51 protein-coding genes (1 of these 51 only partly in view) are annotated in these 56,804 nt (G+C 71.3%); 30 read left to right on the top strand and 21 right to left on the bottom strand.

Features of this window, described 5'->3' with window-relative positions; translation table 11 throughout:
- The 4 genes from IEY82_RS23985 to IEY82_RS23970 all read left to right on the top strand — a co-directional run.
- On the top strand, window positions 1-128 hold the final stretch of the coding sequence (locus IEY82_RS23985) for an Imm21 family immunity protein (RefSeq protein WP_189126452.1). It extends 373 nt beyond the left edge of the window; only the last 128 of its 501 coding nucleotides appear in the window; its start codon lies off the left edge, out of view; it ends in the stop codon at window positions 126-128.
- Between the two features lie 62 nt (window positions 129-190).
- Window positions 191-415: a DUF6444 domain-containing protein gene (locus IEY82_RS23980; protein ID WP_189126451.1), complete on the top strand. Its 225-nt coding sequence runs from the start codon at window positions 191-193 to the stop codon at window positions 413-415.
- A gap of 64 nt (window positions 416-479) precedes the next feature.
- The gene (locus IEY82_RS23975) at window positions 480-1,508 is read left to right on the top strand and encodes a LamG-like jellyroll fold domain-containing protein (protein ID WP_189126450.1); all 1,029 of its coding nucleotides are present in this window, start codon (window positions 480-482) and stop codon (window positions 1,506-1,508) included.
- A 256-nt stretch (window positions 1,509-1,764) separates the two neighbouring features.
- Complete coding sequence (locus IEY82_RS23970) at window positions 1,765-2,004, top strand: helix-turn-helix transcriptional regulator (protein WP_225263137.1); 240 nt, start codon at window positions 1,765-1,767, stop codon at window positions 2,002-2,004.
- A 262-nt stretch (window positions 2,005-2,266) separates the two neighbouring features.
- Here the strand turns inward: IEY82_RS23970 and IEY82_RS23965 are convergent, their stop codons facing one another.
- The 3 genes from IEY82_RS23965 to IEY82_RS23955 form a co-directional block, all read right to left on the bottom strand.
- Window positions 2,267-3,289: an AraC-like ligand-binding domain-containing protein gene (locus IEY82_RS23965; RefSeq protein WP_225263138.1), complete on the bottom strand. Its 1,023-nt coding sequence runs from the start codon at window positions 3,287-3,289 to the stop codon at window positions 2,267-2,269.
- A 157-nt stretch (window positions 3,290-3,446) separates the two neighbouring features.
- Window positions 3,447-3,815 carry a hypothetical protein gene (locus IEY82_RS23960; RefSeq protein WP_189126448.1) on the bottom strand — a complete coding sequence of 123 codons (369 nt, stop codon included), beginning with the start codon at window positions 3,813-3,815 and terminating at the stop codon, window positions 3,447-3,449.
- A gap of 141 nt (window positions 3,816-3,956) precedes the next feature.
- On the bottom strand, window positions 3,957-4,859 hold the full coding sequence (locus IEY82_RS23955) for a hydroxymethylglutaryl-CoA lyase (RefSeq protein WP_189126447.1): 903 nt from the start codon (window positions 4,857-4,859) through the stop codon (window positions 3,957-3,959).
- A gap of 73 nt (window positions 4,860-4,932) precedes the next feature.
- Between IEY82_RS23955 and IEY82_RS23950 the strand changes: the two genes are divergently transcribed.
- From IEY82_RS23950 to IEY82_RS23930, 5 genes are read left to right on the top strand one after another with little or no spacing between them, the layout of a single operon-like run.
- Window positions 4,933-5,565: a GntR family transcriptional regulator gene (locus IEY82_RS23950; RefSeq protein ID WP_189126446.1), complete on the top strand. Its 633-nt coding sequence runs from the start codon at window positions 4,933-4,935 to the stop codon at window positions 5,563-5,565.
- A complete protein-coding gene (locus tag IEY82_RS23945; RefSeq protein WP_189126445.1) occupies window positions 5,562-6,758 on the top strand; it encodes a CaiB/BaiF CoA transferase family protein in 1,197 nt (398 codons plus the stop codon). Before IEY82_RS23950 ends, IEY82_RS23945 begins: the two co-directional genes overlap by 4 nt.
- Window positions 6,759-6,775: 17 nt before the next feature.
- On the top strand, window positions 6,776-8,794 hold the full coding sequence (locus IEY82_RS23940; RefSeq protein ID WP_189126444.1) for a hydantoinase/oxoprolinase family protein: 2,019 nt from the start codon (window positions 6,776-6,778) through the stop codon (window positions 8,792-8,794).
- On the top strand, window positions 8,791-10,635 hold the full coding sequence (locus IEY82_RS23935) for a hydantoinase B/oxoprolinase family protein (RefSeq protein WP_225263140.1): 1,845 nt from the start codon (window positions 8,791-8,793) through the stop codon (window positions 10,633-10,635). The genes IEY82_RS23940 and IEY82_RS23935 overlap by 4 nt, the downstream gene beginning before the upstream one ends.
- The gene (locus IEY82_RS23930) at window positions 10,632-11,234 is read left to right on the top strand and encodes an isochorismatase family protein (protein ID WP_189126443.1); all 603 of its coding nucleotides are present in this window, start codon (window positions 10,632-10,634) and stop codon (window positions 11,232-11,234) included. Before IEY82_RS23935 ends, IEY82_RS23930 begins: the two co-directional genes overlap by 4 nt.
- 70 nt (window positions 11,235-11,304) lie before the next feature.
- Here IEY82_RS23930 and IEY82_RS23925 read toward each other — a convergent pair whose 3' ends face one another.
- Window positions 11,305-12,342 carry a PP2C family protein-serine/threonine phosphatase gene (locus tag IEY82_RS23925; protein ID WP_189126442.1) on the bottom strand — a complete coding sequence of 346 codons (1,038 nt, stop codon included), beginning with the start codon at window positions 12,340-12,342 and terminating at the stop codon, window positions 11,305-11,307.
- A 435-nt stretch (window positions 12,343-12,777) separates the two neighbouring features.
- Here IEY82_RS23925 and IEY82_RS23920 point away from each other — a divergent pair, with 435 nt between their 5' ends.
- The 6 genes from IEY82_RS23920 (at window position 12,778) to IEY82_RS23905 (ending at window position 19,550) form a co-directional block, all read left to right on the top strand.
- Window positions 12,778-14,466, top strand: coding sequence for an endo-1,4-beta-xylanase (locus IEY82_RS23920; RefSeq protein WP_225263141.1), 1,689 nt, complete (start codon window positions 12,778-12,780; stop codon window positions 14,464-14,466).
- A gap of 217 nt (window positions 14,467-14,683) precedes the next feature.
- Complete coding sequence (locus tag IEY82_RS39335) at window positions 14,684-15,061, top strand: VOC family protein (RefSeq protein WP_225263143.1); 378 nt, start codon at window positions 14,684-14,686, stop codon at window positions 15,059-15,061.
- 24 nt (window positions 15,062-15,085) lie between these two features.
- On the top strand, window positions 15,086-15,457 hold the full coding sequence (locus IEY82_RS39330) for a VOC family protein (protein WP_225263145.1): 372 nt from the start codon (window positions 15,086-15,088) through the stop codon (window positions 15,455-15,457).
- A gap of 254 nt (window positions 15,458-15,711) precedes the next feature.
- The gene (locus tag IEY82_RS39325; RefSeq protein WP_225263147.1) at window positions 15,712-16,107 is read left to right on the top strand and encodes a DUF6355 family natural product biosynthesis protein; all 396 of its coding nucleotides are present in this window, start codon (window positions 15,712-15,714) and stop codon (window positions 16,105-16,107) included.
- A 55-nt stretch (window positions 16,108-16,162) separates the two neighbouring features.
- Complete coding sequence (locus IEY82_RS23910; RefSeq protein ID WP_225263148.1) at window positions 16,163-19,204, top strand: AfsR/SARP family transcriptional regulator; 3,042 nt, start codon at window positions 16,163-16,165, stop codon at window positions 19,202-19,204.
- Window positions 19,173-19,550: a hypothetical protein gene (locus tag IEY82_RS23905; RefSeq protein WP_189126441.1), complete on the top strand. Its 378-nt coding sequence runs from the start codon at window positions 19,173-19,175 to the stop codon at window positions 19,548-19,550. Before IEY82_RS23910 ends, IEY82_RS23905 begins: the two co-directional genes overlap by 32 nt.
- Window positions 19,551-19,744: 194 nt before the next feature.
- Here the strand turns inward: IEY82_RS23905 and nirD are convergent, their stop codons facing one another.
- The 7 genes from nirD to IEY82_RS23870 all read right to left on the bottom strand — a co-directional run bounded on the left by nirD (window position 19,745) and on the right by IEY82_RS23870 (window position 28,649).
- Window positions 19,745-20,083, bottom strand: a complete 339-nt coding sequence (gene nirD / locus IEY82_RS23900; protein ID WP_189126440.1) for a nitrite reductase small subunit NirD — start codon at window positions 20,081-20,083, stop codon at window positions 19,745-19,747.
- Window positions 20,080-22,509 (bottom strand): nitrite reductase large subunit NirB, encoded by a 2,430-nt coding sequence (gene nirB / locus IEY82_RS23895; RefSeq protein WP_189126439.1) that lies wholly within the window; start codon window positions 22,507-22,509, stop codon window positions 20,080-20,082. Before nirB ends, nirD begins: the two co-directional genes overlap by 4 nt.
- Window positions 22,510-22,544: 35 nt before the next feature.
- Complete coding sequence (locus IEY82_RS23890) at window positions 22,545-23,939, bottom strand: FAD-dependent oxidoreductase (protein WP_189126438.1); 1,395 nt, start codon at window positions 23,937-23,939, stop codon at window positions 22,545-22,547.
- Window positions 23,936-25,945, bottom strand: coding sequence for a molybdopterin oxidoreductase family protein (locus IEY82_RS23885; protein ID WP_372459722.1), 2,010 nt, complete (start codon window positions 25,943-25,945; stop codon window positions 23,936-23,938). Before IEY82_RS23885 ends, IEY82_RS23890 begins: the two co-directional genes overlap by 4 nt.
- A gap of 113 nt (window positions 25,946-26,058) precedes the next feature.
- Window positions 26,059-27,369 (bottom strand): MFS transporter, encoded by a 1,311-nt coding sequence (locus tag IEY82_RS23880; RefSeq protein WP_189126437.1) that lies wholly within the window; start codon window positions 27,367-27,369, stop codon window positions 26,059-26,061.
- Between the two features lie 168 nt (window positions 27,370-27,537).
- Window positions 27,538-28,350 (bottom strand): SAM-dependent methyltransferase, encoded by an 813-nt coding sequence (locus IEY82_RS23875; protein WP_189126436.1) that lies wholly within the window; start codon window positions 28,348-28,350, stop codon window positions 27,538-27,540.
- Between the two features lie 74 nt (window positions 28,351-28,424).
- Window positions 28,425-28,649, bottom strand: a complete 225-nt coding sequence (locus IEY82_RS23870; protein ID WP_189126435.1) for a hypothetical protein — start codon at window positions 28,647-28,649, stop codon at window positions 28,425-28,427.
- 279 nt (window positions 28,650-28,928) lie between these two features.
- Here IEY82_RS23870 and IEY82_RS23865 point away from each other — a divergent pair, with 279 nt between their 5' ends.
- From IEY82_RS23865 to IEY82_RS23840, 6 genes are all read left to right on the top strand, one after another.
- Window positions 28,929-29,825: an ATP-binding cassette domain-containing protein gene (locus IEY82_RS23865; RefSeq protein WP_189126546.1), complete on the top strand. Its 897-nt coding sequence runs from the start codon at window positions 28,929-28,931 to the stop codon at window positions 29,823-29,825.
- A complete protein-coding gene (locus IEY82_RS23860; protein WP_189126434.1) occupies window positions 29,822-30,721 on the top strand; it encodes an ABC transporter permease in 900 nt (299 codons plus the stop codon). Before IEY82_RS23865 ends, IEY82_RS23860 begins: the two co-directional genes overlap by 4 nt.
- Window positions 30,722-30,731: 10 nt before the next feature.
- Window positions 30,732-31,844, top strand: a complete 1,113-nt coding sequence (locus IEY82_RS23855; RefSeq protein ID WP_308015980.1) for a sensor histidine kinase — start codon at window positions 30,732-30,734, stop codon at window positions 31,842-31,844.
- Window positions 31,835-32,479 (top strand): response regulator, encoded by a 645-nt coding sequence (locus tag IEY82_RS23850; protein ID WP_189126432.1) that lies wholly within the window; start codon window positions 31,835-31,837, stop codon window positions 32,477-32,479. The genes IEY82_RS23855 and IEY82_RS23850 overlap by 10 nt, the downstream gene beginning before the upstream one ends.
- A gap of 171 nt (window positions 32,480-32,650) precedes the next feature.
- The gene (locus tag IEY82_RS23845; protein ID WP_189126431.1) at window positions 32,651-36,151 is read left to right on the top strand and encodes a S8 family serine peptidase; all 3,501 of its coding nucleotides are present in this window, start codon (window positions 32,651-32,653) and stop codon (window positions 36,149-36,151) included.
- Window positions 36,152-36,376: 225 nt separating this feature from the next.
- Window positions 36,377-37,612, top strand: a complete 1,236-nt coding sequence (locus IEY82_RS23840; RefSeq protein WP_189126430.1) for an NAD(P)/FAD-dependent oxidoreductase — start codon at window positions 36,377-36,379, stop codon at window positions 37,610-37,612.
- A 320-nt stretch (window positions 37,613-37,932) separates the two neighbouring features.
- On the opposite strand, the gene IEY82_RS23835 is transcribed toward IEY82_RS23840, so the two are convergent.
- Complete coding sequence (locus IEY82_RS23835; protein ID WP_189126429.1) at window positions 37,933-38,928, bottom strand: endonuclease/exonuclease/phosphatase family protein; 996 nt, start codon at window positions 38,926-38,928, stop codon at window positions 37,933-37,935.
- Window positions 38,929-39,120: 192 nt separating this feature from the next.
- Between IEY82_RS23835 and IEY82_RS23830 the strand changes: the two genes are divergently transcribed.
- A complete protein-coding gene (locus tag IEY82_RS23830) occupies window positions 39,121-39,870 on the top strand; it encodes an SDR family NAD(P)-dependent oxidoreductase (protein ID WP_189126428.1) in 750 nt (249 codons plus the stop codon).
- Window positions 39,871-40,059: 189 nt separating this feature from the next.
- Here the strand turns inward: IEY82_RS23830 and IEY82_RS23825 are convergent, their stop codons facing one another.
- Complete coding sequence (locus tag IEY82_RS23825) at window positions 40,060-41,277, bottom strand: ABC transporter ATP-binding protein (protein ID WP_189126427.1); 1,218 nt, start codon at window positions 41,275-41,277, stop codon at window positions 40,060-40,062.
- A gap of 177 nt (window positions 41,278-41,454) precedes the next feature.
- Between IEY82_RS23825 and IEY82_RS23820 the strand changes: the two genes are divergently transcribed.
- Window positions 41,455-42,516: a LacI family DNA-binding transcriptional regulator gene (locus tag IEY82_RS23820; protein ID WP_189126426.1), complete on the top strand. Its 1,062-nt coding sequence runs from the start codon at window positions 41,455-41,457 to the stop codon at window positions 42,514-42,516.
- Window positions 42,517-42,527: 11 nt separating this feature from the next.
- Here IEY82_RS23820 and IEY82_RS23815 read toward each other — a convergent pair whose 3' ends face one another.
- A complete protein-coding gene (locus IEY82_RS23815; RefSeq protein WP_189126425.1) occupies window positions 42,528-43,013 on the bottom strand; it encodes a glutathione peroxidase in 486 nt (161 codons plus the stop codon).
- A 187-nt stretch (window positions 43,014-43,200) separates the two neighbouring features.
- Here IEY82_RS23815 and IEY82_RS23810 point away from each other — a divergent pair, with 187 nt between their 5' ends.
- Together IEY82_RS23810 and IEY82_RS23805 are read left to right on the top strand one after the other, a co-directional pair.
- Window positions 43,201-43,599, top strand: a complete 399-nt coding sequence (locus IEY82_RS23810) for an aggregation-promoting factor C-terminal-like domain-containing protein (protein WP_225263149.1) — start codon at window positions 43,201-43,203, stop codon at window positions 43,597-43,599.
- Window positions 43,600-43,936: 337 nt separating this feature from the next.
- A complete protein-coding gene (locus IEY82_RS23805) occupies window positions 43,937-44,470 on the top strand; it encodes an aggregation-promoting factor C-terminal-like domain-containing protein (protein WP_225263150.1) in 534 nt (177 codons plus the stop codon).
- Window positions 44,471-44,521: 51 nt separating this feature from the next.
- Here the strand turns inward: IEY82_RS23805 and IEY82_RS23800 are convergent, their stop codons facing one another.
- Window positions 44,522-45,163, bottom strand: a complete 642-nt coding sequence (locus IEY82_RS23800; RefSeq protein ID WP_189126424.1) for a TetR/AcrR family transcriptional regulator — start codon at window positions 45,161-45,163, stop codon at window positions 44,522-44,524.
- A gap of 169 nt (window positions 45,164-45,332) precedes the next feature.
- On the opposite strand from IEY82_RS23800, the gene IEY82_RS23795 reads away from it, so the two are divergent.
- Window positions 45,333-46,445 (top strand): ferritin-like domain-containing protein, encoded by a 1,113-nt coding sequence (locus IEY82_RS23795; protein WP_189126423.1) that lies wholly within the window; start codon window positions 45,333-45,335, stop codon window positions 46,443-46,445.
- Window positions 46,446-46,454: 9 nt separating this feature from the next.
- Here IEY82_RS23795 and IEY82_RS23790 read toward each other — a convergent pair whose 3' ends face one another.
- On the bottom strand, window positions 46,455-47,507 hold the full coding sequence (locus IEY82_RS23790; RefSeq protein WP_189126422.1) for a hypothetical protein: 1,053 nt from the start codon (window positions 47,505-47,507) through the stop codon (window positions 46,455-46,457).
- On the bottom strand, window positions 47,500-48,075 hold the full coding sequence (locus IEY82_RS23785) for a hypothetical protein (RefSeq protein ID WP_189126421.1): 576 nt from the start codon (window positions 48,073-48,075) through the stop codon (window positions 47,500-47,502). Before IEY82_RS23785 ends, IEY82_RS23790 begins: the two co-directional genes overlap by 8 nt.
- Before the next feature lie 407 nt (window positions 48,076-48,482).
- On the opposite strand from IEY82_RS23785, the gene IEY82_RS23780 reads away from it, so the two are divergent.
- Entirely contained in the window at window positions 48,483-49,025 is a 543-nt protein-coding gene (locus tag IEY82_RS23780; RefSeq protein WP_189126420.1) for a hypothetical protein, read from the top strand.
- A gap of 338 nt (window positions 49,026-49,363) precedes the next feature.
- The gene (locus IEY82_RS23775) at window positions 49,364-50,512 is read left to right on the top strand and encodes a Vgb family protein (RefSeq protein ID WP_189126419.1); all 1,149 of its coding nucleotides are present in this window, start codon (window positions 49,364-49,366) and stop codon (window positions 50,510-50,512) included.
- 125 nt (window positions 50,513-50,637) lie between these two features.
- Here the strand turns inward: IEY82_RS23775 and IEY82_RS23770 are convergent, their stop codons facing one another.
- Window positions 50,638-50,955, bottom strand: a complete 318-nt coding sequence (locus tag IEY82_RS23770) for a carboxymuconolactone decarboxylase family protein (protein WP_189126418.1) — start codon at window positions 50,953-50,955, stop codon at window positions 50,638-50,640.
- A 187-nt stretch (window positions 50,956-51,142) separates the two neighbouring features.
- On the opposite strand from IEY82_RS23770, the gene glnII reads away from it, so the two are divergent.
- Complete coding sequence (gene glnII / locus IEY82_RS23765) at window positions 51,143-52,162, top strand: glutamine synthetase (RefSeq protein WP_189126417.1); 1,020 nt, start codon at window positions 51,143-51,145, stop codon at window positions 52,160-52,162.
- A gap of 67 nt (window positions 52,163-52,229) precedes the next feature.
- On the opposite strand, the gene IEY82_RS23760 is transcribed toward glnII, so the two are convergent.
- Both IEY82_RS23760 and IEY82_RS23755 read right to left on the bottom strand, forming a co-directional pair.
- Window positions 52,230-53,528, bottom strand: coding sequence for a CehA/McbA family metallohydrolase (locus IEY82_RS23760; RefSeq protein ID WP_189126416.1), 1,299 nt, complete (start codon window positions 53,526-53,528; stop codon window positions 52,230-52,232).
- Window positions 53,529-53,638: 110 nt separating this feature from the next.
- Window positions 53,639-55,174: an aldehyde dehydrogenase family protein gene (locus IEY82_RS23755; protein ID WP_189126415.1), complete on the bottom strand. Its 1,536-nt coding sequence runs from the start codon at window positions 55,172-55,174 to the stop codon at window positions 53,639-53,641.
- A gap of 203 nt (window positions 55,175-55,377) precedes the next feature.
- Here IEY82_RS23755 and IEY82_RS23750 point away from each other — a divergent pair, with 203 nt between their 5' ends.
- Window positions 55,378-56,316 (top strand): alpha/beta fold hydrolase, encoded by a 939-nt coding sequence (locus tag IEY82_RS23750; RefSeq protein ID WP_225263152.1) that lies wholly within the window; start codon window positions 55,378-55,380, stop codon window positions 56,314-56,316.
- 13 nt (window positions 56,317-56,329) lie between these two features.
- Here IEY82_RS23750 and IEY82_RS23745 read toward each other — a convergent pair whose 3' ends face one another.
- Entirely contained in the window at window positions 56,330-56,614 is a 285-nt protein-coding gene (locus IEY82_RS23745) for a transposase (protein ID WP_225263154.1), read from the bottom strand.
- Between the last annotated feature and the right edge of the window lie 190 nt (window positions 56,615-56,804).

Raw genomic sequence — 56,804 nt, 5'->3', positions numbered from 1 at the left:
AATCTCTGGCGATTCAACTAGAGTGCGGCATATATCGAATTCGGACGGCTGACGTTGAATCTGGAAATCGCCAAGGGGCGCGTGTTCATCAACTTTGTCGGGTCTCCGATCTTGATCGGGAAACGTAACCATTCAGAAGTTCGTGATCATGGTGACGTGAGCACCGCCTGCGTGGTGGGATGATCTTTGGGTGTCGAAGACGCCGGAGCGCCGCCCCTCGTATGACGAGCTGGCTGCGCTGGTGGTCCGGCAGATGGCCACGATCGAGGCCCAGCGGGAGACGATCGCGTGGCTGGAAGCGACGGTGGAGCGGCTGACCGCGCGGGTCGCCGAGCTGGAGCGCAGGCAGAGCCGCAACTCGGGGAACTCGTCTCGAGGCCGCCAGTCGCGCGGCCGTACCGACCATCGCCTATGACAACGAGCCCCTGCTGATCTACAGGCACAGCGGAGTCACCGGCGTCCGGGGCCGCGCCGACGAGGTGCGGATCTACGGAACGAAGCTCGAGGCCGAGGACATCCGGGCCGACATGGCCACGTCGGTGAACGGTCTCACGGTCCCGGACACCGCCCCCACCATGCCGGGTGAGCTCACCGCCACGGGCGGCTACGCCGCGCCGGGCACCGTCGACGGCGACATCCGGCTCACCTGGAACGCCTCCGTGGACGACAAGCCGGGCGTCGTGTACCGCATCTATCGCGCCACCTTCCTCACCTTCGTTCCCCGGGCCGCCTATATCATTGCCACGGTCACCACGTCCGGCTACACCGACTCGCTCAGGAGCCTGGCGCCTTACTACTACTACGTGGACGCCGTGGACAGCACGGGCCAGGCCAGCCCGATGAGCCGGCAGGCGATGGGGGCGGTGAGGCCGCCTCGACCGGTCCCCGCTGCCGCCTACGGCATGGAGGAAGGCAGCGGCAACGTCGTCCACGACAGCTCGGGAAACCTCAATTCGGGCCAGGCCCGGAACACCGCCTGGACTGCCGGTAAGCACGGAAACGCGCTGTTCTTCAACGGCACGTCGAGTTCGGTGGACGTACCGCCGTCGTACTCACTCCAAGCCGTCCGCGCGGTGACGTTCGAGGCCTGGGTCAATCCGGCGTCCTATGGCAGACCGGATAACAAGGAGGTTGTGATCAGCTCCGCCGGCAACACTCTCTGGTCGTCGATGACGGCCGTGTGGGACAACGTCCCGGAGGCGAGTGTGAGATCCGGCCAACTGGGTTCGGTGAGGGGGCCGAGATTACCGTTGAACACCTGGAGCCATCTCGCCTTCACGTTCGGCGAGGACGGCCACCGCCTCTACATCAACGGTGTGCTCGTCCACCACAACGGTTTACACGCCGGTGAATATCTCAGCGGGTCCTACAGCCCGTTGCGCATAGGCGCCCTCGACATCTCCAGCCCACGTGATCACTTCCACGGGCTGATCGATGACGTACGCGTCTACACCACGGCCCTGCTTCCCGACCAGATCGCGGAAGACATGAGCCAGCCTGTCATCTGACGGCCGCCTCGGCCCGCTCTGGGTGACGGCGGGAGGCCGTCACCCAGGAGACCCCAATGAACCGCATCAAGCTCGCTCAGAAGGTTTGCGAGGCCGAACACGGTCCAGCGCACGAGGAGTTCATCCGCACCATTGAGGAAGGAGAGGGGGAGCAATGAGCCACAGCCGCTGGAAGACCTTGCGCGAACGCAAGCTCGCCGCGGGTTTCACCGAGCCGGAGGACGTGGCCTAGGCTCGTCGCGAGATCCGGCTGTCCATGGCCCTGGCGAACGCGGTGTACGATCGGCGCACCGAACTCGGGCTTACTCAGGCTGAATTGGCCGACCGCGCGGGCCTCACCCAGGCGAAGGTCTCCCGGATCGAAGGCTCTGACACCGTTCCCACACTGCCGCTTCTCGCCAAGCTGGCCGAGGCCCTTGACGCCACCCTTAACATCGCCCTCGACAACGACAACACCCAGGTGAGCTTCACCGGACACCGCACCAACGCGGCCTGAGCCTCATCCTGCGCTGCTTCACCGAAGGTACCCGGATCAGGTAACTGGCTACCGACCACGCCATCGCCCGCAGGACGGTCTACCGCTTTCTGCATGAGGGCATCGACGTTGTCGCCGCGCAGGCACCCGACCTGCGCCAAGTTCTGGACGAGCCAAGAACGCGGGCCTGGCACATGTCAACCTCGACGGCATTATCATTGCCACCGACCGCGTCGCCATACCCGGCCAGCCGCGTACTGACCGACGGCGGGCTTGCTGGAGACTACTTCTGCCATGACTCCGCCTGGCGGCGGTAGGCGGCGGGGGAGAGGTCGTGGGCGGCGCGGAAGGCGCGGCTGAACTGCGACGGGCTGGGGAAGCCCCAGCGGGCGGCGATGGCGTGGATCGGCAGGTGGCTCCGCAGCGGGTCGACCAGCTCCCGCCGGGCGCCGTGGAGGCGTCGCTGGCGGATCCATCCGGCGACCGTCAGTCCTTGCGACTGGAAGAGCTTTTGCAGGTAGCGGGTGGAGATGTGGAAGGCGTCGGCGATCGTGGCCGGTGACAGGGTGGGGTCGCCGAGGTTCCGGTCGATGTGCCGGTGGATCTGTACGAGCAGGGCGTCCCGGCCGATCCGCGGCGGGGTCGGGGTGCCGAGGCGCTGGTGCAGCATCGCGGCGATCAGGTCGAGCAGCACCGCGGACAGACGTGTGGCGTCGGCTGCGGTGTAGTCGTCCGTGCGCCGGGTCAGGTCCGTCAGGAGACCGGCGAGGAGCGCGCCGATCCCCTCGTCGCCTGGTAGGGGCGTGGCGATCAGCTGTCTGACCTGGCATTCGGGCACCGGCAGCAGCGCCCTGGGGAAGGCCACCAGCACTCCTTCGGCGAACGTCTCCTCGGGGACCACCCGGCCATGGAACGGGCGTGAGGTGTCGAAGAGCATCATGTCCAGGCGGCCCAGGCAGGTGTCCTGCCGTCCCTGCGACACACCGGATCTGCCGCGCAGGTTCAGCGAGAGCTGGTAGAGCTCCGGGTCGCACTGCCGGATCAACTGCGGAGTGCGCACCGCCTCGTACGCGGGGCAGGTCGCCCGCGACACCAGCACCGTGCCCAGATCGACCAGCCGCGCGCTGGCTTGGAAGTCGCCTGTCTCCCGTCTGCGGAGGTCCATCGGGGCCACCACGCGCCGGCTCACCTCCCGCCAGAAGCCGAACCGCTCGGCGACAGGGAGATCATGCGTATGTAGGACCACGTTCACGGCTGCCCCCCGACCGTCACGTTCTGCGGCGCTTTCCACCCGTACGCCGCACATTGGGTTCGAGTTTCCGGCGCGCGGATAGGTTCACGGCAGAAAGCAGAAAAGGTCCCGCGACGCGGGACCTTTTGTGCGGGTTCCGAGGGCGGGCTCCCGTCCTGCCCCGGATAACCGGTCGATCAGTTGTGCGAAGGTCGGGCAACGGGCGCCGGCATCAGATCCAGCATGGGTTGCTGGAGCCCAGACGGATGGTGTAAAGAACGGCCTGGCGGTAGTTCTGCGGCGTGACCCTGCGGCCGACGCAGAGTTCGTAGTCGCCGTTCTGCGTGTGCAGGATCACTTCGCAGTTGGCGGGCGGGTAGTTGATGTACGAGCCGACGTACCGTCCTGGGACGGTGCCGATGAAGTCGTCGCAGGCGTCGTACTTGATGTCGGTGATGGACGTGGAGTACTGGGTGTCGGAGAAAAGCGTCAGGCTGTAGGCCGAATCCGCGGCCTGGGCGGGAGTGCTCATCAGGGCCAGCGAGGCGGCGGCCGCGGTGACCGCCAGAGCCGCGCGACCTCGGCGAAGGGAACGGATCATCCTGCTCCTCAGAGATAACCGAAACGGGTCACCGACCAGAATGTCTGGCGGAGCATGGGATGTCGTTGGCGCACAGCGAACGATGGTGCGCAAGAAACGCACGCTTCAGCGCAGGCCGTCGGGACGCCGTCGTAGTGCCGCTCAGCTGGCTCCGGGCTCCTGTCGCGGAGGCCAGGGGGCGACCCGGCCGAGCTGGGCGGGGATCGGCTTGCCCAGGTGCCGCCCGATGAACAGGCCGGCCTCGGCCACCGAGCGCAGCGCGACACCGGTGCCGACGCCCATCCGGTCCAGCAGGTAGACGAGGTCCTCGGTGGCGATGTTGCCGGTGGCCTCGGGCGCGAAGGGGCAGCCGCCGATGCCGCCGGCGCTGGAGTCCAGGGCGGCGGCGCCGGCCTCCAGAGCGGCCACGGCGTTGGCGTAGCCGGTGCTGCGGGTGTTGTGGAAGTGGAAGCGCAGCGGCGCGTCGGTGACCTCGCGGACGGCGGTGACCAGGCGGCGCACGTCGGCCGGGGTGCCCACGCCGATGGTGTCGGCCAGCGCGACCTCCTGCGCGCCGGTGCAGCGCGCCACCAGCTCGGCCACGTGGCCGGGGTCCACCTCACCCTCGAACGGGCAGCCGAACGACGCCCCCACGGTCAGCGTCACGCCCAGCCCGGCGGCGCGGGCCCGCTCGGTGATCGCGCCGAAGCCGTCGACGGCCTGGTCCACCGACATGCCCTGGTTGCGCCGGGAGAACGTCTCCGTCGCCACGACCACGACGTTGACCTCGTCGACACCGGTCTCCAGGGCGCGGTCGAGGCCGCGTTCGTTCAGCACGAGGCCGGCGTAGCGCAGGCCCGGCACGCGCGGGGCGCGGGCCATGACCTGCTCGGCGTCGGCCATCTGCGGGACCCGGCCGGGATGGACGAAGCTGACCGCCTCGATGCGGCGCACGCCCGCGCCGACGAGAGCCTCCAAATAGGCGACCTTGGCGTCGGTGGGCACCTGCTCGGGCTCGTTCTGAAGACCGTCGCGGGGGCCGACCTCGATGATTTCCAGCTCCATGTTGTATGCAACCCCTTGTCCAAATGGTGCGATTACGCCAAGATACTCGCATCCCAACCGAGGAGTTGTATACATGTCGGCTGTCGACGAGCTCAGAAGCCTCATCCTGGCGGGACAGTACGCCCCGGGTGACCGGCTGGGCGAGGTCGAGCTGGCCGAGGTGCTGGGCGTCAGCCGCACTCCGGTGCGCGAGGCGCTGCGCCGGCTGGAGGCCGAGGGGCTCGTCGAGCTCGTCGCCAACAAGGGCGCCCGGGTGGTGGCCTACCCCGGCCGGGACCTGGAGACGATCTTCGAGCTCCGGGCGCGCGTCGAGGGGCTGGCCGCGCGCCAGGCCGCCCTCACCGCGAGCCCGGACGACGTCGCCCGCCTGCACGAGGTGGCCGTCGACCTGCGCGACCACGCCGAGCGGGGCGAGCTCGACGCCGTCTACCGGCTCAACTCCGAGTTCCACCAGAGCCTGGTCCGGCTCGGCGGCAGCCCCCTGCTGGGCCAGTCGATCAGCTCGCTGATCCACTCTTCCGTTCTGCTGCGCACGTACGGCTCGTTCGACGAGGACGCGATGCGGCGCAGCGTCAACCACCATCTGGAGATCGCCGCCGCCGTGCGCGCCGGCGACCCCGAATGGGCCGAGGCGGTCATGAGGGCCCACCTGTTCTCGGCCCGAGCGTCGTTGCTGGGCCCCCGATATCAGGAGAGAACCACATGAGAGGACTCCCGCTCGGCGACATTCGAGTGGTCGAACTGGGGCAGTTGCTCGCGGGACCCTTCTGCGGCCAGCTCCTCGGCGACTTCGGCGCCGAGGTGATCAAGGTGGAGGACCCCGGCAAGGGCGATCCCATGCGCCAGTGGGGCAGGGAGAAGCCCCACGGCAAGTCCCTCTGGTGGCCGGTCGTGGCCCGCAACAAGAAGTCGGTCACCTGCGACCTGCGCACCACCGAGGGCCAGGACCTGGTGCGGCGCCTGGTCGAGCAGGCCGACGTGCTGCTCGAGAACTTCCGGCCCGGCACGCTGGAGCGCTGGGGCATGTCGCCCGAGCGGCTGCACGAGCTGAACCCCAGGCTGGTGATCACCCGGGTGACCGGCTTCGGTCAGACCGGCCCGTACGCGCCGCGCGCCGGCTACGGCTCGATCGGCGAGGCGATGGGCGGCATCCGCTACGTGACCGGCGACCCCGGCCAGCCGCCGTCGCGCGCCGGGATCTCCCTGGGCGACTCGCTGGCCGCCACCTACGCCTGCGTCGGCACCCTGGTCGCGCTGCACGAACGCGAGAACAGCGGCCAGGGCCAGGTCGTCGACTCGGCGATCTACGAGGCCGTGCTGGCCATGATGGAGTCGCTGCTGCCGGAGTGGCAGCAGGCCGGCTACCAGCGCGAACGCACCGGCCCGGTGCTGCCGAACGTGGCGCCCAGCAACGTCTACCCCACCAAGGACGGCGACAGCATCCTCATCGCCGCCAACCAGGACAGCGTGTTCGCCCGCCTGGCGGCCGCCATGGGCCGCCCGGAGCTGGCCGGCGACGAGCGCTACGCCACCCACGGCGCCCGCGGCGCCAACATGGGCGAGCTCGACCACCTGATCGGCGGATGGACGGCGCAGCTGCCCGCCGATGAGCTGCTCGACCACCTGCACGCGAGCGGCGTGCCTGCGGGGCGGATCTACCGCGCCCCGGACATGTTCGCCGACCCGCACTTCGCCGCCCGCGAGGCCATCATCAAGGTCCAGCATCCCGACTTCGGCGAGCTGGCCATGCAGAACGTCGCGCCGAAGCTGTCGGCCACCCCCGGCGCGGTCAGGACGGCAGGCCCGGCGCTGGGCGAGCACAACCAGGAGATCTACCACGGACTACTCGGCCTCACCCCCGAGGAGATTGACCGGCTGTCGGCCGGCGGAATCATCTAGCAACAAGGAGCGTCGCCATGCGTTACCGCCTCGGCGTGGATGTCGGAGGGACTTTCACCGACATCCTGCTCATCGACGAGCACTCCGGGCGCAGCTATCGCGCCAAGACCGCATCAACCCCCCACGACCAGTCCGTCGGCGTGCTCGCCGGTCTCGAGAAGGCCTGCGCCCAGGCGGGCGTGACCCCCTCCGAGATCGGCGAGATCCTGCACGGCACCACGGTCGCCACCAACGCCATCCTGGAGGGCAAGGGCGCCAGGGTCGGCCTGGTCACCACCGCCGGGTTCCGGCAGGTGCTCCAGATCGCCCGGTCCTACGTGCCGGGCGGCCTGGCCGGCTGGATCATCTGGCCCAAACCCGAACCGCTCGCCGCCCTGGAGGACACCGTCGAGGCGGTCGAGCGGGTCGCCGCCGACGGCTCGATCGTCACCCCGCTCGACGAGGACGACCTGCGGGTCAAACTGCGCCGGCTGCGCGGCGTCGAGGCGCTCGCGGTCTGCCTGATCCACTCGTACGCCGACGACACCCACGAGCGGGCGGTGGCGAAGCTCGCGGCCGAGGAGCTGCCCGGAGTCCCGATCTCACTCTCCTCGGCGGTGCTGCCCGAGCTGCGCGAGTACGAGCGCGCCATCACGACCGTGGCCAACGCCTACGTCCAGCCGCAGGTCGCCCGCTACGTCGACAACCTGGCGGCCAAGACCGCCGACGGCGGCGTGGACGGCCAGCTCTACATCCTGCGCAGCGACGGCGGCCTGTCCTCGGCCGCGAGCGCCGCGGAGAGCCCGGTCAACCTGCTGCTGTCCGGCCCGGCCGGCGGCGTGGCGGGCGCGACCTGGTTCGCCGAGCAGGCCGGGTTCGACGACTTCCTGACCTTCGACATGGGCGGCACGTCCACCGACGTGGCGCTCGTGGAGGGCCTGCGCCCGCGGATCGGCCGGGAGACCCGGATCGGCGACCTGATCGTCCGCTCCGCGTCGGTGGACGTACGGACGGTCGGCGCGGGCGGCGGCTCCATCGCGCACGTTCCCGAGCTGACCCGCGCGCTGCGGGTCGGACCGCAGTCGGCGGGCGCCGTGCCCGGCCCCGCCGCCTACGGCCGGGGCGGCGAGGAGCCCACGGTGACCGACGCCAACGTGGTGCTCGGCTACCTGCCCTCGCGCCTGGCCGGCGGCGAGATCGAGCTCGACCGGGAACGGTCCAGGGAGGCGGTGCGCAAGCTGGCCGAGGCCATGGGCCTGCCGTCGGTGGAGGCCGCCGCGCAGGGCATCGTGGACATCGTCAACGAGAACATGTTCGGCGCGCTGCGCCTCGTCTCCATCCAGCAGGGCTACGACCCGCGCGACTTCGCGCTCGTCGCCTTCGGCGGAGCGGGCCCGCTGCACGCCAACGCCCTCGGCAGGCTGACCGGCTCGTGGCCGGTCATCATCCCGCCCTCACCCGGGGTCCTCTGCGCGTACGGCGACGCCACCACCAGCCTGCGCGACGAGGCGGCCCGCACCTACATCCGCCGCTTCTCCCAGCTCACCGACGCCGAGCTGAGGCAGCTCCTGACCGAGCTGGCCGAGACCGCCACCCGCGACCTCGGCTCCGACGTGGACGAGGTCGTCTACCAGGTGGACGTCCGCTATCACGGCCAGGGCTTCGAGATCCCGATCACCCTCGACCTCGACACCGGCCTGGAGGCGCTCGGCAAGCGGTTCGACGCCGAGCACGAGCGGCTCTTCTCCTTCCTGCTGAGCAACGAGCACGAGCTCGTCAGCGCCAGGGCGATGGTCAGCGGCCCGCGCCCGAACGTCCAGCCGGTCCGGCTGGAGCAGGCGGACACCGACCCCGAGCCGGTCGGCAGCCACGACGTCTGGATCGACGGAGGCTGGACCACCGCCGCCGAGTACGACCGGACGGCGCTGCGCGCGGGAGCGGTGATCACCGGCCCCGCGATCGTCGCCGAGATGGACTCCACCACGCTGATCCTGCCCGGGCACGCCGCCCGCGTGCACGAGAGCGGCTGCCTGCTGATCCGCCCCCTGGAGGCATGATGGCCCAGATCATCGAGACCGCGACGGAGCCGCTCGCCCGCGTCGCCGTCGATCCCATCACGCTCGACATCGTCGAGAACGCCCTGCGCAACGCCCGCTACGAGATGGACGAGGTGCTGTTCCGCACCGCGCTGTCGCCCGGCATCCGCGAGCAGCACGACGAGTTCCCGCTGATCGGCGACCCGACCGGGCGCATGGTCGTGGGCCAGTTCGGCCTGTCCATCCCCGCGCTGCTCGACCGGTTCGACGGGACCATCGAGGAGGGCGACGTGCTGCTCACCTCCGACCCCTACTCCTGCGACGGCGCCATCAGCCACGCCAACGACTGGCTGGTCGTCATGCCCATCTACGTCGACGGCCGGGTCGTCGGATGGTCGTCGATGTTCGGCCACATGTCCGACGTCGGCGGCAAGACCGCCTGCTCGATGCCGACCGACGCGCGCACCATCTACGAGGAGGGCGTGGTCATCCCGCCCTTCAAGCTCTACTCCAAGGGCGTGCTCAACGAGGCCGCGCTGGGCATCATCCTCAACCAGGTGCGCCAGCCCGACTGGAACCGGGCCGACCTCAACGGCATCGTGGCCGCCTGCCGCACCGCGTCCCGGCGGATCCAGGAGCTGTGCGCCCGTTTCGGCGCCGACACCTACACCTCCGCCCTCGACGCGCTGCTGCAGCGCAACTACGACGCGATGAAGGTGCTGCTCGCCACCCTCTTCGAGGACGGCGAGACGCTCACCTTCTCCGACTACATCTGCGACGACGGCCGGGGCAACGGGCCGTACAAGCTGACGCTGTCGCTGACCCGCACCGGCGAGAAGGTGCTGCTCGACTTCTCGGGCAGCGACCCGCAGGCCGAGGGGCCGATCAGTTACTTCCTGAACGAGAACCTCGCCAGGATGTTCTTCGGCATCTACCTGATCACCGTGGCCGACCCGCAGATCCTGTGGAACGACGGCTTCTACCCGCTGGTGGACGTGCACATCCCCGAGGGCAGCTTCTGGAAGCCGCGCTTCCCGGCCGCGCTCAACGGCCGCAACCACGGCATCGGCCGGCTGTTCGACCTGTTCGGCGGGCTGCTCGGGCAGAAGACGCCCGACCTGCTCAACGCCGCCGGCTTCTCCTCCTCACCCCACTTCATGTACGCGGGGGAGGGGTTCCAGCTCTACTCCATCGGCTTCGGCGGCATCCCCGGCAGGCCGATCGGCGACGGCCCCGACGGGCACTCGCTGTGGCCGTCGTTCACCAACATCCCGTGCGAGTTCCTGGAGTCGTACTATCCGCTGCGGATCGAGCGGTGGGAGACGGTCGCCGACACCGGAGGCGCCGGCCTGCACCGGGGCGGCAACGGCGTGGACGTCGCCTACCGCTTCCTGAAGCCGGGCACGATCGCCATCCACGACGACCGCTGGCTCACCTACCCGTGGGGTGTCAACGGCGGCGAGCCCGGAGCGCGCGGCCGCAAGTGGATCGAGCGGGCCGACGGCGGCGTCGAGATCCTGCCGAGCAAGGTGCACGACGTCGAGGTGCGTCCGGGCGATCTGCTGCACTTCGTCACCTGGGGCGGCGGCGGGTGGGGCGACCCGCTGGCCCGCGACCCCGAACTGGTCGCCCTGGAGGTCAGGCGCGGCCTGGTGACCGCCGACGGGGCGCGCCGCTTCGGGGTGGTGTGCGCCGCCGACGGCACGCTCGACGCCGAGGCCACGGCCGAGCTGCGCGAGCGGCTGCGCGCGGACCGGGGCGAGCTGCCGGTGTTCGACATGGGCCCGCCGCTGGAGGAGCTCCTCGCCCGCTGCGAGGACGAGACCGGCCTGCCCGCTCCGACGCCGCCGGCGCGCGTGTGACCAGGCCCCACGAGGAGGTGTTCGGGCGCTCGCTGGAGTTCGGCGAGCGCCCGGCGCTCATCCTCATCGACCTGATGCGGGCCTACTTCGAGCCGGGCGCCGAGCTGTACATGGGCTCGCGCGACTGTCTCGACTCGGCGGCCCGCGTGCTGTCCGCCGCCCGCGCGGCCGGCGTGCCGGTCGTGCACACCCGGGTGGCGTTCGGGCCGGGCGGCGTCGACGGCGGGCTGTTCTTCCGCAAGGTGGCGCCGTTGCGTCACCTGGTCGGCGACGGGCCGCTCGGCGAGCTGATGCCGGAGGTCGCGCCGGAGCCGGGCGAGCTGGTGATCGTCAAACAGTACGCCAGCGCGTTCTTCGGCACCTCGCTCGCCTCGACGCTGACCGCGCTGCGGGTCGACACGCTGGTCATCGCCGGGGTGTCCACCAGCGGGTGCGTGCGGGCGACGGCCGTGGACGGCATCCAGCACGGGTTCGCGCCGATCGTGGTGCGGCAGGCCGTCGGGGACCGTGACCCGGCGCCGCACCAGGCCAACCTCTTCGACATCCAGGCGAAGTACGGGGAGGTGTGGGACGAGCCCGACGTGATCGCCAGGCTTTGACCCCCGTCCCGCGCCCCCGGCCGGTGACCGCCGGCCGGAGGCACGGCTGGGGATCGCCTGGCTGGGCCCGTCAGTTGCGGCGTAGGAGCAGCATCGCCGCGTCGTCGAGCAGCGGGCCGCCCGCGTGCGCGAGCAGGTCGCCCCGCACCGCGTCGAGCGCGGTCTGGGGGTCGTCCTCCTTCAGCAGCACGCGGGCCCGCTCGGTCAGCGGGTAGAAGGTGCCGTCGCGGTCGCGCGCCTCGATGACGCCGTCGGTGTAGAAGAGGATCTGGTCGCCCTCGCCGAAGGCGACCCGGTGCGGCTTGGTCCGCTCGGTGTTGAGCGAGCCGAGGCCGAGTGGCAGGGCCGCCTCCGGCGGCTCGGCCAGGCTGACCCGCCCGTCGGGGGAGATCAGCAGGGGCGCCGGGTGGCCGCAGTTGACCAGGGAGATCTCGTCGTCGTGCACCTCCGCGACGATCGCGGTGACGAACTGCTCGCCGCCCAGGTGCCTGGTCAGGCTCACCTCCAGCCGCTCGCCGATGTCGGCGAGGTCGGCCTCGTCGTACGCGGCCTCGCGGAAGGCCCCCAGCACCCAGGCCGCGGTCTCGACGGCGGACAGGCCCTTGCCCTGGACGTCGCCGACCAGCAGCCGCACGCCGTGCGGAGTGGTGACGACTTCGTACAGGTCGCCGCCGATCCGCGCCTCGGCCGCGGCGGAGGTGTAGGACAGGGCCACCCGCAGGTCGCCCGCCCGGCGAGGCACGGGGCGCAGCAGCACCCGCTGGGCCGCCTCGGCGACCCGCCGCACGTTGGCCAGCTCGCGCTCGCGCTTGAGCCGCAGATGGCTGGCCACCATGCTGGCCGCGGTCACGCTGACGATCGTGGCGATCGTCAGGTTGTTCTGCCAGGTGAGCAGCAGGTCGAAGTGGTAGGCGAGAGGAACGCAGATGGCCAGCGCCGCCACGCCGACCATCGCGGTGCGGCGGACGCTGCCCGACACGGAGGCGAACGTCGGGCCCAGCGTGAGCAACGGCAGGAAGCCCAGGGCCGGCCCGGCGAGCAGGTCGGTCAGCGCCACAGCGAGCATGACGGCGAACGGCAACCAGCGCAGTGCCTGCTGCGACCTCATCCGGCGCTCCCCGACGCGGCGTGCGGTGTCTCTCGTGCCGCCAGCACTGTCCTCCCCCGTGCGCCGATCAAAGGCCATCGCGGGGGCGACGGCCGAACAGTCAATATGGGTCTCGCGTGGGCGCCGGGGGGCAGGCGGACGTCATCCTCTCAGCTTCCGCACCGCCTCGCACCCCCGACGAGGTCCGATTCCCGAGCTCTATTCTGCACAACACAAGATCTCCTAGGAAGTGCGCGAGGCGGCCACCGCCCGGGATCACGGCGGCAGGCGGGCGTTGAAAATTTCATGGATCAGCCGATAATTTCAGTGCTCCAACTGCGGAGACGAGGTCGATCGTGAGCCGGCATTGACCGGCCTTCCAGCGGGTCAATAGCGTCCGGGAGGATCCCTGAGGGATAGAAACTTTCGGAACGCTGCCCCGGAGGTGGAAGGCCCGTGTCACCGTCCCCGCTCATCACCCCGCCGGTCCGGATCAGGACCTTCGCGGCGGTCGCCCTGCTCGGGCTGCTCGCCGTGTTCCTCCTGCCCAGCGCCCCGGCCGACGCCTCGGCGCCGCTGCGCCAGCACGCCGCCTCCCGGGGCAAGTTCGTCGGCGCCGCGCTCGCCGCCTCCCCGCTGGCGAACGAGGCCGCGTACCGGACCATCGCGGCCACCGAGTTCAACCAGGTCACCGCCGAGAACGCGATGAAGTGGGAAGCCACCGAGCCCAGCCAGGGCCAGTTCACCTTCGGCGGCGCTGACGCCCTCGTCAACTTCGCCACCCAGAACGACCAGCAGGTGCATGGCCACACGCTCGTCTGGCACAGCCAGACCCCCGGCTGGGTGCAGAGCCTCGGCGCCACCGCCATGCGCTCGGCGATGCAGAACCACATCAGCCAGGTCGTCGGCCGCTACGCGAACAACCCGGCCGTGGTCTCGTGGGACGTGGTCAACGAGGTCTTCGACGACAACGGCAACCTGCGCACCTCGTTCTGGTACAACACGCTGGGCCAGAGCTACATCGCCGACGCCTTCCGGGCCGCCCGCGCCGCCGACCCCGACGCCCGGCTGTGCATCAACGACTACAACGTCGAGGGCGTCAACGCCAAGAGCACCGCGATGTACGACCTGGTGCGGTCGCTGCGGCAGCAGGGCGTGCCGGTCGACTGCGTGGGCTTCCAGGGGCACCTCGCCATCCAGTACGGCTTCCCGGCCCAGGTGCGGCAGAACATGCAGCGCTTCGCCGACCTCGGCGTGCAGGTCAGGGTCACCGAACTGGACGTGCGCATGACCCTGCCGAGAGACACCGCCAAGGACGCCACGCAGGCCACCTACTACCGCGACGTGGTCGACGCCTGCCTCGCGGTCAACGCCTGCGCCGGGGTGACCGTCTGGGGCTTCACCGACAAGTACTCGTGGGTGCCCGAGACCTTCCCCGGACAGGGCGCCGCGCTCCTCTACGACGAGAGCTACCAGCGGAAGCCCGCGTACACGGCGGTCCACGACGCGCTCGCGGGCGGCGCGAGCCCCGACACCACCCCGCCGACCACCCCCGGCGCGCCGTCGGCGAGCGGTGTCACCGCCGGCTCGGCCACGCTGACGTGGACGGCGTCCACCGACTCCGGGGGCAGTGGCCTGGCCGGCTACGACGTCTACCGCGAGCAGGGCGCCACCGACCCCGTGCTCGGGCGGAGCGGCACCAACTCGATCACCCTGACCGGGCTCAGCGCCGCCACCCAGTACCAGGTGTACGTGCGGGCGCGGGACGGCGCGGGCAACCTGTCCGGCAACTCCGCCACGGTCACCTTCACCACCACGACCGGAGGCGGCGGCGGGCCGTGCTCGGCCACCGCGACCGTGCAGACCCAGTGGAACAACGGGTACGTGGTGCAGCCGGTGACGGTCGCCAACACCGGCACCTCGACGCTGGCCGGCTGGACCGTCACCTTCACCCTGCCCGCCGGCCACAGCCTGACCGGCTCCTGGAACGCCACCCTGACCACCAGCGGGCAGACGGTCACCGCCCGGAGCATGGGCTACAACGGCACCCTCGCGCCCGCCGCGAGCACGAGCTTCGGCTTCCAGGCCGCCCGTCCCTCCGGCGACACCCAGACGCCGTCCGGCTACACCTGCGCTTCCCCCTGAACGTCTCCTTTGACGATCTCCCCTGACGTACGCCACCGACGTGCGCCACCGATGGCGCCACCGATGGCGCCACGGACGTACGCACGGACGACGAGGCACGGCATCGGTGGATGCCGTGCCTCGTGCAGGTTTTCGAAAAATTTCCCTCTCGGGCGATGAGTCTCGGGCCGCTCGCAGGTCTGGACGGGTAACAACACCACGATTCCGGGAGGAAACCATGAAGCGTCCCAGCCTGGACAGCATCCTGCTCGCGAGCACCGACCCCGAGCGGCTGCGCGCGTGGTACGCCGCCGCGCTGGACCCCGAGGAGAACACCGACGTCGACGGCTACGGCGTCCTCAAGTTCGGCGGCTTCCACCTGCTCATCGACAGCCGCGGCGACATCTCCGACAAGAACCCGGAGCCCGGGCGGATGGTCCTCAACTTCGACGTGGCCGACGCCCGTGCCGTGGTCGCGCGGCTGGAGACGCTGGGCGTGACCTGGCTGGCCGAGCTGGAGGACCGCCACGGCAGCCAGTTCGCCACGGCCATCGACCCCGACGGCAACTACGTGCAGATCATCCAGCTGAGCGACGAGCATCGCGCGGCGATGTGACCACGGAACACCAAGGAGAAGATCATGTTCGGTTCGACGAAGGCGTTCAGCGGGTTCGCCGTGGACGACCTCGACGCGGCCAGGGCGTTCTACGGGGAGACGCTCGGCCTCGACGTGACGGAGGAGCACGACCTGCTGACGCTGCGCCTCGCGGGGGGCCGCGACGTCCTGGTCTACCCCAAACCCGATCACACCCCCGCCACGTACACGATTCTCAACTTCCCGGTGGACGACATCGAGAAGACCGTGGACGAGCTGGTGCGGCGCGGGGTCCGGTTCGAGCGCTACCCGCAGATGGAAGCTGATGACAGGGGCATCTTCCGTGGCGGGGGTCCGCTCATCGCCTGGTTCACCGATCCGGCGGGCAACATCCTGTCCGTCCTGCAGGAGCAGTAGGCCGCTCCTGCGGGGAGCGGCGGGCCGCGGTCCTGCGGGGGTGGTGGGCCAGGAGAGCACATGGGTGTCCGCTGCCCGGGCCCATGCCGTGTGACCGGGAAGTGACCGGCCCGTCAGCGGTCCTGAGCATCCTTCGAAAGGCCGGGCTCGCCGCCCGCGCCGCCGGCGACGGGGACGCCGGCGGACGGCGTGGCGATCCGCCCGGCGTCCAGGTCACCGCGATCCCGCGGTGCGTATCGAAGGAGCGGACACCAGTGAATCGATCTCGACTGGGCGAGAGCGCCAGGACCATGACCCGCGCGACCGGCCGCCGGTGGGCCCTGACGGCCGCGACCGTCAGGGCGGCCGGGCTCCGGCGGGCTCTGACGGCCGGGGCCGTGCTGGCCGGCGCCGTCGCGCTCGGCGGAGCGCCCGCCGCCGCCACGACGGGCGCCGTCGCGGCGAAGGAGGCGGCCACGAGCGCCGTCGCGTGCGGCCTCTACCGCGATGAGGACGCCGCGTTGTACAAGAACTGCACCGGCGGCGGGGAGAACATCTTCGTCACCTACATCTGGTCCGCCAACACCTACTACTGCGTGCCGGCCGGCGAGACCAAGCACCTGGGCCGCTGGAGCAACGTCTTCCGGGTCTACAACCGAGGCGGCTGCTAGCGCGGGCACCTTGGCCGGCGCCATACCCACCGTTGCCTTCTGGTTACAATCAGTTGTGCGCGGTGGGGGTTTCGAGTTCAAGGTTCTGGGGCCGATCGAGGTGCTGCGCGAGGGCGCCCGGCTGACCGTCCGGGCGCCCAAGCTGCGGATCCTGCTCGCCTCGTTACTTCTCGACGCCGGGCGGGTCGTCACCGTCGAGACACTGGCGGAGCGCCTGTGGGGAGACGACCCGCCCGACGGCGCTCGCAACACCCTGCAGAACTACGTCCTGCGGCTGCGCCGCCTGCTCGGCGGCGCGGCGGAGCACGTCCCCCTGGTGACCCGTCCCCAGGGCTACCTGATCGAGCCGGCGCCAGGCGCGCTCGATCTGCACCGGTTCGACGCCCTGGTGAGGCGGGCGAGGACGGCCGCCACCGCCGACGAGATGGGGCAGGCGTCCGCGCTGCTGGAGGAGGCGTTGCTGCTGTGGCGGGGGGAGGCGCTCTCGGACGTTCCGTCGGAGGTGCTACGCCGAGACGTCGCGCCCGTGCTCCACGAGCGCCGGCTGGACGCGATCGAGCTGCGCGTCGAGGCCGATCTGGCTCTGGGCAGGCACGAGAGCCTGGTCGCGGAGCTGCACGAGCTGACCACGGCGCATCCGCTGAGGGAGCGGTTCTGGGCGCAGCGGATGGTGGCGCTCTACCGGTCCGGCCGTCAGGGCGACGCCCTGCGATGCCACCGGACGGTCCGGGATCTGCTGGCCGAGGAGCTCGGCGTCGATCCCGGCGCGGAGCTCCGCGAGCTGCACCAGCGGATCCTGACCGCCGACCCGGCGCTGCTGTGCACGAGGGCGCCCGGCGACCGGGGCAACCTGCCGGCGGAGGTGACGACGTTCGTCGGCCGCGAACGGCAGCTCGCCGAGGTCGGGCGGCTCCTGGCGGCCAACCGCCTGGTCACGCTCACCGGTGTGGGAGGCGTGGGCAAGACCAGGCTGGCGCTGCGGGCCGGCGCGGAGCTGTGCGGCGGGTTTCCCGACGGCGTGTGGCTGTCCGACCTCACCTCGCTGGCCGAGCCCCGACTGCTCGACCAGATCGTGGCGGAGGTCTTCGGCATCCGCGACCAGTCGGCGCGCCGCACCGTGGACATCCTGGTCGAGCACCTGCGCGACAAGCGGCTGCTGCTGGTGCTCGACAACTGCGAGCACGTGGCCGGCGCGGTCGCGGCGCTGGTCGACGTCCTCCTGAGGGCCTGCCCCGGCCTGCGGGTGCTGACCACCAGCAGACACCGGCTCGGGCTGCAGAGCGAGCACTCCCTGCTGGTGCCCCCGCTAGCGCTCCCGCCGGCGACCGCCACCGGCGCCTGCCGGCCGCTCACCGGCTACGACGCGGTCTCGCTGCTGGCCGCCCGCGCGGCGGCCTCGGCCCCGGGCTTCCGCGTCACGCCGGGCAACGAGGAGTCCGTCGCCCAGCTGTGCAGGCGTCTCGACGGCATCCCGCTGGCGATCGAGCTGGCGGCGGTCAGGCTGGGCACGCTCTCCGTCGAGGAGATCCTGGAACGCCTCGACCACCGGCCCCAGCTGCTGGCCACCACCAACCCCCACGTCACGCCCCGCCACCACCAGACCCTCCATGACGTGATCACCTGGAGCCACGGCCTGTGCACCGAGCCCGAGCGGCTGCTGTGGGCGCGGCTCTCGGTCTTCTCCGGCGGGTTCGACCTGGAGGCGGCCGAGGAGGTGTGCCACGGCCCCGGCCTGCCCCGGGCCGACATCCTGGATCTGCTGGCCGGCCTGGTGCACAAGTCGATCCTGATCGTGAGCGCCGGTGGCCGCCGGACGCGCTACCGGCTGCTGGAGACGATCCGCCAGTACGGCCGGCGGCGCCTGGCCGACCTCGGCCTGCACGACGCGGTACGGCTCCGCCACCGTGACCACTACCAGCGGCTGGCCGCCCGCGCCGCGACCGGCTGGTGCGGTCCCGACGAGGTCGAATGGCTGTCGACGCTGCGGCGCGAGCTGCCCAACCTGCGGGCCGCCCTGCGCTTCTGCCTCACCCGGCCGGGCCAGGCGGGTCACGGGCTGGAGATCGCCGTCAACCTGACCCGGACCCGGATCTGGTTCTTCAGCAGCACCATCGGTGAGGGGCGCCTCTGGCTGGAGCAGATGTGCGCGGCCCCTTCCTCGGCCCCTTCCTCGGCCCCTTCCTCGGCCCCTTCCTCGGCCCCTTCCTCGGCCCCTTCCTCGGCCCCTTCCTCGGCCCCTTCCGTGTCCCCTTCCGTGTCCCCTTCCGTGTCCCCTTCCGTGTTCCCTTCCGTGTCCCCTTCCGTGCCCTCGGAGCCGCGGCGCGAGGCGGCCGCCGCCCTCCTCGTGTGGATCGCGCTCTGCCAGGGTGACCAGGAGGCGGCCGGGGTGTTCCTGGCCCGGTGCCGAGCCCCGAGCGTCCGGCCGTCCGGCGGCGACCTGTCGCCGGTCGCCGCCTACATCGAGGGCGCCCACGCACTGCTCGTGCACGGCAGCGACCGCGCCATCGCGCTGCTCGCCCGGGCGCGCACGGCGTTCCGTCACGCCGGAGCGCAGGGCGACGCCCACATGGCGACCATGATGTGGGCGATGGCCTGCGCCTTCCTCGGCGACCGCGCCACCGCGCTCGACGCCGGCGCCGCCTATCTCGCCGAGGCCGAGGAGAGCGGGGGAGCCTGGGCCTGCACGTGGGCGCTGTGGACCCACGGGCTCACCGAGCTGCGGCACGGTGACCCCGACAGGTCCACCGGTCTGTTCCGCGAGGCCCTGCGCCGCCAGTACGACATCGACGATCGCTGGGGGCCCGTGTGGGGTCTCGAGTCACTCGCCTGGGCCGTCGCCGCCACCGGCCGGCACGTCCACGCCGCCGAGCTCCTCGGCAGCGCGTACGCCCTCCGGCAGGTCACCGGGGTGGCGCTGATCGGGCTGCGCCCCTTCCACGACGCCCACGTCGCGGCCGTACGGCTGACGCGCGAGGTCCTCGGGGAGCAGGCCTACGAGGCCGCCTTCGAACGAGGGAGCCAGGTGGACGACATCCTCACGTTCGCGACCACGCGGCAGCAGGGTGATGACGAACCCCCTCGACCGGCCGGTGCGTGACCCGCTCGCCACGCTTGGCGACCCCCACTCCCTGTGTCATGGTGAGCGCAGAGAGTTCACTTCCCCCTGTGAGGTCGATGTGGGCAAGAAGAAGCGCGAGTACGGTGTGATCGCGGAGATGGCCGGAACCCTCGCCAAGGTCGCGCCGCCGGTGATCGGAGCGCACACTCCGCATCCGGTAGCCGGTGCTCTGGCGGGAGCCGCGATAACCGCGAAGTACGGCGACAAGATCGAGAAGGTGGTGAAGGACGTCACCCAGGATCTCGTGGACCACTCCAACAAGGAGTGGGAGAAGCTCACCCCCGAAGATCTCCGGCAGATCGCCATCACCCAGCAGCTCTACTAGGGCACCACCTGGTCCTGGCGTGAGCGGGGGTGCCCGGCCGTTCCGGTCGCGCAGCCTCTCACGCCTAATCGGTCACAGCCCTCCTCCGGTGTCACACGGGGGAGGGTCACCATCCGCACCTGCCCGTCCAACAGCAGCGGCGCAGTTCAGGCGATTCCGCAAGCAGCTGGTCGTGGGTCTGTCAGGCACATCCGTCACAGGCCACTGCAATCACGCCGCACCTCCACCCGGCCGCCGCAGACCCGCGTCGCGTAGGTCGGCACCACCACCTCCGGCTGGTCCAGGCAGACGCCGGTGACCAGCGAGAACACCTGCTTGTGCAGAGGCGAGGCCACGGTCGGCTCATCCTCCCTGCTGCCGACGATGCCACGCGAGAGCACCTGGGCCCCGCTGAACGGGTCCAGGTTGCCGATCGCGCGCACCGAGCCGTCGAAGACGCGGAACACGGCCACCTGCCGGCCGTCCACCAGCGCGCACACGCCACGCTCGGGCAGCAGGAGGCCGTAGTCGCACACCGGAACCCAGGAACTCATCGGACCACCGCCGGCTTGATCTGGTCGCGTTCCCGCTCGAACACGATCGACGGGTCGGGGACGCCCGGCGCGTTGACGAAGCTGACGAAGCGGCTCAGCTTCTCGGGGTCCTCGATGGTCGCCCGCCACTCGTCCTCGTAGCCGGCGACGTGTTGCCGCATCCGTTCGTCCAGCTCGGCGCACAGGCCCAGCGAGTCGTGGACGATCACCTGGCGGACGTGCTCCAGGCCGCCCTCGATCGACTCTATCCAGGCGGCGGTGCGCTGCAGCCGGTCGGCCGTGCGGATGTAGTACATGAGGAACCGGTCGATGGTCGTGACCAGCTCGCCGGTGGTCAGGTCGGCGGCGAACAGGTCGGCGTGCCGCGGCCGGAACCCGCCGTTGCCGCCGACGTACAGGTTCCAGCCCTGCTCGGTGGCGATGATCCCGAAGTCCTTGGAACGGGCCTCCGCGCACTCGCGGGCGCAGCCGGACACGGCCGACTTGAGCTTGTGCGGCGCCCGCAGGCCGCGGTAGCGCAGCTCCAGGGCGATGGCCAGGCCGACCGAGTCCTGCACGCCGTAGCGGCACCAGGTGGAGCCGACGCACGACTTCACCGTGCGCAGCGCCTTGCCGTAGGCGTGCCCGGACTCGAAGCCGGCCTCGACGAGCCGCCGCCAGATCTCCGGCAACTGTTCGACCCGGGCGCCCAGCAGGTCGATCCGCTGCCCGCCGGTGATCTTGGTGTAGAGGCCGAAGTCGCGGGCCACCTCACCGAGCACGATCAGCCGGTCCGGCGTGATCTCACCGCCCGGGACGCGCGGCACGACCGAGTAGGTGCCGTTCTTCTGGATGTTGGCCAGGAAGTGGTCGTTGGTGTCCTGCAGCGCGGCCCGTTCCCCGTCGAGCACGTGCCCGTTGTGCAGCGAGGCCAGGATGGAGGCGACCGCGGGCTTGCACACGTCGCAGCCCCGGCCTCGCCCGTGGGCGGCGATCAGCTCCGAGAACGTGCCGATGCCACGCACCCGGACGATGTCGAACAACTCCGCCCTGGAGTGGGCGAAGTGCTCGCACAGCGCCGTGCCCAGCTCGACGCCCGACGTCTCCAGCAACCGCCGCAGCATGGGCACGCAACTGCCGCAGGCGCTGCCCGCCCGGGTGCACGTCTTGACGCCCGCGACGTCGGTGAGGCCCTCGTCCGCGATGGCGGTGCGGATCCGGCCCGCGCTGACGTTGTTGCACGAGCACACCTGCGCGTCGCCGGGCAGCTCCAGGTCCGCGCCGGCGCCGCTGAACAGCAGGTCCGACGGCGGCGCGGGCAGCGGCTTGCCGACGAACGGGCGCAGCGTGCCGTACGGCGAGGCGTCGCCGACGCAGATGCCGCCGAGCAGCGTCCGGGCGTCGTCGCTGATGAACAGCCGCTTGTAGACGCCGCCCACCGGGTCGGTGTAGGTGACGTCGAGCGCCCCCTCCATGGCGCCGAACTGCGCCACTTCGACCCCGAGCAGCTTCAGCCTGGTCGACAGGTCGGCCCCGTCGAAGGTGGCGGCCCCGCCCAGCACGCGGTCGGCGGCCACCTCGGCCATGGTGAAGCACGGCCCGGCCAGGCCGTACACCAGGCCGCCCGCCAGCGCGCACTCGCCGATCGCGTAGATCGCCGGGTCGGACGTGCGCATGCCCGCGTCCACCACGACGCCGCCCCGCTCGCCCACCTCCAGCCCGCACCCTCGGGCCAGCTCGTCACGCGGCCGGATCCCGGCGGAGAAGACGACGAGCTGCGCGTCGATCAGCGTGCCGTCCGGTTCGCGCAGCCCGGTCACGCCGCCCGCCTCACCGGTGACGATCTCCTGGACGCCCGCGCCCGTGTGCACGCTCAGCCCGAGGGCCTCGATGTGCCGCCGCAGCACCGCCCCGCCGCCCTCGTCGACCTGCCGCGGCATCAGCCAGGGGCCCATCTCGACGATGTGGGTGCGCAGACCCAGCCCGCGCAGCGCGTCGGCGGCCTCCAGGCCGAGCAGCCCGCCGCCGACCACGACGCCCTCCGTCGCGTCCTTGGCCGCCGTCCTGATCGCGTCGAGGTCGTCGATCGTCCGGTAGACGAACGCGTGCTCGGCCCCCGGCACCGGCGGCACGAACGGCGCCGACCCGGTCGCCAGCACCAGCACGTCGTACGGCTCCGCCGACCCGTCGGCCAGCGTGACCGTGCGGCCCGCCCGGTCGATCCCGGTGACGCGCACGCCCAGCCGGGTCACCGCCCCGGCGGGCGCCGGATAGCTGAGCTCCTCGACGCCGGTCCCCGACAGGTAGGAGGTCAGCGCGACCCGGTCGTAGGCCGGCCGGGGCTCCTCCCCGATCACCGTGATCCGGCCGCCGAAGCCCCGCTCCAGCAGGGTCTCGACGAACCGGTGGGCGGTGGGGCCGTAGCCCGCGACGACGATCCTGGTCATGTGACCTCCTACGCCGATGAGCTCGCTCCGTCCGGTCACGCCGGCACTCCTTCCTGCTCGCACAGCCAGCCGACGAGGCCGGCCACGGCGTCGCGGCAGCTTCCGCAGCCGGTCGTGGCCCTGGTGCCGGCCGCTATGCCCGGCACGTCGCGGGCGCCGGCCTCCCAGCACGCCCGGATCTCACCCTTGGTCACGTTGTTGCACTGGCACACCTTGGCCGCGTCGGGCATCAGCGTCGGGCTGTCGGCGACCGGCGCGGCCGACAGGCCCGGGAACAGCAGCCCGGCCCGATCACCCGGCACCGGCCCGCCCCGGTCGAACAGCTGGGTGAGCGTGCCGACCGCGTCGCTCTCGCCCAGCAGGATCGCGCCCACCAGCCGGCCGTCCCGGATGACCAGCTTGCGGTAGGTGCCACGGGCCCGGTGGCTGAAGCGCACCACCTCGGCGTGTTCCTCGGTGAGCTGGGTCTCGCCCATCGCGGCCAGCTCCACGCTCGTCGCCTTCAGCCTGGTCACCAGCCGCGAACCCCGGTAGAGCAGCTTGCCGCCGGTGATGACGGCGGCGGCCACGGCCGCCTGCTCCCACGCGGGCGCGACCAGGCCGTACACGGTGCCGTCGTGCTCGGCGCACTCACCGATGGCGAAGATCGCCGGGTCGTCGGTGCGCAGCTCGTCGTCCACCACGACGCCCCGCCGCACCTCCAGGCCCGCGTCGGCGGCCAGACCGGTCACCGGCCGGACCCCGCAGGCCAGCACCACCAGGTCGCCTTCGACCAGTTCGCCGCCCGCCAGCCGGACGCCCTCCTCCAGCACCGCCTCGGCGGCCACGCCGGTGCGGGTCTCGACGCCCAGCCCGGCCAGCGTCTCGCCGAGGACCTCTCCCGCCTCGACGTCGAGCTGCCGTTCCATCAGATGGCCGGCCAGGTGCAGCAGCGTCACGGGCAGGCCGCGCCCGGCCAGCCCGCGGGCCGCCTCGACGCCGAGCAGCCCGCCGCCGATCACCACGGCCCGGCGGCTCCGCTCCGCCGCCGCGAGGATGCGCCGGCAGTCGCCGAGCGTCCGGAACGGGATCGCCCGCTCCACGCCGGGGATCGGCGGCACGACCGCCTCGCTGCCGGTCGCCAGGACCAGCACGTCGTACGGCTCGCGCCGCCCGTCCGCCGTCAGCACCGTCCGGGTGTCCCGGTCGATCAGCTCGACCGGGCTGCCGAACACCGCCCGCACCCGGTGCGTGCCGTACCAGGAGGGGTCGAGCAGCCGTACCTGCTCGGGCCGGGTGTTTCCGGCGAGCACGTTCGACAGCAGCACCCGGTTGTACGGCGGGCACGTCTCCGCGCCGAGCACCGTGACGTCGATCCGCGGATCGCGCGCCCGCACCTCGCTCACCAGCCGCGAGCCGGCCATGCCGTTGCCCACCACGACGAGCCTCATGTGACCCTCTCCACCCTGACCGCGCAGACCTTGAACTCCGGCATCCGGGACGTGGGGTCGAGCGCCGGGTTGGTCAGCCGGTTGGCCCCCTCCCAGTGGAACGGCATGAACACCGTGTCCCGCCGGATCGCGTCGCTGATCCGGGCCACGACCTGCTCCTCGCCCCGCCGGCCGCGGACCCGCACCAGGTCGCCGGCGACGATCCCCAACTGCTCGGCGAGGTCGGGATGGAGCTCGACGTACGGCTCGGGCACGGCCTCGGCCAGCGGCCCGATCCTGCGCGTCTGCGCGCCGCTCTGGTAGTGGGCGAGCACCCGCCCGGTGGTCAGATGGACGGGGTAGTCGTCGTCGGTCTCCTCGGCGGGCGGCCGGTGCTCGACGGGCACGAACCTGGCCCGGCCGTCGGGCGTGGCGAACCCGTCGAGGAACGGGCGCGGCGTGCCGGGATGGCCGGGCGCGGGACAGGGCCAGAACACGCCCTTCTCCTCCTCGATCCGTTCGTAGGTGATGCCGGAGTAGTCGGCGGGACCGCCCGCGCCGGCCCGGCGCAGCTCGTCGAACACCTCGCGCGGATCGGCCGCGAACCGGTGGCCGAACCGCGCGGCCAGCCCCTGGACGACCTCCAGGTCGGTGCGGACGTCCGGGGGCGGCGCGACGGCGCGGCGGCGCAGCAGCACCCGTCCTTCCAGGTTGGTCATCGTGCCGGTCTCCTCGGCCCACTGCGTCACAGGGAACACCACCTCGGCCAGCGCGGCGGTCTCCGACAGCACCACGTCGGCCACCACCAGCAGGTCGAGCGCGCCGAGCCGGCCCGTCACGTGCGCCGAGCGGGGCGCGGACACCACGGGGTTGGAGCCGAACACCAGCAGCGCCCGCGGCCCGGCCGGCGTGCCGAGCGCGTCCAGCAGCTCGTACGCCGAGCGTCCGGCCCCCGGCAGGTCGCCGGGGTCCACGCCCCACACCGCGGCGACGTGCTCGCGGGCCGCCGGATCGTCGATGCTGCGGTAGCCGGGCAGCTGGTCGGCCTTCTGGCCGTGCTCCCGGCCGCCCTGCCCGTTGCCCTGCCCGGTCAGGCAGCCGTAGCCGGAGCCGTGCCGGCCGGGCAGGCCCAGCGCCAGCGCCAGGTTGATGTACGCGGTGACCGTGTCGGTGCCCTTGGCGTGCTGCTCGGCGCCCCGGCCGGTGAGCACCACCGCCCGGCGGGCCGCCGCCAGGGCGCGTACGGCCTGCCGCATCCGGGGGACCGGCACCCCGGTGATCCGCTCGATCCGCTCCGGCCACCACGACGCGAGCGAGGTGCGCACCTCGTCGAACCCGGCGGTCCGTTCGGCCACGTACGGCTCGTCCACCAGCCCTTCGGCGACGGCCAGGTGCAGCAGGCCGAGCGCGAGCGCGAGGTCGGTGCCGGGCGCGGGCTGCAGGTGCAGCCAGGCCGGCCGCGCCGTCGGCGTGCGGCGCGGGTCGACGACGATGAGCCGCTCGGCCGGCAGGTGGCGGACGAACGGCGGCATGGTCTCGGCGACGTTGGCCCCGGCCAGCAGCACCACGTCGGCCTCGGCCAGGTCCGTGATCGGGAACGGCAGCCCGCGGTCCATGCCGAACGCCCTGATCGAGGCGGCCGCGGCCGACGACATGCAGAAGCGGCCGTTGTAGTCGATCTGGCTGGTGCCGAGCACCACCCGGGCCAGCTTGCCGAGCTGGTAGGCCTTCTCGTTGGTGAGCCCGCCGCCGCCGAACACGGCCACGGCGTCGGGGCCGTGTTCGGCGCGGATCGCGGACAGCCGGGCCGCCACGTGGTCGAGCGCCCGCTCCCACGAGGCCGGCCGGCCGTACAGGAGGGGGGTGGTCAGCCGCTCGCCGTTGGTCAGCAGCTCGGCCGCGGTCCAGCCCTTCTGGCAGAGCGCGCCGGCCGCGTTGGCCGGGATGTCGGTCCGGGGGGCGATGGAGAGGTCGGCGCCGATCGTCATCCCGCACTGCAGGGCGCAGTAGGGGCAGTGGGTCGCCACCGGGCCGGTCGCGGGTCCGACCGCGAGGCCGGTCGCGAGGCCGATCCCGAGGCTGATCGCGGGGCTGGTCGAGGGGGCTGTCACGGGAGGTTTCACGGGAGGTGTCACGCCCCTCACACTCGGGCGTGGGCGAGGCTGGCCACGCGGGAGACGCCCACGGTGCGCACGTAGCACCCCCAGGTCAGGGCGAAGCACGCCAGGTAGAAGACGCCGAACGCGGCGAACGCCGTCGCCGGGCCGCCGGTCGCCGCGAACGACATGCCGAACGCCCGGTTGATGAGGAAGCCGCCGAGCGCGCCGACCGCCGAGATGATGCCGATCGCCGCGGCGGCCTGACGCTTGCCGTGCAGCAGCGCCTCCTCGCTCTCGCCGCGCTCGGCCACCGCCTTGGCCTGGAAGATCGCCGGGATCATCCGGTAGGTGGACCCGTTGCCGATGCCCGCCGTGAGGAACAGCGTCAGAAAGGCCAGGAAGAACAGCCAGAACGCGCCCGAGGCGCTGCCCAGCCAGACCAGCGCCACGCCGGCGCCCATGGCGGCGAAGTTCCACAGCGTCACCGGCGCCCCGCCGAGCCGGTCGGCCAGCCAGCCGCCGACCGGCCTGATCAGCGAGCCGGCCAGCGGGCCGACGAACGCCACGGCCGCCCACGGCGAGCCGGGGAACAGGCTCTTGCTCAGCAGCGGGAACGCCGTCGAGTAGCCGATGAACGAGCCGAACGTGCCGATGTAGAGGAACGACATGATCCACGTCTGGGCCCGCCCGGCCACCGCCAGCTGCTCACGCGAGCTCGTCCGGGCGCTGGTCAGGTTGTCCATGAAGAACCACGCGCAGGCCGCGGCCAGCACCACCAGCGGCACCCAGAACCAGCCCGCCGCCGCCAGCCCGAACCCGCCGATCACCAGCGGCATGACCAGCTGCACCGAGCTGACCCCGATGTTGCCTCCGGCGGCGTTCAGTCCGAGCGCCACGCCCTGCTGGGAGCGCGGGTAGAAGTAGGTGATGTTGGCCATGCTGGAGGCGAAGTTGCCGCCGCCGACCCCGGCCAGCGCCGCGATCAGCAGGAACATCCAGTACGGCGTGCCCGGGTCGCTGACCGCCACCCCCAGCAGCACGGCGGGGACGAGCAGCAGCAACGCGCTGACCGTGGTGAAGTCGCGTCCGCCGAACCGGGCCGGCCCGAACGTGTAGGGCACGCGCAGCGCCGCCCCGATCAGGTTGGGCAGCGCCACCAGCCAGAACAGCTGGTCGGTGGAGAAGTCGTAGGCGCCCATCTGGGCGGCCACGACGCTCCACAGCGTCCAGACCGTGAAACCGAGATGCTCGGCGAAGATCGAGAAGATCAGGTTGCGCCGGGCGATCCTCTTGCCTGTCGTCTCCCAGAAGGTCTCGTCGTCGGGGTGCCACTCGTCGAGCCAGCGCGCCATCGTGCCCTCCTACGCTCCGCTTCAGGACCGTGAGCGTAGGAAGGGCCGGTTACGCGCACTGACGCCGCGTGGCCGTGCCCCCGTTACCGGTGACGCACCGCTGTAACGAGCGACACACATGCATCACAGGGGAAACACACCCGTAAAGAACGGGTTGTGAGAACTCCTCTAGCGCTTGCGTCCCACTCCCGCGTAGACGGCGGTGGGGCGGTCGGGGATCGGGCCCTCCGGCCGCCAGCCGTGGACCTTCTCCACCCCGGGTTCGACCAGCTCGAAGCCGTCGAACAGGCGGATGATCTCCTCACGGGTGCGCATCGTCATGGTCGCCGAGGCCCGGTTGTAGACCCCCAGGGTGCGCTCCATGGCCTCCGGCGTGAGCAGGTCGCTGCTGACGTGCGAGACGACGAGGTAACTTCCCGGGGCGGCGGCGTCGGCGATCCGCTTGACCAGGTCGTACGGCTGCTCGCTGTCCTTGACGAACATCATGATGGCGACCAGCAGGATGGCGATCGGCCGGTCGAGGTCGATGGTGTCGAGGAGCCGCGGGTGGGTCAGGATCGAGTCGGGCTCGCGCAGGTCGGCCTGGATGAAGGTGGTCGCGCCCTCGTCCGTGCTGCTCATCAGGGCTCGGGCGTGCGCCATGACCATGGGGTCGTTGTCGACGTACACGATGCGCGCCGCCGGGTCGGCGGCCTGCGCGACCTCATGGGTGTTGCCCTGGGTGGGGATGCCGGTGCCGATGTCGAGGAACTGGGTGACGCCGCCCGCGACGATGTGGCGTACGGCCCTGCCGAGGAAGGCGCGGTTCTCCCTCGCCGTCTCGCGCACCTCGGGCACAGCGGCGATCACCTGCTCGGCCGCCATCCGGTCGGACTCGAAGTTGTCCTTGCCGCCGAGCCAGTAGTCGTAGATGCGGGCTGGATGCGGAACCGCCGGGTTGATCTCTGTGAGAGGGAGATGGGGATCGCGTTCCTGGGGCATGCGGGTGATCATAACGGACGGCGAACCTGGACGGACCGCCAGAAAAGGTGCGTCACGCAGGGCCGTCCGGGCCGTTACGGCGAACGGTCAGTGGCGATGATCAAGACGACGCCGAGGACGGCCAGAGCCAGGTTCGCGAAGAGCGGGTGCGCGGCCAGGAGATCGACCCGGGGGATGACCACGCGGTTGAAGAAGTTGAGGATCGCGCCCATGAAGGGCTGCATCAGGAGATGGTCGATGGCGCCGCTGACGCCCTGCAGGAGCATGACGAATCCGGTGAACTGGATGGCTTTCCGCATGATCAGGACAGTACGGATGCGCCGCCCCGTCCAGAATCGGTCCTCGGCCTGCGGGCCACCCTACTTCGGTAGCCGGAACCACCGACCAAAGTAGGGGGCCGGATGAAAGCCCGTGGCGGCGGGCGGGATGGCCGGATGAACGTGGTGGTGCTGTCCGACACGCACGCGCCCCAGGGCAGGCTGCGGCCGGGCTCGTCCGGCATGGTGCGGGAAACCGCCATCGGAGTCGGCGGATCGCCCCCATGGCGGGCGGAGGGCCGGGTTCCTAGCGTGGACGACGTGATCAGCCTTGACCGACTCGGCAAACGCTATGGCGACCGGATGGCCGTCGACGGCCTGACGCTCCGGCTCAGGACCGGCGCCGTCACCGGCTTCCTCGGCCCGAACGGCGCCGGCAAGTCCACCACGATGCGCATGATCCTCGGGCTCGACCGCCCGACCGAGGGCCGCGCGCTGATCGGCGGCCGGCCGTACCACGAGCTGGCGAACCCGCTCCGGACGGTGGGCGCCACTCTGGACGCGCGAGCGGTGCACCCGGGCCGCTCCGTCCGCGCGCACCTGCTCGCGCTGGCCCGCGCCAGCGGCATCGGCCGGGCCCGGGTGGCCGAGGTGCTGGAGATGGTCGGCCTCGACGCCGTCGCCGGGAAGCGGGCGGGGACGCTGTCGCTGGGGATGAGCCAGCGGGCCGGCATCGCGGGCGCGCTGCTCGGCGATCCCGAGGTGCTGATGTTCGACGAGCCCGTCAACGGGCTCGACCCCGACGGCGTGCGCTGGGTGCGCCGGCTGATGCGCTCGCTGGCGGCCGAGGGGCGGACGGTGTTCGTCGCCAGTCACCTGATGAGCGAGATGCAGCTCACGGCCGACCACCTGGTGGTGATCGGGAAGGGGCGGCTGATCGTGGACGCGCCCCTGAAGGAGGTGCTGGCGGCCGGCGCGGTGCTGGTCCGCAGCCCGCACGCGGGCGACCTCGCGCTGCTGCTGGCCGCCGAGGGCGTCGCCGTCGAGCGGCGGGCCGAGAACGAACTGGTCGCCACCGGCGCGCCGATCGAGCGGATCGGCGACCTGGCGCACGAGGCCGGGATCCGCCTGCACGAGCTGAGCGCGCGCGAGGCGTCCCTCGAACAGGCCTACCAGGAACTGACCGCGAACAGCGTCGAGTACGGGAGCGCACGATGAACGAGGCGGGGATCGAGGAGACGGTGTCGCCCCCGGCGCCCCCGGCGCCTCCGGCCTCGGCGGGCTTGCGGGAGGGCGCGCGGGCGGGCGCGCGGGCGGGCGTGGTGGTCGCGGTGTCACGGGGCATGGCGGCGGAGTGGGGGAAGTTGTGGTCGGTGCGTTCGACCTGGTGGTGCGTGGCGGGCACGGTCGCGCTGACCGTCCTGGCCGCGCTCACGCTCGGCGGCTCGCGGGTGACGGAGCTGCTGCGCGACGGCGTCACGACGGTCCGCCTGCCCGCCACCGACGCGGCGATCTCGGCGATGGTGTTCGCCCAGCTCACCCTGGTCGCCCTGGCCATGCCCGCGATCACCTCGGAGTACGCGTCCGGCTCCATCCGGAGCACGCTGCGGGCCACCCCGATCAGGGGCCGGATGCTGGCCGCGAAGGCCCTGGTGGTCGCGCCGGCGGCGTTCGTGATCGGCGTGCTGTCGGGCGCGGCCGCGGCGGCCGCCGCCTACCTGGTGCTGTCGGCGCCAATCTTCGGCGGGCTCGTCACGCTGCCCGCCGGGCGCACCGCCGTGGACCTGCTGCGGCTCGGCGTGTTCTGCGCGCTGGTGTCGGTGCTGGCGCTCGGCCTCGGCGCCGCGTTGCGGAACGCGGCCGGCACGCTGACCGTGGTGTTCATGCTGCTGCTCGGGCTGCCGCTGCTGCTGCTCATGTCGGGCGCGCCGGTCGCGATGGAGCTGGCGCTGCGGCTGCCGATGTTCGCCGGGCTGGCGTTCATGGAGAGCGCCGACAACCCGACCGGCGGTCCGCTGCCCTACGGGTCGTGGGAGGGCCTGGCCTGGCTGGCCGGCTGGACGGCCGCGGGGCTGGCGGCCGGGCTGGCCGTGCTGCGCCGGCGCGATGCCTAGACTGCGCGGCGTGACTGCCGTGGTCCTTCGCAGGCTCGCCGGCGTGCTGGCCGGGACGTTGACCGGCGCCGCCGCGCTGGCCCTGCTGCTGCTCGCCTGGCCGTGGCGATCCGGGTGGGCGCCCCGGCTGGCGGCGGTCGAGCGGGCCCGCTCGTCGGCCTGGCTCGGGCACCACCTCCCGGACGGCGTCCCCGGCGCCGGCTACGTCGCGCTGCGCGGCCTGATCGGGGTGCTCGGCGGCTACGTGGCGCTGGTGCTGACGTTCACCGGGCTGCTGTTCGCGTCGGGCGGCCTCTGGGCCATGACGTACGGCCAGAGCAGCCCCGTGTCGCTGAACCTCCCCGGCGTCCGGCTGACGACGGAGAGCTGGGCGGTCGGCCTCACCTGCGCCGTGGTGATGCTGGCACTCGCCGTGGCCTGGTGCCGGCTGGTCGCCGGAGCCGAACGGCGGCTGGCCGTACGGTTCCTGGGCCCCGGCCCGGAGGAGGTGATGCGGCGGCGCATCGCCGAGCTGACCAGCACCCGGTCCGGCATCGTGCGGGCGGTCGACGACGAGCGGCGGCGGATCGAGCGTGACCTGCACGACGGTGTGCAGCAGCGCGGCGTCGCGCTGGCCATGCTGCTCGGCCGGGCCCGGCACAGCCCCGGCGCGGCCGCCGAGCTGGTCGACCAGGCCTACCTCGAGTCGCGGCAGCTCCTCGACGAGCTGCGCGGCGTGGCCTGGCGGATCTATCCGACCGCGCTCGACGAGCTGGGCCTGCGCGCGGCGCTGGAGGGGGTGGCCGAGCGGTCGGGCGTCCCGGTGACGGTGCACTACGGGCTGGCCGGGCGGCCGGTCTCGGAGGTGGAGACGGCACTCTACTTCGTGGCGCGCGAGGCGATCACCAACGCGGTCAAGCACGCGGAGGCCCGTGACATCCTGGTCGTCCTGGAGGAGGACGAACGGGAGGTTCGGGTGACCATCTCCGACGACGGGCGCGGCGGGGCCGATCCGGCGGGCGGCGGGCTGTCGGGGCTGGCCCGGCGGGTGCTCGCGCTCGACGGCGGGTTCGAGGTGGGGTCCGCGACGGGCGGCGGCACCCGGGTGCGCGCCTGGCTGCCGAAGCAGGCGCCGTGCGGCTGATCCTGGCCGACGACGCGGTGCTGCTCCGCGAGGGCCTGATCCGGCTGCTCGAAGAGGCGGGCCACCAGGTGGTGGCGGCCGTGGGCGACGCGGAGGCGCTGGTCGAGGCGGTGGCCGCCGACCGGCCCGACGTGGCCGTGGTGGACGTGCGGATGCCGCCCGGTCACTCCGACGAGGGGCTGCGCGCCGCCCTGGAGATCCGACGGCGCTGGCCCGGCGTCGGCATCGTGGTGCTGTCGCAGTACGTGGAGAAGACCTACGCGGCCGAATTGCTCACCGAGGCCGCCGAGGGCGTGGGCTACCTGCTCAAGGACCGGGTGTCGGAGGTGGCCGACTTCCTGGGGGCGCTGGAGCGGGTCCGGGCGGGCGGCACCGTGATCGATCCCGAGGTGGTGCGCCAGCTGCTGGCCCGCACCAGCCACGCCGACCCGCTGGCCACGCTCAGCGAGCGCGAGTCGGAGGTGCTGCGGCAGCTGGCGCAGGGCTACGCCAACTCCGCCATCGCCGGCAACCTGCACGTCTCGCTGAGCACGGTCGAGAAGCACGTCAACGCCATCTTCGACAAGCTCGACCTGCCGCGGACCCCGGTCTACAGCAGGCGGGTGCTGGCCATCCTGCGCTATCTCGACGGCTGAGCCGTCATCGGCTCCGTGGCAGCGCTCCTGACCAGATCACATTTCATGACATGTCAAGTTTTAGTTAGTCGGCAACCCTTGCAAAGCGGACACGTTCTCTTCACTCTCTCTCCATAGGCGTAAAGATCAGCTCGACCCCGGCGGGCTTCCGCCGGGCGTTAAGGAGAGCGAGTGCCGAACACCCCCCGCTGGCGTGCGATCCTGACCGGGGTCATCGCCGCCACCACCCTCATGTTCCCCGCGGGCGTCGCCCAGGCCGCGCCCGATCCCGACAAGATCAGCGAGGCCGTGCAGGCCGACCTCGACACCGACGGCAAGGCCACCTTCTGGGTGCGCCTGAAGGGCGAGGCCGACCTCACCGCCGCCCGCCGGGCCGCCACCAAGGACCAGAAGGCCGAGCAGGTCTTCGAGGCCAAGACCGGGCAGGCCACCAGCTCCCAGGCCGAGCTGCGCAAGCTCCTCGACTCCCAGGAGGCCGACTACACCTCCTACTGGATCGTCAACGCCGTCAGGGTGACGGCCGGTCCCAAGCTGGCGGCCGAGATCGCCGCCCTGCCGGACGTCGACCGGATCGACCCGGTGCGCAGCGTGTCGCTGCCCAAGCCCATCACCGGCACCCCCGAGGCCAGGGTCAACGCCGTCGAGTGGAACATCGACCGGGTCAACGCCCCCCGCGTCTGGTCCGAGCTGGGCGTGCGCGGCGAGGGCATCGTGGTCGGCGAGATCGACACCGGCGCCCAGTTCGACCACCCCGCGCTGGCCGCGAACTACCGGGGCAAGAACCCGGACGGCTCGGTCGACCACGCCTACAACTGGTTCGACCCGGCCGGGGTCTGCCCGACATCCGCGCCGTGCGACAACAACGGCCACGGCACCCACGTCATGGGCACCATGGTCGGCGCCGACGGCATCGGCGTCGCGCCCGGCGCCAGGTGGATCGCCGCCAAGGGCTGCGAGAGCAACTCCTGCAGCGACGCCTCCCTGCTCGCCGCTGGCCAGTGGATGCTCGCGCCCACCGACCTGAACGGCGAGAACCCCCGGCCCGACCTCGCGCCCGACATCATCAACAACTCCTGGGGCGGCGACGGGTTCGACCCCTGGTACAAGGAGACCGTCGAGGCCTGGGTCGCCGCCGGCATCTTCCCCGCCTTCGCCAACGGCAACGAGGGGCCCGCCTGCCGTACCAGCGGGTCGCCCGGACAGTACGTGATCAGCTACAGCGCGGGCGGCTTCGACGTCAACAACGTCGTCTACGGCAACTCCAGCAAGGGCGAGGGCGAGAACGGCGAGATCAAGCCGAACATCGCCGCGCCCGCCGTGAACGTGCGCTCGTCCCTCCCCGGAGGCGGCTACGGCACCGGCACGGGCACCTCGATGGCCTCGCCGCACGTGGCGGCCACGGTGGCGCTCATCTGGTCGGCGGCGCCGGGCCTGCAGGGCGACATCGCCGCCACGAGGCCGGTGCTCGACGGCACGGCCGTCGACGTCAACGACACCAGCTGCGGCGGCACCGCCACCGACAACAACGTCTGGGGCGAGGGCCGGCTCGACTCCTTCGCCGCCGTCCAGGCCGCCCCCCGCGACGGGGTCGGCGACCTCACCGGCACCGTCAGCGCCGGCGGCACTCCCGTGGCGGGCGCCACGGTCGTCGTCACCGGCCCGATCACCCGTACGGTCACCACAGGCGAGGACGGGACGTACGCCATCGCCCGCCTGGTGCCCGGCGACTACCAGATCACCGCCGACCGGTTCGGCTACGCGCAGGGCACCGCGACGGCGACGGTCGTCGCCGGGCAGAGCGTCACCGCGGACGTGACGCTGGCCCGGCAGGCCACGGCCACGCTGTCCGGCACGGTCACCACGGCCGGCACACCGGAGCCGAACGCCAAGGTCGAGGCGCTGGGCACGCCGGTCGCCACCGTCACCGACGCGCAGGGCCGCTACCGGCTCACGCTGCCGGTCGGGGAGTACAGCATCCAGGTCACGGGCTCCCGTTGCTCCCGGGGCGCCACCGTGGGGCTCAACCTGACGGCCGACACGACCCAGGACATCGAGCTGGCGCTGCGCGGCGACAACTTCGGCTACACCTGCCGCAGCGGCGCCGAGGCGTACGTGGCGGGGACCGACAAGCTGGCGCTGACCGGTGACGACGAGGCGGTGCAGGTGCCCCTGCCGTTCGCGGTCCCGTTCTACGGGACGGGCCAGAGCAGGGTGTGGGTCGCCACCAACGGGTTCGCCACCTTCGCCGCCGACCGGGTCGTCACGGCCGGCAACGGCAGGCTCCCGACCACGGGCACCCCCAACAACGCCGTCTACCCGTACTGGGACGACCTGGTCGTGGACGCCCAGAGCGGCGTCTACACCGGCGTCGTGGGCACCGCCCCGCACCGGCGGTTCGTGATCGAGTGGCGCAACGTCACCTTCTACAGCGACACGACGCAGCGCATCTCGTTCTCGGCCCTGCTGGGCGAGGACGGCACGGTCGGCTACCGCTACAAGGACATCGAGAGCCAGCGCGAGCAGGGCGCCAGCGCCACGGTCGGCGTCGAGAACGCGGCCGGCAACGACGCGCTGCTCTACTCCTACGAGGAGACGGTGCTGTCCAGCGGCCAGAGCCTGACGATCACGGCGAGCAGGCACGGCCTGGTCACCGGTACGGTCACCGACGCCAACGACGGCGAGCCGCTGGCCGGGGCGACGGTCAAGGTGGGCGACGTGGCCACGTTCACCACCGGCGCGGCCGGCACGTTCTACGGGCAGGTGCTGGCCGGCGACTACCAGGTGGAGGTGTCCAAGGAGCACTACGGCACGTTCACCAAGGAGGTCACGATCGCCCCGTCCGCGCCGACCCGGATCGACACGGCGCTGGTGACCGGCCGGGTCAGCCCCTCCACGGCCGAGCTGACCGTGGTGATGCCGGGGGAGGCGAGCAGGACGCGCTCGTTCGAGCTGACCAACCTCGGCTCGCCCACCGCCTACACCGTCACCACCGACCCGGCCCAGGGCTGGCTCGGCGTGACGCCCGCCGGCGGTGAGCTGGCCAAGGGCCAGACGGCGAAGCTCGACGTCACCGTCTCCAGCGCCGGAGTCCAGCCGGGCACGATCCGCTCCGGCAAGGTGATCGTCCGCTCCGCCAGCGGACGGCAGCCGGTCATCGAGGTCGCGGTCACGGTCGTGGTGCCCAAGCACCAGGTGGCCGTGGACGTCGGCGGCGGCAAGGCACTGGTCGACTCCGCCGGCGACGGCTGGACCGCCGACCGGAAGTACACCCAGGGCGGCCACGGCTACGTCGCCAACTCCAGCAGGACCCACTCCACGACCAGGACCATCGCCGGCACGCAGGACCAGGCACTGTTCCGGACCGCCCGCGAGGGCATGCTGGAATACCGCTTCGACAACGTGCCGGCCGGCACCTACACGGTGGAGCTGGGCTTCGCCGAGACCAGGTCGATGAAGATGGGCAAGCGGGTCTTCGACGTCCTGGTCGAGGGCCAGCTCGCCATCCCGGCGCTGGACCTGGCGCTGGAGGCGGGCACCTACACGGCCGTCAGCAGGCAGTACACGGTGAAGGTCACCGACGGTCAGCTCAACGTGCGGTTCGCGACCCGCGAGGGCGCGACGATCGTGAACGCGATCCGCGTCTCCGAGCGTCCGGACCGGGCCACGTCCTGACGCTCGCCGGCCCGCCTCACCGATCCGGCGGGGCGGGCCGTTCGCGTTCCCGATCTGATTTGTTTGCCATCCCCGCATGCTCGGCTGAGCATCGCCGATTCTCCGTCCGGGTATCTCCGTCTCCGCGTCGCGCACCAGGCACCGCCCGGCCGGCGGGGTGTCCGCGCGCGCCGGCGTGCGGAGCGACAGGGATTGTGAGACCACTCGCCCGATGGGGGCCATACCATGGTTCGACAGACACGTCCGGTCAGGCCGAGGGTCGTGATCGTGGGGGCGGGCTTCGCCGGGCTGAACGCGATGCAGGAGCTGGGCCGGGGCGACGCCCAGGTCACCCTGGTCGACCGCAATCCCTACACGACGTTCCAGCCGTTGCTCTACCAGGTGGCCACCGGGGCGCTCTCGGCCGGTGACGTGGCCTTCCCCCTGCGGGTGAGCGCGTCGAGGTTCCGGAACGTACGCGTACGGGTGGCCGGCATGACCGGCCTGCGGGCCGCCGAGCGGCAGGTGGAGCTCGACGACGGCACCATCCTCGACTACGACTACCTCGTGCTGGCCACCGGCGTCACCACCAACTGGGCGCGCATCCCCGGCGCGGAGGTCAACTCCATGCCGATGTACTCGCTCGACGACGCGATCAGGATGCGCGAGGAGCTGCTGCGCTGCCTGGAGGACACTGCGGCGGGCAGGCGCCGCTCCAGCCACGTCGTGGTCATCGGCGGCGGAGCCACCGGGGTCGAGATGGCGGGCACCATGGCCGAGCTGCGCCGGCGCTGGATCCCGCTGACCTACCCCGAGATCGCTCCCAAGCAGGCGAGCGTCACCCTGGTGGAGCGGTTCGACCATGTGCTCTCGCCGTACCGGCCCCGGCTGCGCGCCAAGGCCGCCAGGGCGCTGCGCAGGCGCGGCGTGCGGATGATGCTCGGCAGCACGGTCGCGTCCGTCGAGCACGACATGGTCGTGCTGACGGACGGCACCCGGCTCCCCAGCGACGTGACCGTGTGGGCGCTCGGCGTCGCCGCGCCCGCGCAGATCGGCGGCTACGGTCTGCGCCAGGGCAAGGGCGGCGCCATCGTGGTCACCAGCGCGCTCAACGTCGAGGAGCACCCGGAGATCTTCGTCGCCGGTGACCTGGCGAGTCCGCCCGACCCGCTGCCGCAGCTGGCGCAGCCCGGCATCCAGATGGGCAGGCACGTGGCCAGGCAGATCCTGGCCGCCGCCCACGGCCGGCCGCTGACACCGTTCGTCTACCACGACCTCGGCACCATGGCCACGGTCGGCCGCTGCGAGGCGGTCCTGCAGTTCGACAACGGGTTCGGGCTCAGCGGCCTGCCCGCCTGGGTGGGCTGGATCGCCGTGCACGTCGCCCAGCTCCTGGGCGGGCGCAACCGGCTCACCGTGCTGATCAACTTCCTGTGGAGATACTTCGGCCCGCGCCGGAGCGCCGCCTCGGTCGCCAAGTGACCTCGCCAGGTGACCACGCCGGGTGACCTCACCGGGTGACCTCGCCAAGTGACCGGCCGGGACGTCAGAGCCCGGGCGGAGGCTCGAACCGCACCGTCCGGTTGAGCCCGACGCGGATCGTCGATCCGGGCGGCACGACGACGGGGGAGTCGGGCGGCAGGTCGGTGAAGTCAGGCTCGTCCGGTGTCCGGAGCCCGGTGCCGTTGGTGGAGCCGAGGTCGGTGATCAGCAGGCGGTCGCCGTCGGGGACGACGCGGAGGTCCCGCTGGGCGGCGTCGCGTCGAGCGGCCGCCCGCCGGGAGTCGGTCGAGGCATTCGCCCTACGGCCGGGCGGGCAGGCGCAGCTCGGCGAACACGCCCCGATGGTCGGTGCCCGGCACGTCCAGGATCTCGGCCCGGGCCACCCCGGCCCGGCGGTCGGCCAGGACGTGGTCGATGGTGATGAGCGGCGGCATCCACCGGCCGTTGGGCCAGGTCGGCACCAGCCCCTTGCCGACCTGTTCGGCGGCGTCGTGGTAGCCCCGGTCGAGCAGGTCGCGCAGGGCGCGGTGGTCGAGGCTGGCGTTGAAGTCGCCGGCCAGCACCCGCACCACCTCGTCGGAGGCGGGCGGAAGGGCCTCCATCGCGGCGTACCAGTCGGTGGTCATCCGGCCGAGCGGCGGGTTGGGGTGGACGGCGACGATCTGGGCGGTCATCCCGTCCGGCAGGCTGACCGTGGCCGCCGGCATGTTGTGCCCGATCGGGGTGAACAGCCCGTCGAGCGCGGTCAGCGGGTGTCTGGCGTACAACCCGCTCCCGGTGGCGCCGAAGTCGGCCTGCAGCACCCGGTGCGGCATCAGCGTGCCGAGCCCGGCGGCGTCGAGCGCCGCCACCTGGCGGTGGGTGAGCTCCAGCGCGCTGAACACGTCGGGGTTGTACGCGCGGACCAGGTCCACCACGCTCGCCGGATCGGCCCGCCCGAACAGGTTGATCGTCAGCACCCGCAGCGGGGTCCCCTCCGCAGCGGCCGGCCCGGCGAACGCCCTCGGGGCGACGGTGGCCGTGAAGGCAACGCAGGCGGCCAGGGCCAGGCAGGCGGCGGGCCGGTTGCGGGCCGCCAGCAGCAGCGCCGTCAGCGCCGACACCACCACCGCGAGCGGCGTCAGCGTCATCAGCTGCGTGACGAACGACCCCTGCTCCAGCCCGGTCAGCCGGACGACCGCCCACAGAGCGAGGAACGTGGCGAACGTCCAGGACGGCCAGCGGCGCCCGCGCCGCTTCGGCCGCGACCGGCCGCCTTCGTCCTTCGCCGCCCGCGCACGTCGCGTGCCGGCCATGATGCTCACCCGAGTCGCCCCGCCCTCGCTTGATCCGCGCTTCCCGATCGACCCTAGACGGCTCGCGGGGAAGGTGAGGCCGCCCGCTCGGGCCTTGGCCCAGCCCTCCCCGTTGAGCTGCGCGAACGCTCGCGGACTTCCTGGCAAACCTCTCAGCTTCGGCGGGGCCGCCGGGCCCGTTAGGGTGCTGGCATGCCTACCGCACTGATCACCGGCGCGACCTCCGGCATCGGAGCCGCCTTCGCCCGCCGCCTGGCTGCCGACGGGTTCGACCTCGTCCTGGTGGCCCGTGACGAGACCAGGCTGGCCGAGACCGCCGACCGGCTCAAGCTCAGGTACGGCACGGGCGTCCAGACCCTCGTCGCCGACCTCGCCACCGACGAGGGGCTGACCCGGGTCGAGGCGCGGCTGCGTGACCGGGTCGACCTGCTGGTCAACAACGCGGGGTTCGGCCACCCCGAGTCGTTCCCCGGCGTGCCGGTCGAGGACGAGGTCCGCATGCTGAAGGTGCACTGCGAGGCCGTGCTGCGGCTGACCCTGGCCGTCCTGCCCGGCATGAGGGAGCGCGACCGGGGCGCGGTGATCAACGTCGCGTCCGTGGCCGCCTTCTTCACCCGTGGCACCTACAGCGCGTCCAAGGCGTGGGTGGTCAACTTCAGCGAGTCGGCCGCGGCAGAGCTCGGAAACCCGCGCATCAGGATCATGGCGCTGTGCCCGGGGTTCGTACGGACCGAGTTCCACCAGCGGGCCTCGATGGACATGTCGGCGATGCCGTCCTTCATGTGGCTGGACGCCGACAAGGTGGCCGCCGAGGCCATGCGCGACCTCGCGCTGGGCAGGCGCGTGTCGGTGCCCGGCCTGCTCTACAAGACGGTGGTGGCCGCCGGCCGGTTCGTGCCGCGCGGGCTCGTGGGCAGGGTCTCCGCGCGGATCGGCCGCTGACCGGCACCCGGCAGCCGAAGGTCTCGGGACAAAGGTCTACGGGGCGAAAAGTCTCCGGGCACAAAGTCTCCGGGCACAAAGTCTCCGGGCAAAAGGGCTCCGGGCAAAAGGGCGGGCCCCGCCGCGGGAGGGGGTCGCGACAGGGCCCTGACGGCCCGAATGTGCTCGGGCCGGGCGTGGGGAGCGCGGTCAGGCGCTCGTGTTGGCCTCGTGGCCGATGGCCAGACCCGAGGTCGGGTCGAAGAAGTGCAGGTTGTGCGTGTCGAGGACCAGGTCGATGTGCTGGCCGGGACGCACGTGGCTGCGGGCGTTGACGCGGGCGGTCCAGAGCGACTTGTCGCCCACGAGCGGCAGCGTGGCCTCCTCGTCGTCACCCGTGTCGGCGGCGGCGACGGTGTCCTTGTGCTCGACGGGCGGGGCGTCGATCAGGAACAGCACGTTGATCTCGGAGCCCAGCTCCTCGGTGACCTCGGCCTTAACGGGAAGGGTGGCCCAGCCGTCGGCGTGGCTGCCGGCGGAGCCGGCGTCCTCGAAGTCGGATGGGCGGATGCCGAGGATGACCTTCTTGCCGATGTAGGCGTCGAGGCCCGGCTTGTCGGCGAAGGTGGAGTCGGGGATCGGCAGCTTGATGTCGGCGAAGGTCACGGCGGCGCCGCCGTCGCGGACCAGCTCGGCCGTGACGAAGTTCATCGACGGCGAGCCCATGAACCCGGCCACGAACAGGTTGACCGGCTTGTCGAACAGGTTCTGCGGGGTGTCGACCTGCTGGAGCAGGCCGTCGCGCAGGACACAGACGCGGTCGCCCAGCGTCATGGCCTCGACCTGGTCGTGGGTGACGTAGACGGTCGTGACGCCGAGGCGCTCGTGCAGCGTGTTGAGCGAGGCGCGCATGGAGACGCGGAGCTTGGCGTCGAGGTTGGACAGCGGCTCGTCCATGAGGAACGCCTGCGGCTCGCGGACGATGGCGCGGCCCATCGCGACACGCTGGCGCTGACCACCGGACAGGGCGGCCGGCTTGCGCTTGAGGTAGGTCTCCAGGCCCAGCATCTTGGCGGCCTCGTTGACCCGCTTCTGGATCTCCGGCTTGGGCATCTTGCGAAGCTTGAGACCGAAGGCGAGGTTCTCCTCGACCGTCATGTGCGGGTAGAGCGCGTAGTTCTGGAAGACCATTGCGATGTCGCGGTCCTTGGGAGGCAGGTGGTTGACCACCTTGTCGCCGATCGCGATCTCGCCGCCGCTGATGTCCTCCAGGCCGGCGATCATGCGGAGCGCGGTCGACTTCCCGCAGCCCGAGGGGCCCACCAGCACCATGAACTCGCCATCCTTGATCTCAAGGTTGAGCCCGTTCACGGCCTTCACGCCACCGGCGTAGACCTTGTCGACATTGGTCAGAACGATGGAAGCCATGTCAGTCCTTCGCGCTCCAGGGCGGTGGCCCGGATGTTGTGCGGGGGTGCACTTTCGTGGATACGTTTTCAAGCATCTCACCGTGAATCACCCCTTGGTGTCAATAGCCCGTATAAACAAGGGCTTCAGGGCCGGCAGGGGTTCCGGAAACAGTGGAACCATGATGGAATCGTTTCCATGGATGCCAAGCGAGCGACCATCAAGGACGTGGCGAGAGCGGCCGGTGTCGGAGTCGCCACCGTGTCCAGGGTGCTGTCCGGCGGCTCGGCCAGCGCGCGGACCAGGGAGCGCGTGCTGGCCGTCGCGGCGCAGCTCGACTACCGCCCGAGCGCGCTCGGCCGCAACCTGCGCCAGCGCCGCACGGGCGGCATCGGACTGCTCGTGCCCGACCTGACCGACTCCTTCTTCGGCCGGCTGGCCGAGGGTGTGCTGGCCTGCGCGCGCTCGGCCGGCGAGCCGGTCGTGGTCGGTTCCACGGGCGACGACCCCGAGCAGGAGGCCGAGCTGATCGGCATGCTGCTGGAGCAGAGCGTCGATCGGCTGATCGCGGTGCCGTCGGGCGACGCCGACGCGTGGGGCCCGGCGGTCAAGGCGGGCATGACCGTGGTCTTCGCCGACCGGCTGCCCTCGGAGGCGCCGGGCGAAGACGACGACAGCGCCGCCACCGCCGACCTCATGCTGCTCGACGGCCTTGCGCCCGCTCCGGTGGCCCGCTCCGCCGACCTGCCCGCCGTGCTCGCCGACGACCGGGCCGGCATCCGTACGGCGGTGCGCTATCTCAGCGGGCTCGGCCACCGGCGCATCGCGTTCCTCGGCGGCCCCGGCCACGACCGCAGGGTGGCGGCCTTCCGCGAGGCGGTGGGCTCGCCGGTGGACGAGGAGCTCGTGGTGTTCGCGACCGGCAGCCGCGACTCGGCCTACGCGGCCGCCTCGGGCCTGTTCCAGAGCCGCCCCGACCTGACGGCCGTGCTGGCCGCGGGCAACGTGCTCGGCGAGGCGGCCGTGCTCGCCGCCCGCGAGCTCGACCTGCGGGTGCCGCGTGACGTGTCGCTGGTGATGTACGACGACGTCCCGTGGGCGGAGCTGTGCGCGCCGCCGCTCACGGTGATCGCCCAGCCCGCGCGCGACATCGGCTACCGGGCGGCCGAGCTGGTGCTGCGCTCGGGGAGCCGCCGGCCGCGCGGTGTCGTGCTGCCGACGGAGCTCATCGTGCGCGGCAGCTGCGGCCCCCGGCGCTGACCCGCAGGGGGTTAAAGGACTTTCTCGATGGCCGCGACGACGGCCGGGTCCTCGGGCGTGGTGGTCGGGCGGAACCGGGCGACGACGGCGCCGTCCCGGTCGAGGAGGAACTTCTCGAAGTTCCACTGGACGTCGCCGGCCTGGCCGTCGGCGTCGGGGGTCTCGGTCAGGCCGGCGTAGAGCGGGTGCCGGTCGGGGCCGTTGACGTCCGACTTCTCCAGCAGCGGGAAGTCGGCGCCGTAGGTGGTCGAGCAGAACTCCTGGATCTCCTCGGCCGAGCCGGGCTCCTGGCCCATGAACTGGTTGCAGGGCACGCCGACGACGGCGAAGCCGCGCGGGCCGTACTCCTGGTGCAGTTTGACCAGGCCGCTGTACTGCGGCGTGAGGCCGCACTTGGAGGCCACGTTCACGATCAGGACGGCCTGCGGGCCGACCAGCTCGCCGAGCGTGGTGGGGGCATCCGCGAGGGTGCGGACCGGGATGTCACGAAGGCTCATGATCTGACCCTACAGAACGGGCTGCCCCCAATTTTGTGATGCTTTACACATTTTCCAGACATAGGCCCTGAACAGGGATATATCGAGATCTTCAGGAGCGATTTCTTTTTTCATGGTCAATTAGCGACAAACGGCGTAAGTCCGGCAGGGTGGCGCGGTCCCCGAACCCGTTCGAGAGGGAACCCGCATGCCGATGCTCCGCCGTACCTCCGCTCTGCTCCTGTCCGCCACGCTGGTGGCGACAGGCGGGGCGACGGCCGCACAGGCGCAGACCTCCCAGGCGACGAGCAACCGGAACAAGATCATCGCCAAGCCCATGGCGGCCAAGCGCGGCTGGATGAAAGGCCAGTTCGCCTGCCTGGTCAAGCTCTGGTCGAGGGAGAGTGGCTGGAACCACCGCGCCGGCAACCGCTCCGGCGCCTACGGCATCCCGCAGGCGCTGCCCGGCCACAAGATGGCCACGTCGGGCCGTGACTGGCGCACCAACCCGCGAACCCAGATCGCCTGGGGCCTCGGTTACATCAAGAAGAGGTACGGGACGCCGTGTCGCGCGTGGGGTCATTTCCAATCCCACCGCTGGTACTGATCCAAACTCCAGGCGCGTCCCCGTTTCCCGCAAAGCCGCGGCCTGCCCGCCGCCGGGCCGGGCCACGGTGGTCCAGCGAGACGGCCACGAGTACCGAACGATCAGGCAAATACCTGTCCGCCGCGTGTCACAGTGTGTGACCGATGACCACGGAGCGTAATAGAAACCCGCTAGAGGACACGTCGCGGAGCCCTCCGGGCCGCCCAGCGAGATCGGGCGGTTCCAGGATTCCGGAGCGGCCGCGCGGACCCTCCACGTCCGAGCCACGGACGCGGACCGGCAGGGCGCCCGGACAGCCGGGCGCCCGTTCGCACGCGACCCGACAGCGAGGATCGCAATGGACAGCACACACGCTCTGCGCGGCGCACTCGTCGTGATGGCGACGGTCACCGCGTTCGGCGGGACAGTGACGACGGCCCAGGCCGAACCCGAACTCCATCTCCATACCGCGACGACGGGCCGGGCCGAGTCCGAGCCCCACATCCATGAGGGACTCTGGAAGGCCCCCGTCGTCAAGCAGCGCGTCTGGCGGACCACCGCCGTGCCCGCGGTCGTCCCAAGGCGGCCGCTGAGCAGAAACAAGAAGATCGCCCTGGACCACGTCGTCCAGAGGTCCTGGTCCTACCGGCAGTTCCGTTGCCTCGACAATCTGTGGACCAGGGAGAGCGGCTGGAACCACCGCGCACAGAACTCGTCATCGGGCGCCTACGGCATTCCGCAGGCCCTCCCCGCCGGCAAGATGCAGGGGGCGGGCAGCGACTGGCGCTCGAATCCGGAGACCCAGATCCGCTGGGGCCTGACCTACATCAAGGGAAGGTACGGCCGCCCCTGCGGCGCCTGGGGGCACTTCAGGTCGCACAACTGGTACTGACGGCAGCCGCACAGGGGAAGGTGCGGCTGCCCGGACGGAGGGCATCCGGGCTCACCGGGTGCCCTCCCTCCTCTGCGGATGCACGGCGATGGCCTGGATCAGCAGCTCCACCCCGAACTCGTACTCGGCCTCGTGATCGCAGCTGTGCAGCAGCGACGACAGCGCGCTCACCTCGGGGAACAGGGTGGCGTCGACCTCCTCGACGGTCTGCCGGTGGTCCGGCGCGAACGTGGGCGTCACCCCGACCTCGCGCAGCAGCGACCCCACGATGAAGGCGATGAACATCCGCAGCACCCGGACCGCGTGCGCTCCGTCGAACCCGGCGCTGCGCAGCGTGGCCAGCGCCCGCTCGACCGGCAGCAGCCCGGCGGTCGAGTGCAGCTGACGGCTGACGACCAGCATGGTGGAGCGGGGATGGCCGTGGGCGATCTGCCGGAACGCGCGCGCCTGCATCCGCACCCGATCGGTCCAGTGGGCGTCGGGGTCGTCGGTGAACTCGATCTCGCTCAGCACGGTCTCGGCGACGCCGTTGAGCAGCGCGTCCTTGTTGGGCACGTGGTTGTAGAGCGACATCACGCCGAAGCCCAGCTCGGCCGCGATGCGCCGCATGGACACCGCGTCGGCCCCCTCGCGCTCGATGAGGTCGATCGCCGCCGCGATGATGCGCGCCCTGGACAGGGGCTCCGTGGCCAATGAAACTCCTCGGGCGCGAAGAAGGTGATCCGCGGCGGGATGATTGCCGCCGCCCTCCTGGAGTATAAGAGCGCCCCGTGGGGCCGCGGCCGACCTATTGACGCGTGTACGGCGTACGTGCAAGCCTCGAAGCGACGTACGGTGTACGTAACCCCCCTGCGGAGGTCAGATGTCGACGCACGATCTCTACACGATCCCCGCCGAACTCTCCACCTGGGACGTGGAGATGGCCGGCACCAGCAAGTTCACCTGGGAGTACGACGACGGCCGGGATCGCATGCTCGCCTTGTACCAGAAGGGCAAGGACAAGCAGTGGGACTCCACCAAGCGCATCGACTGGGACCTCGAGGTCGATCCGTACAACGTGCTCGGCATCTCCGACCAGACGATCGCCATCTATGACACGCCCCTGTGGCACAAGCTGAGCGAGCAGCAGCGCAAGGACGTCCGGTTGCACGGCGCCTCCTGGCAGTTCTCCCAGTTCCTGCACGGCGAGCAGGGGGCGATGATCTGCTCGGCCAAGATCGTGGAGTCGGTGCCCGACCTCGACTCGAAGTTCTACGCCGCCACCCAGACCATGGACGAGGCCAGGCACGCCGAGACCTACGCCCGTTTCCTGCAGGACAAGGTGGGTCTGGCCTACCCCATCAATCAGCACCTCAAGGCGCTGCTGGACTCCACGCTCAGCGACTCGCGCTGGGACATGCCCTATCTCGGCATGCAGGTGCTGATCGAGGGGCTGGCGCTGGCCGCGTTCGGCGTGATGCGCGACATCACCACCCAGCCGCTGCCCAAGCAGATCCTCGCCTACGTCATGCAGGACGAGGCCCGGCACGTCGCATTCGGGCGGATGGCGCTGCGCGACTACTACAAGAACCTGTCGGAGACCGAACTGCGCGAGCGTGAGGACTTCGTCATCGAGGGCTGCTACCTGATGCGCGACCGGCTGCGCGGCGCGGAGAGCTGGGAGCACCTGAACCTGTCGAAGCAGGAGCACGAGGACGTCATGCGGGCCACGGAGAACTCCGACTACCTCCGCCTGTTCCGCTCACTCCTGTTCAGCCGCATCGTCCCGTGCGTCAAGGACATCGGTCTGTGGAGCCCGCGCCTACAGCAGGCGTACGCGGACATGGGCGTGCTGGAGATGGCGGGACAGTCGCTCGACGCGCTGATGAAGCAGGACGAGGACATCGCGGACCGGCTCGACGAGGCCCGGTTCGCCGAGGAGGAGGCCGAGCGGCACGAGGAGGTCGCGGACACGATCTCCCTCGGCGCCTCCTAGCCGCGCGGGTCAGACGAGGTCGTCCTGCGGGGCGGCGGCCTCGGCGGCGATCCGGCGGCGCATCCGCCGGCGCCGCATCCCGAGGAGGATCGCCGTGCCGAGCAGGACCGGCAGCCCGGTCAGCGTGAGCACCAGCGCCGGGGGCGAGTCCAGCGAGGCGGCCAGCCCCCAGCCCCCGGCCGCGGCCGGGAAGGTGAGCGTGCCGTCGGCCGTGCGCTCGACCCGGCCGCTGCGCAGCGTGAGAGTGAACTTCCATGGCCCGTCCGGCAGGTCCTCGCCCAGCATCGCCGAGACGTTGGCGCGGTCGCCGGGCGCCAGGGTCGTGCCGCGGTCGACCGGGAACGGGCCCGCGCTGAGCTCGCTCGGGCCGTCGGAGAGCGTGATCAGCCCCTCGACGTCGATGGCGCGCTCGCCGGTGTTGGCCACCTCGGTCACGATCTGCGGGTGGCCGTCCTCGGTCCGGTGGGGGACGATGTCACCGATCTCGAAGTCGGTGGGCGGCTCGCCTCCCGGTCCGACGTCGAGCAGCGTGCGGATGCCGATGCGGTTGACCAGCGCGACGTTCTTGTCCTGAGTCGCGGGCCCGGACGACACCTGCGCCCAGATGACGGCGTAGCGCTCTCCCTCGCCGGCCCACTCCGGCACGGTGATGGTGGCCTTCACCGTCTCGCTGCTGTGCGGCTTCACGACGATCTCGGGCCGGTTGAGCGAGATCCACGAGGTGAGCTCGTTGGTGACGCCGGCCGGCTCGAAGGTGAAGCGGCCCTTGCTGATGCCGGCGGCGCCCGCGTAGACCTGCGCGCGCACGGGTTTCGGCGAGGTGCTGGTGACCTCGACGCGCCTGGTGAAGGTGGTGCCGGGGTTGACGTGGTCGACGATGTAGTTGCGGGCCCGGGGGTCGTCGACCCGGCTGGCGGGGATCTCGACCAGCCTGATGCCGATGGTGCCGTTCTCCGGTCGCTCCGGACCGTCGGCGAGGGCGGCGGGGGCGGTGGCGAGCCCTTGGAGGAGGAGGGCGAGCAGCGTCGCGGACGCCGCTCGCCGGATGCGCGGGTCAGGCAACGGAGTGGTTCACCGTTCCGGTGTAGGTGCCGGCCACCGCCTGGGCGGGGACGTCGACTTCGATGGTCGGAGCCCAGGAGGCCGAGTTGTTGCCGGAGCCCGAGACCTTGCTGAAGGCGGTGCGCGGGTTGTTCAGCGACTGCCGGGAAGCCGCGTTGGGCTGACCGGGCACGAACGCGGCGGCGGGGGCGCCGGAGATGCTCGTGGCGGGGCCGGACCAGTAGAAGACGCTGCTGGCCGGCACCGTCTCGGCCGGCGTGCCGCCGCCGGTGGTGAAACTCGTGGCCGAGACCGTCGCGGTCCAGGTGGCCGAGAGCGCGGCCCGCGTGTCGTCCACGGTGACCGTGCCGATCGGGCCGCTGATCAGGCCGCCGGGAGCGGCGCCCCCGATGCTGACCGGGCCGTTGGGCACGGTGATCGTCAGCCCGTCACCGGAGGAGACGGCGAAGGTCACCGTCGTCGGGCAGGTGGTGGACTGCGGGCAGATGTCGGCGCCGGCCGGCATGGCCACCGCCACGGCCGCCAGTGCCACGGCGACCCCTATTCCTCCGGTAACGAAACGGCTCATCAGCACTGCCGATCCCCTCATTGAGCTCCGGCCTGGTCATGGCCGCCCGTATGTGATCACATCCTGCTCCTGTGGTGCTGATCGGAAACCGTGACCTCCCGCATCTGACAACTCCTTTGTCATGATCTGGTGCTCCTTGGCAATCAGGCGAGCGCGCGCGATGGTGGCCCACCAGCCTTATGTCCGGCTTTCGCCGTATTGTGTCGAGGGTGATGCGATCAGCGTCTCATCCCACCGTGTCGGTGAACCATTACTTTCCGGCTTGCCGGTGAATTTACTTTCCATGGAGGAGATTCGAGAAGGCCGCATCCGCGACCGCCTCTAAGCTGCCATCGGCTTTCACTCGTGCCATTGAGGGAAACGCGTTGATTCTGGAGAGGTTCCGAGGGGCGTCATTGAGGAGAGCGGTGCGAACCACCCCGTCGCTGATCGCGTCGACGGTCCTGGTGGCCGCGCTGGGTGCGCACCCCGTTCACGCGTCCGCCCCGCGAGCCGGATCGACCGTGCCGGCCACGTCCCCCGGCCAAGCGCTGACGATCAGCGTTCCCGCCCTGGTCCTGTTCGGCGCCCGCGTCCCGGGCACCGTCTTCAACGGCAACATGGGCACGGTGACCGTGGTCGACGCCCGGCCGGGCAACCGCAACTGGACGGCGACCGTCGCGTCCACGAACTTCACCACGGGCAGTGGCACCGGGCCGCAGACCATCTCCAGGAACAACGTCTCCTACTGGTCCGGCCCGACCACCGCGCAGACCGGCGGCGGCACCCGTCTTCCCGGGCAGCTCACGGCCGCGCAGCAGGTGTCCCTGTCGGTGTCGAGGACGGCGTTCCGGGCGAGCAAGCCGCAGGGCACCTCCACCACGAGCTGGCGGCCGACGCTCGTCATCACGATCCCGTCCTCGGCGGTCACCGGCTCCTACACGGGCGTCATCACCCACTCGGTCGCCTGACCGCCGCCTGTCCGCTGCCTCCGTGCCGTCAGTGCCGCCGGCGACGTTTCCGGAAATGCCCGAAACGCGGGGCCTTTGTGGATTTTCCATCGGTACCGGCAGTGGCCCGGGAATTGGCGGAGTCGTTACGCACCACGAAGTCAGGCCCTCGGGACGAGCGACCGCGGCGCGAGATATTTGGACGGCTGGGCCGGGCCGCCGCGAAAACTCAGGACCGGGCTCTGTGTGAAATTCGAGGGCGCATATCCGGATTTTCCGCACAGCTGTCCGATGGTGATTCCGTGAAACGGCTCGAACCACCCAGCCGCAACCCGCGTTCTTTCTCGTGGAAGGATGTCATGAGTCACCGCTCTCGATTCCTGGTTTACCCGCTCACGGCGATCGCCGTGGTGCTCGCGGCGGGCCTGCCCGTGTCGGCGTCGGCTCCGGAGCCCACCCCGGAGCCGGCGCCGCAGGCCGTGGCCTCGTCGCTCCCCTCGTCGGTCACGCCCCCCTGGGTGAGGTTGTGCCGGAAGCTCAAGCAGCAGCGGCGCCACCGGCACATCCGGTGCCACAACCCGCGCGGCAGGGACCACCGGGTCCCGCTCCGGGTGGCGGCCGCACGGACGCCCACGCTCAGCGAGCTGACCATCCCGACCAGCCCCGCGACGCCCGTCGGCATCGTCACCGGACCCGACGGCAACGTGTGGTTCACCGAGGCCTACGGCAACAAGATCGGCCGCGTCACCACAGGCGGCCTGTTCACCGAGTTCTCGCTGCCCAACGAGGAGTCCATGCCCACGGGCCTGGCCGTCGGCCCGGACGGAGCGCTGTGGTTCACCGAGTCGATCGGCAACCGGATCGGGCGCATCACCACATCCGGCACGATCACCGAGTACACGATCCCGACCGCCGCCTCCTATCCCTGGGGGATCACCGCCGGCCCCGACGGAGCGCTGTGGTTCACTGAGTCGGACGGTAACAAGATCGGGAGGATCACCACCTCGGGGACGTTCACCGAGTACGCCCTGCCCACGTCCACCGTCTATCCGATGGAGATCACCACGGGCCCGGACGGCGCCCTGTGGTTCGCCCAGGCGCTCGGGGGCGGCATCACGCGCGTCACCACGTCGGGCGTCTTCACCGAGTACAACTCCCCGACGACGGGCTCGATGCCCATCGGCATCACCTCGGGCCCGGACGGCAACCTGTGGTACACCGACGGCAACGGGGCCGTCGGCAAGGTCACCACGTCGGGCGTCTTCACCGAGTACCCACTCAGCAACGCGAACGCCTTCCCCTGGGGCATCACCGTGGGCCCGGACGACGACCTCTGGTTCGTGGAACAGGTGACCGGGAAGGTCGCCACCGTCTCCACCTCCGGGATCATCACCGAGTACGCGCTCCCAGACGCGTTCTCCGGGCCGTTCCACATCACCACCGGGCCCGATGACAAGATCTGGTTCACCGAGGACTACATCGACAAGCTCGGCATCCTGACGCTCTGACGCCCGGGGCCGGTGGTCGCGCCCCGGAAACGGCGCGGCCGCCGGCATGGACGCACGGGAGTCATGCGCCGAACGCCCCCTGGAACACGCGGACCGAGATCCACGAGGTCAGTCTGGAGGGCGCGTCAATCGGATGGGGCCGTCCTGACGGTCGTGATCAGCTCCTCCACCTGGGAGTTCAGCCGGGCTCCCCGGGCCCAGCCGGCGTAGTGGGTCAGGAAGACCACGACCTCGCGCAACTCGCTCTCGGTGAGCGCGCCGGTGCGCAGGCCGGCGTCGAGCTGGATCCCCACGCCGTCGTCCATCCCCTGGCCGACGAGCAGGCCCAGCAGGAGGAGACGGCGTTCCTTGACGGAGAGCACGTCGCGGGACCACACGTCGGCGAACCGGTGTTCGGTCGTCAACCCGAAGGAGTCCACGGTCTCCAGCGGAGGTTCGGTCATGGCACGCTCCGGGTTGTGGGGGATGCTCACATCTTTCGCTACTTCCCGGGTTGAGCCAATGGGGGTTGCGCGAACGTTGTACGCCGGGTCAGGCGATTAACACAATGTTCACATATGGGCAAAAACCGGGAAACGGCCATCCAGAAGACTCGGCGTGGCTGAGAGAAATCCCGAAAGGACCCCGGTTGTGAGCTACAAGGCTGAGTACATCTGGATCGACGGCACCGAGCCCACCGCACTGCTGCGCTCGAAGACGAGGATCCTGGCCGATGGGGCCGAGCCGCCGGTCTGGGGTTTCGACGGATCCAGCACCAACCAGGCCGAGGGCCACGCGTCGGACCGAGTGCTCCGCCCGGTTTTCACCTGCCCTGACCCGATCCGCGGCGGTGCGAGCCTGCTCGTCCTCTGTGAGGTTGAGGAGATCGACGGCGCGCCGCACGCGAGCAACACCCGTGCCTCCCTGCGCGGAGTCGCCGAGCAGTTCGCCGACCAGGAGTCGTGGTTCGGCATCGAGCAGGAATACACCTTCTTCAAGGGCAGCCGCCCGCTCGGCTTCCCCGACGGCGGCTTCCCCGCCCCGCAGGGCCCCTACTACTGCGGCGTGGGCGCGGACGCCATCTTCGGCCGCGAGATCGTCGAGCTGCACCTCGACCGCTGCCTCGCCGCCGGTCTGGCGGTCTCCGGCATCAACGCCGAGGTCATGCCGGGCCAGTGGGAGTTCCAGATCGGCCCGGCCGGTCCGCTGGAGGTCGCCGACCACATGTGGATCGCCCGCTGGCTGCTCTACCGGACCGCCGAGGAGTTCGGCGTGGAGGCCACGCTCGACGCCAAGCCCGCCCGTGGCGACTGGAACGGCGCCGGCGCGCACACCAACTTCTCGACCAAGGCCATGCGCGAGGGCTACGACGCCATCATCACCGCGTGCGAGGCGCTCGGCGAGGGTGACAAGCCCATGGAGCACGTCTCTCAGTACGGTGTCGGCATCGAGAGCCGGCTGACCGGCGCCCACGAGACCGCCCCGTGGAACAAGTACTCCTACGGTGTGTCCGACCGCGGCGCCTCCGTCCGCATCCCGTGGCAGGTCGAGGTGGAGAAGAAGGGCTACATCGAGGACCGTCGCCCCAACGCCAACGTCGACCCGTACGTGGTCACCCGCCTGCTGGTCAACACCTGCTGCGCCGCCCTGGAGAAGGCCGGCCAGGTCTGACCCGAAAAGGACCGGACAGGAGGAACGCGGGCACCCCCGATGCGGGGCCCGCGTTCCTCCTTCCCGGTCAGGCCAGCCGTGCCCGGTAGACGCGGCGGGCCTCGTCCATCACCGCCAGGTAGCCGGCGCCGGCCCGGTCCTTGAACAGCTCCTCCAGCAGCTCCAGCCAGCGCAGGCAGAACGTGACGTCCTCCTCCCTGGCCACCCGCCGGTGCTGGACGTCGAGGTAGACCGGGCTGGTGTGCGCGAGCACCTGCCCGCCTACCTCGGCGACCGCCACCACGTACGTCGGCCAGACGACCGTCAGGCCGGCGCTGAGCTCACCGGGCCCGCCCGAGGCCAGCTCGCCGTCGGCGGTGAGCAGCCGCACCGTCTCCACCCGGGGGCCGATCACCCGGGCGCAGGCCCGAACCCGGTCGCCGGGAGTCAGGTCGATCGTGGTGCCCGGCCCCTGTCCGTCGACCGACAGCTCCAGGAACGGGCCGGTCGTCGCGAACGTGCGGCCCCGGCGCACCGCGTCGGCGTAGGACTCGGCGGTCAGCGGGCCGGCCACCTGGGCGTAGGTGCGTTCGCGGCCGATGGGGCCGAGCCGGTGAGCGGTGCCGGCGACGGCGGCGATCCGGTTGCCCGCGCCGATCAGCCGCCGGTAGGCGCGCGCCGAGCCGATCGCGGAGGAGAAGCTGTCGACCAGTCCGAGGGCCGCGTCGACCACCGACAGGCGCGCGTCGAACCCCGGGTCGCCGGCGCCGACGAGCTGCTCAGGTGTCTCCACCGGCCCGCGGAAGGCGTTGGCGTAGCCGATGAGCAGTTGCTTGTCGCGGAGCGCGCGGCCGGGCGGCGAACCTCCGTCGAGGCCCAGCGCCTGGTGGGCCAGACCGACCCGGGCCACGTGCGTGTCGTCGGACCAGGGCAGGTCGCGGCCCTGCCACTGTCCGGCCGCCTCGCCGTCGCCGGGCAGCAGGTTGACGACGTGCAGGTCTTCGCCCAGCTGTGAGGCGGCGACCCACGGGGACGGCCGGTTGAGGTGTACGTGCAGGTCGCCGCCGTACCAGCCGTGCGCGGCGGCGTCGTAGATGCGCTGGGGAGCCAGCTCGACGAGCGTCTCCCCGTCGCCGGGCACGAGCGTGGTCTCGGCGTGACCGTACTCCATGCCCCTGGCCGCCCTGACCCGCAGCGGTTCGGCGGGCACGTCGAGGACGATGTCATCGCCATGGAAGTAGGGCAGGCCGTCGTGATCGCGCGCCGGAGAGGTGTCGCGCGGGAAGTATCCCTGTCCGTCGGCGCTCCAGACGCTCCAGCGGCAGGGGAAGCCGGCCCGCAGCCGGAGCGTCCGAGTCGTGGTGAGTAACTCCAGATTGTCACGCATTGGCTTCTCCCCGTAATCGAAAGGCGCCTCATCGTGACACGGTCGTCACTCTCCGGGAAGACCCATGTTTTCGGGCGGTGTGGCTTTCTTCCCTCCTGGGTGGAAAAGATCTAGAGCCGGAAATCCAGGTCCGGGGTGATGTCCACCACGTCCATCTGGGCCTTCTGGAGCCGGCCTGAATGATCCCAGTTCATCGCCTGCCAGCGGGTGAACTGGTCGAGCACCCACATACCCGACTGCCGGCTGCCGTTGCCCGACTTGCCGTTGCCGCCGAACGGCAGGTGCGCCTCGGCCCCGGAGGTGGAGTTGTTGACGCTGACCATCCCGGCCGAGACGCCCTCGCGGAAGCGGAAGGCGTGTTTGGGGTCGGTCGTGTAGATGGAGCTGGAGAGCCCGTAGCCGGGGAGGTTGGCCAGCTCGACGGCCTCGTCGAAGGTCTGGAAGCCGGTCACGCCGACGATCGGCCCGAACGTCTCCTCCAGGAACAGCCGGTCGGTGGCCCGCACGCCGTCGACCACGACCGGGTGGTAGTAGAGCCCCCCGTCGCCGGTGAAGTCGCCGCGCGGGTTGTCGGGCGTGATCCTGCCGACCTCTCCCGGCACGACCCGGTGGTGGGGCTGGATCCAGGTCAGGTACTCCTCGTAGCGGTCGGCGAACTTCTGGTCGAGCAGCGGCCCGGCCAGCACGTCCTGCGTGGGGTCGCCGATCCTGGCCTCGCGCACGGCGCGGGCGAACCGCTCGACGAACTCCGCGTGCACGCTCTCGTGCGCGATGACCGTGCCGAGGCTGGTGCAGCGCTGGCCGGCGGTGCCGAAGCCGGCGAACAGCGCCCCCTCGACGGCGAGGTCGAGGTCGGCGTCAGGCATGATCACCATCGGGTTCTTGCCGCCCAGCTCCAGGCAGGCCGACTGCAGGTGACGCCCGGTCAGCTCGCCGACGCGCCGGCCCACCTCGCTCGACCCGGTGAACCCGACCTTGTGCACCGTGCCCTCGCCGAGCGCCCGCTCCAGCCCCTCGAACGTCTGGTCGCCGTCGGCGAACACGATGTTGAGCACCCCGTCGGGCAGCCCGGCCGCCACGAACAACTGGTACATGGCGTGGGCGGAGGCGGCGGCGTACTCGGCCGGCTTCCACACCACGGCGTTGCCGCACAGCAGTGCCGGTACGAGATACCAGGACGGCACCGCGACCGGGAAGTTGCCCGCCGTGATGACCGCGGCGACCCCCACCGGGGTGCGGAAGGTGAACAGGTTCTTGTCCGGCATCTCCGACGGCACCGTCTGCCCATAGAGGCGGCGCCCCTCGCCGAGGAAGAAGTCGCACGTGTCGACGATCTCCCGCACCTCGCCCAGCGCCTCGGCGTACGGCTTGCCGATCTCCTCGGTGACCAGCTTGGCCAGGCTCTCGGCGTTGGCCTCGACCAGCCGGCCGATCGACGCGATCACCCGCCCGCGGACCGGCGGCGGCACCTTGGCCCACTCCCGCTGCGCCTCCTTGGCCGTACGGCAGGCGTCGGCGAAGGCGCCGGCGTCGGCCAGCCCGACGTCGGCGACCACCTGGCCGGTGCGCGCGGGGTTGGTGGACTGGTAGGCGCCGGCGCTGGGCACGTCCTTACCACCCACGACGGAGACAATCTGACGGGTCACCGGGGTCCTCCTCGTAGTTACTCCGGACAGACAATCATCTCGCCGCAAAATACCCAAGACGCCACGATGTCAGCCTCGATCGTCGAGCCCGAGCGCGCCGGCCTGCTCCCGGCTCCCTGCTCCGGGCGGTGCCCTGAATTGCTTACAGTGTAAGCTATTGTTTCGCCGATAACTCCTTACGTCCTAAGGAATTGGGTGATCCCATGACCAAGGCCACGCTGCACGACGGCGCCACCATCGAGATCGAGGTGCACGGCGACGGCCCCGCCCTGCTGCTGCCGGTCGACCCCCGGCCGGTCGAAGGGCCTCAGGCGGACGAGATGCGCCGGTGGGGGGCCGACCCCGCCCTCGGCCGCTCGCTCATCGACGGGCTCCGCGACGCCTTCCGGGTCGTCGCGTTCGACTACGAGAAACACGTCCTGGCCACGCCCAAGCCCGACACGCTGACCCCCGCCAACATCGCCGCCGACCTGCTCGCCGTCGCCGACGCCGCCGGGGCCGACCGGTTCGCCTACTACGGCTACTCATGGCTGGCGCTCAGCGGCCTCCAGCTGGCGATCCGCACCGACCGGCTGTCGGCCCTGGTCATGGGCGGCTACCCGCCGCTCGACGGGCCGTACGCGGAGATGCTGGCCGTCACCCTGGCCGCCCACGCGATGTCCTCCGCCCCCAAGACCGGCGCGAGCGTCGGCGACCAGACGGCCGCCGGCGAGCCCGACTGGTCGACCGTCGAGGTGGCGACCACACCCGACCAGACGCAGCAGTTCGTCACGCTGTACGAGGCGCTGCGCGGGTTCGACGACCGGGCCGCGCAGCCGGCGGTCCGCTGCCCGCGCCTGTGCTTCGCCGGCTCCGCCGACCAGATCGTCTACGACGAGCGCTGGGGCGGCGTGACCGTGGACCTCGGCGGCCCGCTCGTCCGCCGGCGCGCCGAGCTGGAAGCCCTCGGCTGGGAGGTGCGGGTGCTGGACGGGCTGGACCACATGACCGGCATGCAGGCCGCCGCCGTGCTGCCGGTCATCCGGCCCTGGCTCGCCGCGGCCGTTCAGCATGATCTGGCGTGGAACCCCCGGCGTTTACGCCCGGGAGGAAACGACAGCGCGGGAGGGCCGCCAAGGCCCGAGCGGTGCGGTGACCGGTAGGCAGTGGAGCGGCTCAGCCCGGGGGTTTCTGGTTGCTGATGTACTCGTTGACGATCGATGGGGGTGCGCCGCCGCGGGAGGTGTCGAATGACGACCGTGAGCAGAAATGCGCGTCCCGCGGATACTTACGGGTAGGTGCCGGATGGCGCAGGAGCCGGGCGGACACGCCTTTGCGGCTGTTCACCGGCGTCGAGAGGGCGGCTTTGGGCAGGTGGTGCGCGAGTGGGTGCAGGTGATCTTCCTCGCCGTTGAACTCGGGTCGGCTCCCCTTTCCGAGACTGTCGCACACCTCGATCATGATGTTCGCGATGACGCGGGATCTCGCCGGTGAACATCCCCGCCGATCGACGCTTCGGGGTGAAGATCACATGCGCGTGAAGCGCGCGGACGACGCGTCCGCCCTCTTCTCACGCCGGGGTTCGGTTTCCATCCCGGTGGCGTGGGCTTGGCGATAATGTGTTCGAGGTGAAGCTGGTGGTGCAGGTCAG

It is taken from the genome of Nonomuraea cavernae, assembly GCF_014646355.1.
Taxonomy (GTDB): Bacteria; Actinomycetota; Actinomycetes; order Streptosporangiales; family Streptosporangiaceae; genus Nonomuraea; species Nonomuraea cavernae.
This window is presented reverse-complemented; position numbering and strand designations above follow the sequence as displayed.

Excerpts from the sequence above, each read along its gene's own strand:
- IEY82_RS23970 (WP_225263137.1), top strand. The coding sequence starts at position 1,765 with ATGGCCCTGGCGAACGCGGTGTACGATCGGCGCACCGAACTCGGGCTT.
- IEY82_RS23965 (WP_225263138.1), bottom strand. The coding sequence starts at position 3,289 with ATGTGCGGCGTACGGGTGGAAAGCGCCGCAGAACGTGACGGTCGGGGG.
- IEY82_RS23960 (WP_189126448.1), bottom strand. The coding sequence starts at position 3,815 with ATGATCCGTTCCCTTCGCCGAGGTCGCGCGGCTCTGGCGGTCACCGCG.
- IEY82_RS23955 (WP_189126447.1), bottom strand. The coding sequence starts at position 4,859 with ATGGAGCTGGAAATCATCGAGGTCGGCCCCCGCGACGGTCTTCAGAAC.
- IEY82_RS23950 (WP_189126446.1), top strand. The coding sequence starts at position 4,933 with ATGTCGGCTGTCGACGAGCTCAGAAGCCTCATCCTGGCGGGACAGTAC.
- IEY82_RS23945 (WP_189126445.1), top strand. The coding sequence starts at position 5,562 with ATGAGAGGACTCCCGCTCGGCGACATTCGAGTGGTCGAACTGGGGCAG.
- IEY82_RS23940 (WP_189126444.1), top strand. The coding sequence starts at position 6,776 with ATGCGTTACCGCCTCGGCGTGGATGTCGGAGGGACTTTCACCGACATC.
- IEY82_RS23935 (WP_225263140.1), top strand. The coding sequence starts at position 8,791 with ATGATGGCCCAGATCATCGAGACCGCGACGGAGCCGCTCGCCCGCGTC.
- IEY82_RS23925 (WP_189126442.1), bottom strand. The coding sequence starts at position 12,342 with ATGAGGTCGCAGCAGGCACTGCGCTGGTTGCCGTTCGCCGTCATGCTC.
- IEY82_RS39335 (WP_225263143.1), top strand. The coding sequence starts at position 14,684 with ATGAAGCGTCCCAGCCTGGACAGCATCCTGCTCGCGAGCACCGACCCC.
- IEY82_RS39330 (WP_225263145.1), top strand. The coding sequence starts at position 15,086 with ATGTTCGGTTCGACGAAGGCGTTCAGCGGGTTCGCCGTGGACGACCTC.
- IEY82_RS23905 (WP_189126441.1), top strand. The coding sequence starts at position 19,173 with ATGACGAACCCCCTCGACCGGCCGGTGCGTGACCCGCTCGCCACGCTT.
- nirD (WP_189126440.1), bottom strand. The coding sequence starts at position 20,083 with ATGAGTTCCTGGGTTCCGGTGTGCGACTACGGCCTCCTGCTGCCCGAG.
- nirB (WP_189126439.1), bottom strand. The coding sequence starts at position 22,509 with ATGACCAGGATCGTCGTCGCGGGCTACGGCCCCACCGCCCACCGGTTC.
- IEY82_RS23890 (WP_189126438.1), bottom strand. The coding sequence starts at position 23,939 with ATGAGGCTCGTCGTGGTGGGCAACGGCATGGCCGGCTCGCGGCTGGTG.
- IEY82_RS23880 (WP_189126437.1), bottom strand. The coding sequence starts at position 27,369 with ATGGCGCGCTGGCTCGACGAGTGGCACCCCGACGACGAGACCTTCTGG.
- IEY82_RS23875 (WP_189126436.1), bottom strand. The coding sequence starts at position 28,350 with ATGCCCCAGGAACGCGATCCCCATCTCCCTCTCACAGAGATCAACCCG.
- IEY82_RS23870 (WP_189126435.1), bottom strand. The coding sequence starts at position 28,649 with ATGCGGAAAGCCATCCAGTTCACCGGATTCGTCATGCTCCTGCAGGGC.
- IEY82_RS23860 (WP_189126434.1), top strand. The coding sequence starts at position 29,822 with ATGAACGAGGCGGGGATCGAGGAGACGGTGTCGCCCCCGGCGCCCCCG.
- IEY82_RS23840 (WP_189126430.1), top strand. The coding sequence starts at position 36,377 with ATGGTTCGACAGACACGTCCGGTCAGGCCGAGGGTCGTGATCGTGGGG.
- IEY82_RS23835 (WP_189126429.1), bottom strand. The coding sequence starts at position 38,928 with ATGGCCGGCACGCGACGTGCGCGGGCGGCGAAGGACGAAGGCGGCCGG.
- IEY82_RS23830 (WP_189126428.1), top strand. The coding sequence starts at position 39,121 with ATGCCTACCGCACTGATCACCGGCGCGACCTCCGGCATCGGAGCCGCC.
- IEY82_RS23825 (WP_189126427.1), bottom strand. The coding sequence starts at position 41,277 with ATGGCTTCCATCGTTCTGACCAATGTCGACAAGGTCTACGCCGGTGGC.
- IEY82_RS23820 (WP_189126426.1), top strand. The coding sequence starts at position 41,455 with ATGGATGCCAAGCGAGCGACCATCAAGGACGTGGCGAGAGCGGCCGGT.
- IEY82_RS23815 (WP_189126425.1), bottom strand. The coding sequence starts at position 43,013 with ATGAGCCTTCGTGACATCCCGGTCCGCACCCTCGCGGATGCCCCCACC.
- IEY82_RS23810 (WP_225263149.1), top strand. The coding sequence starts at position 43,201 with ATGCCGATGCTCCGCCGTACCTCCGCTCTGCTCCTGTCCGCCACGCTG.
- IEY82_RS23805 (WP_225263150.1), top strand. The coding sequence starts at position 43,937 with ATGGACAGCACACACGCTCTGCGCGGCGCACTCGTCGTGATGGCGACG.
- IEY82_RS23795 (WP_189126423.1), top strand. The coding sequence starts at position 45,333 with ATGTCGACGCACGATCTCTACACGATCCCCGCCGAACTCTCCACCTGG.
- IEY82_RS23785 (WP_189126421.1), bottom strand. The coding sequence starts at position 48,075 with ATGAGCCGTTTCGTTACCGGAGGAATAGGGGTCGCCGTGGCACTGGCG.
- IEY82_RS23775 (WP_189126419.1), top strand. The coding sequence starts at position 49,364 with ATGAGTCACCGCTCTCGATTCCTGGTTTACCCGCTCACGGCGATCGCC.
- IEY82_RS23770 (WP_189126418.1), bottom strand. The coding sequence starts at position 50,955 with ATGACCGAACCTCCGCTGGAGACCGTGGACTCCTTCGGGTTGACGACC.
- IEY82_RS23760 (WP_189126416.1), bottom strand. The coding sequence starts at position 53,528 with ATGCGTGACAATCTGGAGTTACTCACCACGACTCGGACGCTCCGGCTG.
- IEY82_RS23750 (WP_225263152.1), top strand. The coding sequence starts at position 55,378 with ATGACCAAGGCCACGCTGCACGACGGCGCCACCATCGAGATCGAGGTG.
- IEY82_RS23745 (WP_225263154.1), bottom strand. The coding sequence starts at position 56,614 with ATGATCGAGGTGTGCGACAGTCTCGGAAAGGGGAGCCGACCCGAGTTC.